The 57,671-nt window shown below is 71.4% G+C and carries 49 protein-coding genes, 2 tRNA genes, 2 pseudogenes and 1 CRISPR repeat array (2 of these 54 running past the window's edge); of the genes and pseudogenes, 20 read left to right on the top strand and 33 right to left on the bottom strand.

The window, feature by feature from the left end; translation table 11 throughout:
- On the top strand, positions 1-994 hold the 3' portion of the coding sequence (locus tag IO40_RS0105755; protein ID WP_031174969.1) for an RNA polymerase sigma factor. The gene continues 260 nt to the left of window position 1, outside the view; 994 of the gene's 1,254 nt are visible here — the last part of the coding sequence; the start codon falls outside the window, past its left edge; its stop codon occupies positions 992-994.
- A 110-nt stretch (positions 995-1,104) separates the two neighbouring features.
- Entirely contained in the window at positions 1,105-1,923 is an 819-nt protein-coding gene (locus IO40_RS0105750) for a S1 family peptidase (protein ID WP_016468840.1), read from the top strand.
- A gap of 33 nt (positions 1,924-1,956) precedes the next feature.
- Here the strand turns inward: IO40_RS0105750 and IO40_RS0105745 are convergent, their stop codons facing one another.
- The 3 genes from IO40_RS0105745 to IO40_RS0105735 form a co-directional block, all read right to left on the bottom strand.
- Positions 1,957-3,873: an ABC transporter ATP-binding protein gene (locus tag IO40_RS0105745; protein WP_031174968.1), complete on the bottom strand. Its 1,917-nt coding sequence runs from the start codon at positions 3,871-3,873 to the stop codon at positions 1,957-1,959.
- A complete protein-coding gene (locus IO40_RS0105740; protein ID WP_016468838.1) occupies positions 3,873-5,606 on the bottom strand; it encodes an ABC transporter ATP-binding protein in 1,734 nt (577 codons plus the stop codon). Before IO40_RS0105740 ends, IO40_RS0105745 begins: the two co-directional genes overlap by 1 nt.
- A 214-nt stretch (positions 5,607-5,820) precedes the next feature.
- Entirely contained in the window at positions 5,821-7,227 is a 1,407-nt protein-coding gene (locus IO40_RS0105735) for an FGGY family carbohydrate kinase (protein ID WP_031174967.1), read from the bottom strand.
- Between the two features lie 215 nt (positions 7,228-7,442).
- On the opposite strand from IO40_RS0105735, the gene IO40_RS0105730 reads away from it, so the two are divergent.
- On the top strand, positions 7,443-8,642 hold the full coding sequence (locus tag IO40_RS0105730) for a MalY/PatB family protein (protein WP_031174966.1): 1,200 nt from the start codon (positions 7,443-7,445) through the stop codon (positions 8,640-8,642).
- 52 nt (positions 8,643-8,694) lie between these two features.
- On the opposite strand, the gene IO40_RS33175 is transcribed toward IO40_RS0105730, so the two are convergent.
- From IO40_RS33175 to IO40_RS34705, 3 genes are all read right to left on the bottom strand, one after another.
- Positions 8,695-9,228 (bottom strand): hypothetical protein, encoded by a 534-nt coding sequence (locus IO40_RS33175; protein ID WP_030406553.1) that lies wholly within the window; start codon positions 9,226-9,228, stop codon positions 8,695-8,697.
- Positions 9,229-9,474: 246 nt separating this feature from the next.
- The gene (locus IO40_RS0105720) at positions 9,475-10,011 is read right to left on the bottom strand and encodes a hypothetical protein (RefSeq protein ID WP_016468834.1); all 537 of its coding nucleotides are present in this window, start codon (positions 10,009-10,011) and stop codon (positions 9,475-9,477) included.
- A gap of 698 nt (positions 10,012-10,709) precedes the next feature.
- A complete protein-coding gene (locus IO40_RS34705) occupies positions 10,710-11,156 on the bottom strand; it encodes a site-specific integrase (protein ID WP_031174965.1) in 447 nt (148 codons plus the stop codon).
- A gap of 1 nt (position 11,157) precedes the next feature.
- Between IO40_RS34705 and IO40_RS37520 the strand changes: the two genes are divergently transcribed.
- Positions 11,158-12,018, top strand: a complete 861-nt coding sequence (locus IO40_RS37520; protein WP_137016851.1) for a hypothetical protein — start codon at positions 11,158-11,160, stop codon at positions 12,016-12,018.
- A gap of 261 nt (positions 12,019-12,279) precedes the next feature.
- On the opposite strand, the gene cas2e is transcribed toward IO40_RS37520, so the two are convergent.
- The 10 genes and pseudogenes from cas2e to IO40_RS0105665 all read right to left on the bottom strand — a co-directional run bounded on the left by cas2e (position 12,280) and on the right by IO40_RS0105665 (position 22,613).
- Entirely contained in the window at positions 12,280-12,633 is a 354-nt protein-coding gene (gene cas2e / locus IO40_RS0105710) for a type I-E CRISPR-associated endoribonuclease Cas2e (RefSeq protein WP_031174964.1), read from the bottom strand.
- Positions 12,630-13,587: pseudogene (gene cas1e / locus IO40_RS33165) on the bottom strand (type I-E CRISPR-associated endonuclease Cas1e). Before cas1e ends, cas2e begins: the two are co-directional and overlap by 4 nt.
- Before the next feature lie 6 nt (positions 13,588-13,593).
- Positions 13,594-14,319, bottom strand: coding sequence for a type I-E CRISPR-associated protein Cas6/Cse3/CasE (gene cas6e / locus IO40_RS0105700; RefSeq protein ID WP_031174963.1), 726 nt, complete (start codon positions 14,317-14,319; stop codon positions 13,594-13,596).
- A 14-nt stretch (positions 14,320-14,333) separates the two neighbouring features.
- A complete protein-coding gene (gene cas5e / locus IO40_RS0105695) occupies positions 14,334-15,062 on the bottom strand; it encodes a type I-E CRISPR-associated protein Cas5/CasD (protein ID WP_033228939.1) in 729 nt (242 codons plus the stop codon).
- Entirely contained in the window at positions 14,957-16,282 is a 1,326-nt protein-coding gene (gene cas7e, locus IO40_RS0105690; RefSeq protein ID WP_078659719.1) for a type I-E CRISPR-associated protein Cas7/Cse4/CasC, read from the bottom strand. The genes cas5e and cas7e overlap by 106 nt, the downstream gene beginning before the upstream one ends.
- A complete protein-coding gene (gene casB, locus IO40_RS0105685) occupies positions 16,279-16,944 on the bottom strand; it encodes a type I-E CRISPR-associated protein Cse2/CasB (protein WP_016468827.1) in 666 nt (221 codons plus the stop codon). The genes cas7e and casB overlap by 4 nt, the downstream gene beginning before the upstream one ends.
- Complete coding sequence (gene casA / locus IO40_RS0105680; RefSeq protein WP_031174962.1) at positions 16,941-18,587, bottom strand: type I-E CRISPR-associated protein Cse1/CasA; 1,647 nt, start codon at positions 18,585-18,587, stop codon at positions 16,941-16,943. The genes casB and casA overlap by 4 nt, the downstream gene beginning before the upstream one ends.
- A 4-nt stretch (positions 18,588-18,591) precedes the next feature.
- Complete coding sequence (locus IO40_RS0105675; protein ID WP_078659720.1) at positions 18,592-21,378, bottom strand: CRISPR-associated helicase/endonuclease Cas3; 2,787 nt, start codon at positions 21,376-21,378, stop codon at positions 18,592-18,594.
- 337 nt (positions 21,379-21,715) lie between these two features.
- A CRISPR array of direct repeats spans positions 21,716-22,049; the repeat unit is 29 nt; unit sequence GTGCTCCCCGTACGTGCGGGGATGGTCCC.
- Between the two features lie 87 nt (positions 22,050-22,136).
- A tRNA-Ile gene (locus tag IO40_RS0105670) sits at positions 22,137-22,210 on the bottom strand.
- A gap of 330 nt (positions 22,211-22,540) precedes the next feature.
- Positions 22,541-22,613 (bottom strand) — tRNA-Asn (locus tag IO40_RS0105665).
- Between the two features lie 186 nt (positions 22,614-22,799).
- On the opposite strand from IO40_RS0105665, the gene IO40_RS0105660 reads away from it, so the two are divergent.
- Positions 22,800-23,087, top strand: coding sequence for a hypothetical protein (locus tag IO40_RS0105660; RefSeq protein WP_016468823.1), 288 nt, complete (start codon positions 22,800-22,802; stop codon positions 23,085-23,087).
- Between the two features lie 206 nt (positions 23,088-23,293).
- Here IO40_RS0105660 and ligD read toward each other — a convergent pair whose 3' ends face one another.
- Positions 23,294-24,280, bottom strand: a complete 987-nt coding sequence (gene ligD / locus IO40_RS0105655; RefSeq protein WP_033228915.1) for a non-homologous end-joining DNA ligase — start codon at positions 24,278-24,280, stop codon at positions 23,294-23,296.
- 30 nt (positions 24,281-24,310) lie between these two features.
- Here ligD and ku point away from each other — a divergent pair, with 30 nt between their 5' ends.
- Positions 24,311-25,345 carry a non-homologous end joining protein Ku gene (ku, locus tag IO40_RS0105650; protein ID WP_016468821.1) on the top strand — a complete coding sequence of 345 codons (1,035 nt, stop codon included), beginning with the start codon at positions 24,311-24,313 and terminating at the stop codon, positions 25,343-25,345.
- A gap of 134 nt (positions 25,346-25,479) precedes the next feature.
- On the opposite strand, the gene IO40_RS0105645 is transcribed toward ku, so the two are convergent.
- Positions 25,480-25,950, bottom strand: coding sequence for a MarR family winged helix-turn-helix transcriptional regulator (locus IO40_RS0105645; protein WP_016468820.1), 471 nt, complete (start codon positions 25,948-25,950; stop codon positions 25,480-25,482).
- Positions 25,951-26,042: 92 nt separating this feature from the next.
- Here IO40_RS0105645 and IO40_RS0105640 point away from each other — a divergent pair, with 92 nt between their 5' ends.
- Both IO40_RS0105640 and IO40_RS0105635 read left to right on the top strand, forming a co-directional pair.
- The gene (locus IO40_RS0105640; protein WP_016468819.1) at positions 26,043-27,086 is read left to right on the top strand and encodes an NADP-dependent oxidoreductase; all 1,044 of its coding nucleotides are present in this window, start codon (positions 26,043-26,045) and stop codon (positions 27,084-27,086) included.
- 135 nt (positions 27,087-27,221) lie between these two features.
- Complete coding sequence (locus tag IO40_RS0105635; RefSeq protein ID WP_016468818.1) at positions 27,222-27,653, top strand: organic hydroperoxide resistance protein; 432 nt, start codon at positions 27,222-27,224, stop codon at positions 27,651-27,653.
- A gap of 107 nt (positions 27,654-27,760) precedes the next feature.
- Here the strand turns inward: IO40_RS0105635 and IO40_RS0105630 are convergent, their stop codons facing one another.
- Positions 27,761-28,729, bottom strand: coding sequence for an SGNH/GDSL hydrolase family protein (locus tag IO40_RS0105630; RefSeq protein ID WP_031174959.1), 969 nt, complete (start codon positions 28,727-28,729; stop codon positions 27,761-27,763).
- A 305-nt stretch (positions 28,730-29,034) separates the two neighbouring features.
- Between IO40_RS0105630 and IO40_RS0105625 the strand changes: the two genes are divergently transcribed.
- Together IO40_RS0105625 and IO40_RS0105620 are read left to right on the top strand one after the other, a co-directional pair.
- The gene (locus IO40_RS0105625) at positions 29,035-29,529 is read left to right on the top strand and encodes a DUF3145 domain-containing protein (protein WP_016468816.1); all 495 of its coding nucleotides are present in this window, start codon (positions 29,035-29,037) and stop codon (positions 29,527-29,529) included.
- Between the two features lie 67 nt (positions 29,530-29,596).
- A pseudogene (locus IO40_RS0105620) lies at positions 29,597-30,517 on the top strand (NAD(P)-dependent oxidoreductase); the annotation flags it as partial.
- A gap of 65 nt (positions 30,518-30,582) precedes the next feature.
- Here IO40_RS0105620 and IO40_RS0105615 read toward each other — a convergent pair.
- The 5 genes from IO40_RS0105615 to IO40_RS0105595 form a co-directional block, all read right to left on the bottom strand.
- Complete coding sequence (locus IO40_RS0105615) at positions 30,583-31,848, bottom strand: beta-ketoacyl-[acyl-carrier-protein] synthase family protein (protein WP_016468814.1); 1,266 nt, start codon at positions 31,846-31,848, stop codon at positions 30,583-30,585.
- A 78-nt stretch (positions 31,849-31,926) separates the two neighbouring features.
- Positions 31,927-32,175, bottom strand: a complete 249-nt coding sequence (locus tag IO40_RS0105610; protein ID WP_016468813.1) for an acyl carrier protein — start codon at positions 32,173-32,175, stop codon at positions 31,927-31,929.
- Positions 32,176-32,247: 72 nt separating this feature from the next.
- Entirely contained in the window at positions 32,248-33,282 is a 1,035-nt protein-coding gene (locus IO40_RS0105605; RefSeq protein WP_016468812.1) for a ketoacyl-ACP synthase III, read from the bottom strand.
- Positions 33,283-33,304: 22 nt separating this feature from the next.
- On the bottom strand, positions 33,305-34,252 hold the full coding sequence (locus tag IO40_RS0105600; protein WP_016468811.1) for an ACP S-malonyltransferase: 948 nt from the start codon (positions 34,250-34,252) through the stop codon (positions 33,305-33,307).
- A gap of 100 nt (positions 34,253-34,352) precedes the next feature.
- Positions 34,353-35,537 carry a PucR family transcriptional regulator gene (locus IO40_RS0105595; protein ID WP_016468810.1) on the bottom strand — a complete coding sequence of 395 codons (1,185 nt, stop codon included), beginning with the start codon at positions 35,535-35,537 and terminating at the stop codon, positions 34,353-34,355.
- Between the two features lie 117 nt (positions 35,538-35,654).
- On the opposite strand from IO40_RS0105595, the gene IO40_RS0105590 reads away from it, so the two are divergent.
- Positions 35,655-36,332 carry a pirin family protein gene (locus IO40_RS0105590; protein ID WP_016468809.1) on the top strand — a complete coding sequence of 226 codons (678 nt, stop codon included), beginning with the start codon at positions 35,655-35,657 and terminating at the stop codon, positions 36,330-36,332.
- Between the two features lie 119 nt (positions 36,333-36,451).
- On the opposite strand, the gene IO40_RS0105585 is transcribed toward IO40_RS0105590, so the two are convergent.
- Entirely contained in the window at positions 36,452-37,267 is an 816-nt protein-coding gene (locus IO40_RS0105585; RefSeq protein ID WP_016468808.1) for a serine hydrolase domain-containing protein, read from the bottom strand.
- Positions 37,268-37,346: 79 nt separating this feature from the next.
- On the opposite strand from IO40_RS0105585, the gene IO40_RS0105580 reads away from it, so the two are divergent.
- Positions 37,347-37,850 (top strand): MerR family transcriptional regulator, encoded by a 504-nt coding sequence (locus tag IO40_RS0105580; RefSeq protein WP_016468807.1) that lies wholly within the window; start codon positions 37,347-37,349, stop codon positions 37,848-37,850.
- Here the strand turns inward: IO40_RS0105580 and IO40_RS0105575 are convergent.
- The 7 genes from IO40_RS0105575 to IO40_RS0105545 form a co-directional block, all read right to left on the bottom strand.
- Positions 37,829-38,977 carry an acyltransferase family protein gene (locus IO40_RS0105575; protein WP_309505368.1) on the bottom strand — a complete coding sequence of 383 codons (1,149 nt, stop codon included), beginning with the start codon at positions 38,975-38,977 and terminating at the stop codon, positions 37,829-37,831. The two genes, IO40_RS0105580 and IO40_RS0105575, sit on opposite strands and share 22 nt — an antisense overlap.
- A 403-nt stretch (positions 38,978-39,380) precedes the next feature.
- Positions 39,381-40,568: an alpha/beta hydrolase gene (locus IO40_RS0105570; RefSeq protein WP_016468805.1), complete on the bottom strand. Its 1,188-nt coding sequence runs from the start codon at positions 40,566-40,568 to the stop codon at positions 39,381-39,383.
- A gap of 504 nt (positions 40,569-41,072) precedes the next feature.
- A complete protein-coding gene (locus tag IO40_RS0105565; RefSeq protein WP_016468804.1) occupies positions 41,073-41,807 on the bottom strand; it encodes a response regulator in 735 nt (244 codons plus the stop codon).
- Positions 41,804-43,426, bottom strand: a complete 1,623-nt coding sequence (locus tag IO40_RS0105560) for a sensor histidine kinase (protein ID WP_033228916.1) — start codon at positions 43,424-43,426, stop codon at positions 41,804-41,806. Before IO40_RS0105560 ends, IO40_RS0105565 begins: the two co-directional genes overlap by 4 nt.
- Entirely contained in the window at positions 43,423-44,301 is an 879-nt protein-coding gene (locus IO40_RS0105555) for a DUF4429 domain-containing protein (protein WP_030406586.1), read from the bottom strand. The genes IO40_RS0105560 and IO40_RS0105555 overlap by 4 nt, the downstream gene beginning before the upstream one ends.
- Before the next feature lie 70 nt (positions 44,302-44,371).
- Entirely contained in the window at positions 44,372-45,775 is a 1,404-nt protein-coding gene (locus IO40_RS38625) for an alpha/beta hydrolase (RefSeq protein WP_016468801.1), read from the bottom strand.
- Positions 45,776-45,944: 169 nt separating this feature from the next.
- Positions 45,945-46,574: a TetR family transcriptional regulator gene (locus IO40_RS0105545; RefSeq protein WP_016468800.1), complete on the bottom strand. Its 630-nt coding sequence runs from the start codon at positions 46,572-46,574 to the stop codon at positions 45,945-45,947.
- Between the two features lie 145 nt (positions 46,575-46,719).
- Between IO40_RS0105545 and IO40_RS0105540 the strand changes: the two genes are divergently transcribed.
- Entirely contained in the window at positions 46,720-48,339 is a 1,620-nt protein-coding gene (locus IO40_RS0105540) for an MFS transporter (protein WP_016468799.1), read from the top strand.
- Positions 48,340-48,993: 654 nt separating this feature from the next.
- Entirely contained in the window at positions 48,994-49,431 is a 438-nt protein-coding gene (locus tag IO40_RS0105535; RefSeq protein ID WP_016468798.1) for a peptidase inhibitor family I36 protein, read from the top strand.
- A gap of 157 nt (positions 49,432-49,588) precedes the next feature.
- Here the strand turns inward: IO40_RS0105535 and aceE are convergent, their stop codons facing one another.
- Positions 49,589-52,336, bottom strand: a complete 2,748-nt coding sequence (aceE, locus tag IO40_RS0105530) for a pyruvate dehydrogenase (acetyl-transferring), homodimeric type (protein ID WP_016468797.1) — start codon at positions 52,334-52,336, stop codon at positions 49,589-49,591.
- Between the two features lie 507 nt (positions 52,337-52,843).
- Between aceE and IO40_RS0105525 the strand changes: the two genes are divergently transcribed.
- The 6 genes from IO40_RS0105525 to IO40_RS0105500 all read left to right on the top strand — a co-directional run.
- Positions 52,844-53,281: a DUF3052 domain-containing protein gene (locus IO40_RS0105525; RefSeq protein WP_016468796.1), complete on the top strand. Its 438-nt coding sequence runs from the start codon at positions 52,844-52,846 to the stop codon at positions 53,279-53,281.
- 906 nt (positions 53,282-54,187) lie between these two features.
- Positions 54,188-54,646: a peroxiredoxin gene (locus IO40_RS0105520; protein WP_016468795.1), complete on the top strand. Its 459-nt coding sequence runs from the start codon at positions 54,188-54,190 to the stop codon at positions 54,644-54,646.
- 197 nt (positions 54,647-54,843) lie between these two features.
- Complete coding sequence (locus IO40_RS0105515; RefSeq protein WP_016468794.1) at positions 54,844-55,419, top strand: TerD family protein; 576 nt, start codon at positions 54,844-54,846, stop codon at positions 55,417-55,419.
- A gap of 269 nt (positions 55,420-55,688) precedes the next feature.
- Positions 55,689-56,267 carry a TerD family protein gene (locus IO40_RS0105510; protein WP_016468793.1) on the top strand — a complete coding sequence of 193 codons (579 nt, stop codon included), beginning with the start codon at positions 55,689-55,691 and terminating at the stop codon, positions 56,265-56,267.
- Between the two features lie 104 nt (positions 56,268-56,371).
- Positions 56,372-57,526: a DUF475 domain-containing protein gene (locus IO40_RS0105505; protein WP_016468792.1), complete on the top strand. Its 1,155-nt coding sequence runs from the start codon at positions 56,372-56,374 to the stop codon at positions 57,524-57,526.
- 125 nt (positions 57,527-57,651) lie between these two features.
- A protein-coding gene (locus IO40_RS0105500) for a TerD family protein (protein WP_016468791.1) crosses the window boundary here: on the top strand, positions 57,652-57,671 show its 5' end (the start). Its footprint extends 739 nt past the window's final position; only the first 20 of its 759 coding nucleotides appear in the window; it begins with the start codon at positions 57,652-57,654; the stop codon falls past the right edge of the window.

Here is a 57,671-nt window from a genome sequence, read left to right as displayed (position 1 = left end):
CCTGGACGCCGTACCGCCCCAAGGCGGCGCTCCCGAGGCGGAGTCGGAGCCGCCCGCCGCGCGGTGGGAGCCCGCGGCGACCGGCCCCTCGGCGGACCTGTTCCGCCAGTATCTGCGCGAGATCGGCCGCATCCCGCTGCTGACCGCCGAGGAGGAGGTGGAGCTGGCCCGCCGGGTGGAGGCGGGGCTGTTCGCCGAGGAGAAGCTCAGCACCACCCCCGGTCTGGAGACCCGGCTGGCTCTCGACCTGGACCGGCTCGTGGTGATGGGCAGAGTGGCCAAGCGCCGGCTGATAGAGGCCAATCTGCGGCTCGTCGTCTCCGTCGCCAAACGCTATGTGGGCCGCGGGCTGACCATGCTGGACCTCGTCCAGGAGGGCAACCTGGGGCTGATCCGCGCCGTGGAGAAGTTCGACTACGCGCGCGGCTACAAGTTCTCGACCTACGCCACCTGGTGGATCCGTCAGGCCATGTCCCGCGCCCTGGCCGACCAGGCCCGCACCATCCGCGTCCCCGTCCACGTGGTCGAGCTGATCAACCGGGTGGTGCGGGTGCAGCGCAGGATGCTCCAGGAGCGCGGCTACGAGCCGAGCGCCGAAGAGGTGGCCGCCCAGCTCGAACTGTCCCCGGAGCGGGTGACGGAGGTGCTGCGGCTCGCCCAGGAACCGGTGTCCCTGCACGCGCCGGTCGGCGAGGAGGACGACGTCAACCTCGGTGACCTCATCGAGGACGGTGACGCGCCCTCACCGGTGGAGTCCGCGGCCTTCCTGCTGCTGCGGGAGCACCTGGAGGCGGTGCTCTCCACTCTCGGGGAGCGCGAACGGAAGGTCGTCCAGCTCCGGTACGGGCTGCTGGACGGGCGTCCCCGCACGCTGGAGGAGATCGGCCACCTCTTCGGCGTCACGCGGGAACGCATCCGCCAGATCGAGTCCAAGACCCTCACCAAGCTGCGGGAGCACGCTTTCGCCGACCAGTTGCGGGGCTACCTGGACTGAGGCGCTCTTGTCACCCGTTCGGGTCATCTCCATAATCGCGGGCAATCGCTTGGCATGCCCGCGACAGGTGGGTGTGCCGTGGAGCGGCAACCCCCACGAGAGGAAGCCCGTTGCGGACCACCACCAAGCACCGCAAGCACCTCACCAGAGCCGCCGCCGTCGGCGCCGTCGCGCTCGCCGCCTTCAGCCTCAGCCCGGCAGCCGCCACCGCGCGGCCGGCCGCCACCCTGGGAGGCGACGGCGAACCCAGTGCGACCGTCGTCGGCGGCACCCGGGCCCAGCAGGGCCAGTTCCCCTTCATGGTCCGGCTGTCCATGGGCTGCGGCGGCTCGCTGCTGACCAAGGACGTCGTGCTGACCGCCGCCCACTGCGTGGACGGCAGCGGACCCGACACCAGCATCACCGCCACCGCAGGCGTCGTCGACCTCAGGGACCCGGCCGCCGTCAAGGTCAGGTCCACCGAAGTCGTCCAGGCCCCCGGCTACGACGGCCAGGGCAAGGACTGGGCCCTGATCAAACTGGCCAAGCCCATCGACCAGCCCACCCTGGCCATCGCCAAGGACGACACGTACAACAAGGGCGACTTCACCATCGCCGGCTGGGGCGCCGACCGGGAAGGCGGCGCCCAGCAGCGCTACCTGCTCACCGCCCAGGTCCCCTACGTGGACGACGTCACCTGCAAGAGCGCCTACCCCGACCTCGTCGAGGGCGAGGAACTGTGCGCCGGCCGGATGGACACCGGCGGCGTCGACACCTGCCAGGGTGACAGCGGCGGCCCCATGTTCCGCAAGGACGACGCCGGCCAGTGGGTCCAGGTCGGCATCGTCAGCTGGGGCGACGGCTGCGCCAGGCCGGGCAAGCCCGGCGTCTACACCGAGGTCAGCACCTTCGCCTCCGACATTCAGGCCGCGGCCGATCAGCTCGGCTGAGCCACGCGCCGCCCCCGGCGGGGCGGAGGTGGCTCAGTCCACCTCCGCCACCGCCTGCGCGAACTGCGACTTGTACAGGCGGGCGTAGGCGCCGTCGGCGGCCAGCAGACTCCGGTGGTCGCCCTGCTCGACGATCGCGCCGTTCTCCATCACCAGGATGACGTCCGCGTCCCGGATCGTGGACAGCCGGTGGGCGATCACGAAGCTGGTGCGCTCCGAGGCCAGCCGCTCCATCGCCCGCTGGATCAGCACCTCCGTGCGGGTGTCCACCGAACTGGTCGCCTCGTCCAGCACCAGGATCACCGGATCCGACAGGAAGGCCCGGGCAATGGTGATCAGCTGCTTCTCGCCCGCGCTGACCGTGTCCCCCTCGTCGTCCAGCACCGTGTCGTAGCCGTCGGGCAGCGTACGGATGAAACGGTCCGCGTGCGCGGCCCGCGCCGCCTCCTCCACCTGTTCCCGGGTGGCGCCCTGCGCCCCGTAGGCGATGTTCTCGGCGATCGTGCCGCCGAACAGCCAGGTGTCCTGGAGCACCACGCCGATCCCGGACCGCAGCTCCTCGCGGGACAGCGTCGCGATGTCCGTGCCGTCCAGCAGGATGCGGCCCGAGCGCACCTCGTAGAACCGCAGCAGCAGATTGACCAGCGTCGTCTTGCCCGCCCCGGTGGGGCCCACGATCGCGACCGTCTGACCCGGCTCCACCGCCAGCGACAGATCCTCGATCAGCGGCCTGTCCTCGCTGTAGCGGAACGAGACGTTCTCCAGCTCCACCCGGCCGCGCGGCTTTCCGGGCAGCGCCGCCCCCGAGCCGGCCGGCTCGGGCGACTGCTCCTCGGCGTCGAGGAGTTCGAAGACTCGCTCGGCCGAGGCCACCCCCGACTGGATGAGGTTGGCCATCGAGGCGACCTGGGTCAGCGGCTGGCTGAACTGCCGCGAATACTGCACGAACGCCTGCACGTCACCGATCGACAGCGAGCCCGACGCCACCCGCAGCCCGCCGACCACCGCCACCAGCACATAGTTGAGGTTGCCGACGAACATCATCGCCGGCTGCATGATCCCGCTGATGAACTGCGCCTTGAACCCGGCCCTGAACAGCGCCTCGTTCTGCTCGGCGAACACCTGCGCCGACTCGCGCTGCCGCCCGAAGACCTTCACCAGCGCATGGCCGGTGTACATCTCCTCGACATGCCCGTTCAGCGTGCCCGTCGACTTCCACTGCGCCACGAACTGCGGCTGCGCCCGCTTGCCCACCCGCGTGGCCACCAGCGCCGACAGCGGCACCGTCACCAGGGCGACCAGCGCCAGCAGCGGCGAGATCCAGAACATCACACCGAGCACGCCCACGATCATCAGCAGCGAGTTGACGATCTGGCCCAGCGTCTGCTGGAGCGTCTGGCCGAGGTTGTCGATGTCGTTGGTGACCCGCGAGAGCACCTCGCCGCGCGACTGCTTGTCCAGGTACGACAGCGGCAGCCGGGCCAGCTTCTCCTCGACCCGCTCCCGCAGCCGGAAGACCGTCCGGGTGATGACCTTGGTGGAGATCCGCCCCGCCCACAGCATCAGCAGCCCCGCCGCAGCGTACACCACGGCGACCACCAGCAGCACCATGCCCACGGCACCGAAGTCGATGCCGTGACCGGGGGTGAAGTCCATGCCGGAGAGCATGTCCGCCGCGCCGTCCTCGCCCTTGCGGCGCAGCCCCTCCAGCGCCTGCTCCTTGGTCAGCCCGTCGGGCAGCTTCTGCCCGATGAAGCCGCCGAAGACCAGGTCGGTCGCATGCCCGAGGATCTTCGGGCCGATCACGTTGAGGCCGACGCTGACCACGAGCACCGCCAGCATCAGCACCAGCCGCGCCCGCTCCGGCCGGAACTGGCCCAGCAGCCGTTTGCCCGACCCCTTGAAGTCCATCGACCGCCGCGGCGGCGCGCCCATGCCCGGCCCACTCATCAGGCGGCCTCGCTTTCGGTCAGCTGGGAGAGCACGATCTCCCGGTAGGTCTCGTTGTCCGCCATCAGCTCCTCATGGCGCCCGGCGCCCACCACACGGCCCTCGTCCAGGACCAGGATCCGGTCGGCGTCCCGGATGGTCGCCACCCGCTGCGCCACGATCACGACCGTCGCCCCCGCGGTCTCCTTCGCCAGTGCGGCCCGCAGCGCCGCGTCGGTCGCGTAGTCCAGCGCGGAGAACGAGTCGTCGAACAGATAGATCTCCGGCCGGTGCACCAGCACCCGGGCGATGGCCAGCCGCTGCCGCTGCCCGCCGGAGACGTTGCTGCCGCCCTGGGTGACGGGCGCGTCCAGACCGCCGTCCATGCGCTCCACGAAGTCCCTGGCCTGCGCCACCTCCAGGGCGTGCCACAGCTCCTCGTCGGTGGCGTCCGGCCTGCCGTAGCGCAGGTTGGAGGCGATCGTGCCGGAGAACAGGTACGGCCGCTGCGGCACCAGCCCCACCACGCTCGCCAGCAGCGCCGGGTCGAGGGTGCGCACGTCCTCGCCGTCCACCAGGACCTGGCCCTCCGTGGCGTCGAACAGCCGGGGCACCAGCCCCAGCAGCGTCGACTTGCCGCTGCCGGTGGAGCCGATCACGGCGGTGGTCTCCCCGGGCCGGGCCACCAGATCGACGCCGCGCAGCACCGGCGCCTCCGCACCGGGGTAGCCGAACCCGGCACCCCGCAGCTCCAGGTGGCCGTGGCGGCGCAGCTCCCGCACGGGGGAGGCGGGCGGTACGACGCTGGAGGAGGTCCCCAGCACCTCCTGGATGCGCTCGGCACACACCTCGGCACGGGGCACCATCATGAACATGAAGGTGGCCATCATGACGGACATGACGATCTGCATCAGATAGGAGAGGAACGCGGTCAGCGCCCCGACCTCCATGTCGCCGCTGCTGATGCGGTGGGCGCCGAACCAGACCACGACGACGCTGGAGAGGTTGACCACCGTCATCACGACCGGGCCCATCAGCGCCATCAGCTGTCCGGTGCGCAGCTGGACACCGGTCAGATCCGTGTTGGCCCCCTGGAAGCGGCGCCGTTCGTAGTCGTCCTTCACGAACGCGCGGATGACCCGCACCCCGGATATCTGCTCCCGCAGGATGCGGTTCACCGTGTCCAGACGCTCCTGCATGCTGCGGAACAGCGGACGCATACGGCGCACGATCAGTCCGACGGTGATGCCGAGCACCGGTACCACGCCCAGCAGCACCGCGGACAGCGGGACGTCCTGGCCCAGCGCCATGAAGATGCCGCCGAAGCACATGATCGGCGCGGTGACCATCAGCGTGAAGGCCATCAGCGTCACCATCTGCACCTGGAGCACGTCGTTGGTGGTGCGGGTGATCAGGGACGGCGCCCCGAACTGGCCGACCTCGCGGGCCGAGAAGGACTGGACACGGTCGAAGACGGCCGCCCTGATGTCGCGGCCGACGGCGGCGGCGGTGCGCGCGCCGAGGAAGACGGCACCGATGTTGCAGACGACCTGCACCACCGAGACGGCCAGCATCAGACCGCCGTACCGCAGGATGTAGCCGGTGTCGCCCAGCACGACACCGTTGTCGATGATGTCGGCGTTCAGCGTGGGCAGATAGAGGGTGGCGCTCGTCTGTATGAGCTGGAACAGGACGAGCAGCGCGATCGGCCGCTTGTAGTGACGCAGCCGGGCGCTCAGGAGGCGGATCAGCACACGGAAGTCCTCGGGCTCAGGAGGGTGGGGGCAGACAAGTGGGAAATCGTACATTCCGGCGACGCGGGGCCGCCCGTCTTTTCCAGGCTTTCCGGTGCGGCCCGCCGTCACGTACGAGCCGCGGCGCACGCTCCCCGGGCGGTGGTGCGCGACCGTGGCACGACGGCGCCCTCCGGGGCGCACGACCCCGGTACGGCGGCGCCCGGGGCGCGTCCTAGACCGGCAGCGCCCCGGGGTACATCTCCTCGCGCACCGTCGCGTACTGCTGCCGCACGGCCTGGCCGACGGCGCGCTCCTCGCCGGCCTCGAACACCTGGCAGGCCGCGGCCGGCCACTGCGGCGGATACCCGGAGCCGGACAGCGCCCAGGCGGCCTGCCGGGCGGCGCCGATCGCCGCGTAGTCGGCCGGCTCGGGCACCACGACCTGCGCGTCCAGCAGCGCCGGCGCCGCCGCCCGGACGATCTGCAACTCCGCGGCCCTGCCCAGCAGGAAGACCCGGCGCACCGGCACCCCGCGGACGCGCAGCACCTCCAGCGCGTCGGCCAGCCCGCACAGCATGCCCTCGACGGCGGCCCGCGCCAGGAACTCCGGCTTCATGCTCTCGCGCCGCAGCCCGTGCAGGGACCCGGCGGTGTGCGGGAGCTGCGGCGTCTGCTCGCCCTCCAGATACGGCAGCAGCACCAGTCCGGAGGAGCCCGGCGTCGAGGTCAGCGCCAGCTCGGAGAGGCCCTCCAGATCGGTGCCCAGCATGTCCGCGGTGCCGCGCAGCACGCGGGTCGCGTTGAGGGTGCGCACCACGGGCAGGTGCATGCCCGTCGCGTCGGCGAAGGAGGTGATGGTGCCGGTGGGGTCGGTCAGGGCCGTGTGGTGGACGGCGCACACCGAGCCGGTCGCCCCCAGGGAGATGACGGCGTCCCCCGGGCCCACCCCCAGCCCGAACGCGGCGGCCATCGTCTGGCCCGTACCGGCGGAGATCAGCAGCCCCTCGGGCGTGTAGCCCGCAGGCTGCGCCGGGCCGGCCACCTGCGGCAGCCGCACCGGGTGGCCGAGCGCCAGCTCCACCAGATCGGTCCGGTAGGACTCGGTCGCCGCCGACCAGTAGCCGGTCCCCGAGGCGTCGCCCCGGTCCGTCACCCGCTGCTCGGGCCGGCCCAGCAGCTGCCACACCAGCCAGTCGTGCGGCTGCATCACCTCGGCCACCCGCCGGGCGGACTCGGGGTGTTCACGGGCCAGCCAGCGCAGCTTCGCCACCGGGTGCCCGCCCTGCGGGACGGTGCCGACGGCCTGCGCCCACGCTTCGCGCCCGCCCAGCGCGTCCACCAGATCGGCGGCTGCCGTCTGCATGCGCGGATCGTTGCCCAGCAGCGCGGGCCCCACCGTGGCGCCGGAAGCGTCCAGCGCGATCAGCCCCTGCTGCTGCGCGGAGACGCCGATGGCCTGCACGTCGGCGAGCTGCCCGCCGCTCGCGGCCTCGCCGAGGGAGAGCAGCCAGGACTGCGGGTCGTCGCGTTCCCCGGGGTGCGCCGCGTGTCCGTGCCGCACCACGGCGCCGGTCTCCGCGTCGCAGACGACGATGCTTGTGTACTCGGCTGAGCTGTCCAGTCCGGCGACTATCCCCATGGCCGGAATGATGCCTCATGGCCTCCCGTACCGGATTCGGCACCCCGCTCGCGTGACCGACGCCTCACCCGCTGCCGCCCCTCCCGTCCCGTCCGCACCGTCGCGCCCCGGCCGGGCGCCCTCTAGCGTGAGAGGCGGCCCGGCCCGCCGGGGCCCGGCCCGCACGGCACGACGACCGGAAGGGAGTCCCGTTGCCCGCCTCCGACCCGCACCGGATGCCCGCCGCCGACGCCGGCGGCACGCCGGATCCGCTGCGCCGCCTCACCCTCGCCGACCTGCGCCGCCGCACCAGCATGAAGTGGCGCACCTACGAGCCGGACGTGCTGCCCCTGTGGGTGGCCGAGATGGACGTGCCCCTCGCCGAGCCGGTCGCCGAGGCGCTCACCGAAGCGGTGCGACTGGGCGACACCGGCTACCCGGCCGGCACCGTGTACGCCGACGCGCTGCGCGACTTCGCCCGGCACCGCTGGGACTGGGACTTCCCCGCTTCGCGCACCGCGCTCGTCCCGGACGTGATGCTCGGCATCGTCGAGGTGCTGAAACTGGTCACCGGGCCCGGCGACGCCGTGGTCGTCAATTGCCCCGTCTACCCGCCCTTCTACCAGTTCGTCCGGCACCTGGGCCGACGCGTGATCGAGGCACCGCTGGACGCGGCCGGCCGACTGGACCCGGCCGCACTGGAGAGCGCCTTCGCCCGCGCGACCGAGGGCGGACGCCGCGCCGCCTACCTGCTGTGCAGCCCGCACAACCCCACCGGGACGGTGCACACCGAGGACGAACTGGCCGACGTGGCCGCCCGCGCCGCGGCCCGGGGCGTACGCGTGGTCGCCGACGAGATCCACGCACCCCTCGTCCTGCCGGGCGCCCGCCATGTGCCGTACCTGACGGTGCCCGGCAGCGAGACCGGCTTCGCCCTGCTGTCCGCGTCCAAGGCGTGGAACCTCGCCGGGCTGAAGGCGGCGCTGGCGGTCGCCGGCAGCGCCGCGGCCCGGGAACTGGCCGCCATGCCGGAAGAGGTCGGCCACGGCCCCAGCCATCTGGGGGTCATCGCGCACACGGCGGCCCTGCGGCACGCCACCGGCTGGCTCGACAGCCTGCTGGCCGGGCTGGACCGCAACCGTCGCCTGCTGGGCGAGCTGCTCACCCGGCTGCTGCCCGGCGTCCGCCACCGCCCGGGCGAGGGCACCTTCCTGGCCTGGCTGGACTGCCGCGCCCTGGGGCTGGGCGACGACCCGGCCGCCGCCTTCCTCGACCGCGGCCGGGTCGCCCTCAATTCCGGGCTGCCCTTCGGCACCGGGGGAGCGGGGCACGTACGGCTGAACCTGGCGACGTCCCCCGAGATCCTCCAGGAGGCCGTGCGCCGGATGGCGTCGGCCGTACCGGATACGGGCCGCCGCACGCGCGAGGACCCGTGACCGGTCCTCCTGGTCACGGGTCCTCGCGCAGTGGGGACGACGGTGTCCGGCGTCAGCAGCGCTTCGAGGAGTACGCGAAGTTCTGCTTGACGTCGCCCGGGGCGCGGATGACGCCGCGGGCCGCGGTGCAGTGGCGGACGGTGTTGGCCGGGTACGACCAGAACGACGCCTGCGAGGTGCGGTTCCACACGCGGAGCCCGACCAGCTTCTTGGTGTTGAAGTCGTAGACGGCGATGTTGGTCGAGTAGTACCGGTGCTTCTGGCGGAAGCTCTTCCACACGTAGAGGTAGCCGTAGTTGCGGTTGCAGCGCGGCGAGTAGAACTGCTTCACCGAGCCGATCCGCTGGCCCTTGCGGACGATGTAGCCGGTCTTGCCGATCTGGTAGGCGTCGTTGCACACGCGGGCCCGCTCGGCGGCCTCGCCGTACGGGTTGTCGTCCGAGTCCTGCACGTTCATGGGCGACGCGCCGCTGTCCGCTGCCGGACCGGCGGTGCTGTCACCGGCCTGGGCCGCGCCGGCGGGCAGCAGCGCCATCGCGCAGGCTGCCGCCACAAGGGCGCCCTTGACGGGCGAGAGGGTGCGCATGAGTCTGTCTCCTCCTTGAGGGAGAGTGGGACTTTTCCGGACATATCGCCCGGACCGGGCATCACGGTAAAGTCCCTGCGCGCCCACGGCGGGTATTGCCGGGCTACGGCGGGTCGTTCGAAACGGGCCCGGCGCCACCAACGTGACGCCGGGCCCGCTCCCTTGGCACCCGGGACGGCACCACCGGCCGGCACCCGGAACGGCACAGGCCGCCACCGCTGCCGCCCGGCGCCGCCGGCCTGCGGATCAGCAGCGCTTCTGCGAGAACGCCTGGTAGGCCTGCGGGCTGCCCGCCGGGCGCAGCGAGCCGATGCCGGACGTGCAGTGCGTCACCGTCGCGGCGCCCTCGGTCCAGAACTCCTGCTGCTTGGTGGCCTTCCACGCCTTCGGCGCGTAGACGGTGTCCTTCGAGTAGCTGTAGACCCCGGCCGTCACGTCGTAGGGCGCCGCCGTCTTGCGGAAGCTCTCCCACACCCACACGTAGCCGTAGTTGAGCTGGCACTTCTTCGAGTAGAACTGCTTGACGGAGGCGATCGTCTCCGAGCCCCGCTTGATCAGGCCGCGCTCGCCGATCGGCACCGCGTCGTCACAGACACCCGCGGCCTGCGCCAGCCTGCTCGCCGGGTTCCCCTCGGGGGAGGGAGCCGTGGAGCGGGTCAGCTTCTGGGACTGGGAGGGCGGGGTGGCGGGCCCGCTGCCCGCGTACGCCGCACCGGCGGGCAGCAGCACCAGCGCCGCGGTCGCGGCAGCCAGTGTCCCCTTGGAGAAACGAGTCGAACGCATGGTGATTTGTCCCCCTCTTTGCCGAATAACGGTCGAATCCGAGGCATTGGTGGCATGGGCTTGATGCGTCGGATACCCAGTAAGACACCTTGGCCCGCCAGGGGGTTGTACGTCTCCGCCCGTCGATACGCAGGGAATTGACGCCACGTCAGCCACACGGACCGCCCCTGTCCCGCCCGCCTCCGTAGCCCCGGATGGTTGCCTCAGGCTGCCGTCTCGGGCGGCGGCGGTGCCCGGCGCCGGGGGCGCGCGGAGGGGGTGCGCACCATACGAGGTGCGGCGCGCACGGCGCCTCGCGCTCCGCCGGGGACCGACGGATACCTCGGACGGGTGAGGACCTGCGTACAGCGGCGACGACCGCCGCGCCCGAAAACGGGCGCCCCGTCACCGGGACGCCCTTCGTGCGTCCCGGCCCGGAACGTTTCTGCTGGGCCCTGCTGCGGTGGGGCGGGTGGCGCCCGGACCCACGGCCGACGGTGAGGAGACCGTAGACGCCGCGCCCCGCTTCGTGACGCCTGATGACGCCCCATGACGGGGACTGCCGATTTGTGCAGGTCACAAGCCTGCCGGGACCCGGGTGGGGCCTGTCCCATGACGCCTTATGTCGCACTCCGACGGCCGATTAAGCGTCGTCCGAGTGAGCAGTGAGCGAGCAGAGGGGCCCGCCACCTGCGGTGACGAGGCCCCCGCCATGACGCTCACCCGCCGGACCGGCCGCGCTCACGCACCCCGTTCTCTTCACTCCGACGGGCGCGCGGAACGACGGCCGCGGCCCGCTCGGCGATCTCCCGGTCGACCTCCTCCAGGAGCGAGGTGTACGTGTCCGACGCGAGCTGGACCGTGCCGTGCCGCAGCGCTTCCTTGATCGCGCGCAGGTCTCCGCCGCCGGCGTGGATGAGCGTCGCCGCGCAGTGCCGCAGATCCCGCAGGTGGATGGGCGGCAGGCCGGCCCGCCGGGTAGACGCACCGGAGCTCTTCGCTGACCTTCTCCGGGTGCAGCCAGGGCCGTCGGCGTCGGTGAATTCCTTCCTGGTGTCCACCCGGTCGGCGGTGTCCTTCCCCTTGGCCCGTTCCTCGGCCGCGTGCCGGTTCCACTCCTCCCGCTCCGCCGCCTGCCGCTCCCGGTGCGCGCGGAGCACGGCCACGGTGCGGGAGTCCGGCGCGATCGTCGCCGCCGACCAGTCCGTTTTCGGGGCACGCTCGAACCTCCCAGGAGTCGACGACGAACTCTCCTGCGGTGGTGATGAGCCCGCGGTCCAGGTCGGTGTTCACCCGGTTGTGCCCCCGCGGCCTCCCCACGGCGGAGGCCGCGGAACGCGATCAGGCGATAGGGGCACAGAGTCGGGAGGACTCGGCCTCATCCAGGAAGCGGGACACGACGCCGCGACCGCCCGCTACGGTGCCAGGGCCGTGGCCCGCGCTCTGGTCACCCGCGACCGGCCCCCGACCCCCGTGCGGCTCGCCGAGCCGCACGGCACCGATCCCGATGAGACACGTGAAGGTCACCAAGCTGCCGGGCGGTCGGCTCGCGTACGCGACGAGACATGGGAGGACTACGTCCTCGGCACCGACCGCACCACATGTACCTGTGGCTGTGGATGCGATTTCGGCGTCCGGCTCCTCGCCGTTCGGAAGCATGCCTACGGGTACGACTACGCATGGTGCTTCCCGCGCGACCCCGAGGCGGTCGAATCCGCCGTCGCGGCGTGGAACCCCGAGATGCAGGACGAGTCGCTGGGCTGGCACAAACGCCCGATGAACCCGCCGACGGCGGCCGGCTGCGTCCTCGCTCCGTCCGGACTCGCGGTTGGCCGGCTCCTGGGTGCGGCGCCGAATGCCTTCCTCGACGCTGCGGGGACGCTCGTGACCGTCGCCGACGAAGTGCTTTCCAGGGGAGTCCGACAACTGTTCGAGCACGGAAGAGGGCAGGTACATGGGCTCTCCTGCACGATGAGGGTCGGAGCAACGCTGGGGCAACGACCCGCATCCACAGCACCATCCCACTGACGTCGTGTTTGATCGACTGCCGAGCGGCGACGGGTGAGGAGCCTGCGCGGCGGACTGATGCGTTGAAGTGGTCCCGGTGCCGAGCCTCGCCCGCGCGAGGAACCGTTCGGTGGCAGGCGCGGGGAGCACCCCCTTCGCGTACGCCTTTACGTGGCCGACCGCGGGGCCATCCCCGCATGCGCGGGGAGCACACTCGGTGACCTGCGGGTTTATCCGGCGGGGCCGCCGTGGGGTTCACTTTCGTTGAATCGTGCGTACCTCTCATTTCGGTCCCCCGCCGAACCGGCGTCGCTTCGCCGCTTTGCTCCAACCCGTCGTCGGTGGTGGCTTCGGGGAGAGGCGGGGCTTGGGGCGGTTGATGAGGATGAGGCCTTCGTGGTCGGTGGGGTGCCAGGCGTGGTCGTGGGTGCGGAAGGTGAAGCCCTGCTCGGTGTCGGCTGTGTGGGCGAGGAGGGCGCGGCCCTTGCCGGAGTATTGGGTGACTTCGTCCCAGAGGAGGTCGCGGATGCGGGCGGAGGGGCGGCCGATGAAGACGCCTGGGGAGATTTCGAGGAGCCAGCGGGTGAGGAAGCCTCGTAGCGCGGCGGGGCAGTTCGTGAGGACGATGACGGTCACCAGATGGGGTCCTCGCCGTGGTTGAGGCCGCCGGGTACTTCTCCGTCGTGTGCGGAGCTTGACGGAGTCGGTCGAGAGGCTTGTTGCCGTTTCGGCCCCCGCGGCGGCGGTGTCCGGCAGGAGGAGGCCGAAGATGTCGCGGACGCACCGGTCGAGGAGGCGGTCTTGGTGGATGCGGTTGCGCAGGGCGCGGCGTGTGCGGGATCCGACGTCGATGTCGTCTTCCGCGACAGTGTCGAAGGCGGCTGGGATGGCGACCTCTGTCTTGTAGAGGTCGGCGATGTCGGGGATGAAAGAGTGGGCGTGCCCGGAGTGGACGAAGCCGAGTGCCGGGATGCATCCGACAGCGGCTGATACGGCGTGGGCGACGCCGTACATGCACTGGGCGGCGGCGGTGATGGCCTGGTTGATGGGGTCGCCCGAGGCGAAGTCGCCGGGAGTGTAGTGGCGTCCGTGCCAGGGGACGCCGGTGCGCTTGGCCTCGTTCCGGTAGCACTCCTTGAGGCGGTCGCCTTCGCGGCCGAGGAGTTGCCGGCGGGTGAGTCCGGCGGGATCCTCGCGGGGGAACCGCAGTCGGTACATGGCGCGGGCGGTGTCCAGGCGGGTGCGGCGGTTCGCCCAGCGGTCGGCATGGGCTTCGGCGAGGGCGGCGGAGCGGGTGAGTCCGTGGCCCTGTGCGTAGTAGCGGACCCCGTGTTCGCCGACCCAGACCACGCTGGCCCCGCACTCGCCGAGGACACTCATGGCCTGGTGCGTGACGCGGGTGCCGGGGCCGAGGAGCAGGGTGCCGATGGTGGCTGAAGGGATGTGTGTGGTTCCTTCGGCATCCTCGGCCGTGATGGCGCCGGCGTCCCGGTGGACGGTGCAGCGCTCCAGATAGACGAAAGAGATCCGGTCCGAGATCTGGGGGAGTTCTCTGGGGGAGGAGCGGGTACGGGTTTTGATGGTGCCCATGTGCGTTCAGCTCCCCTGGGGTGTCGGGGCGAGGGTCATCAGCCCGCAGCCGTACGCCTTCGCCTTGCCGAGGCCACGGGTGAGGAGCGCACGGAGCGCGTCGGGGTCGGTGACCTCCAGGCGCCCGTCGTAGGTGACGGCCAAGAGCTGGACGCGGTCGTCGTTTCCGCGCTTGTGGAAGGACAGGTTGCGCTGCTCGCGTACGACGCACTGGTACTCGTCGCCGTGCTGCACATGGCGCCTCTCCGGCGGCTTTTCGAGGACGCGGAACCCACCCCTGTCCTGGCGGTCGAGCAGCCATTGGAGCTGGTATTCGGGCACCAGGTGGGCGGTGCGCTTGGTGCTCTTCTGGCCCTTTTTGGTGCGCGCGTAGTGCACAGGGTTCGCTGTCAGACGGAAATCCCAGGTGCTGCCCTTGTCGAGCCGGGCGAGGAACGTGCCGTAGTCGTACGTTTTCCAACCGGGGGCTCCGGGAGTTGCTACGGCGGGCCAGCCGGCCTGCTCGACCAGGTGCGTCAGGTCGGGGCGGGCGGGGCTGGAGAGGAAGAGGCGTACCTCCGACCGTGCGTTGCGGTCGAGGCGCCACAGCACCCGCGGCGAGGAGGCTTCGCCCTCGGTGGCGGGTGGCTCCGAAAAGGAGGACATCACGGCGGCGTGCATGGCCTGCGGAGAGGAGAGCAGTTTGCGGGCTCCGGCGCGGGCCGTGTTCAGCCGGAACTGGGTCAGGTACATGGGCGCCAGGCTCATCAGGCTTCTCCGAGGGCTTCCCCGAGATGGCTGACCGGATCGTGGTCGGTCTTCGCCTGCGGATGGGGGATGGTGGTCGACGTGGCGTGCACGGTGCGCAGGGCGTAGCGCCGATGCCGGGGGTCGTAGCTGAGCGGCTGGTCGCGCACGGTGTCGCCCTTGGCCGCCTGCTCCTTGCCGGCACTCTCGACAAGGATGGCCAGGTCCACGGACTCCTGCCTGGACCACGTGCGCTCCCGGTGCCATGAGGAGGCGAGCCAGGGGGTGGAGCGCAGGACATCCTCCAGGCGTGTGTCGGCGTGCACCTCGCGCGGGATCCGCTCGGCCGGCGGGCACGAACGGCGGCCGAGATACGGCAGGAACTCGGGGCGGCACAGGGCCGTGTGCAGTTCGGTGAGCTGCTCGTGCGGGCCTTCCACAGCGGCGAGGAACACCGCGTCGCAGAGGTAGAAGCGTTCGGACACCGGCGCGGGCTCGTCCGTGTCGGCATGGTGCGCGGTCTGGAAGTCACGCAGCCGGGTGCCGGGTTGGTCGATGCGCACGCCGAACCGGAGGCTCGCCAGACGAGCGAGCCCCTCCTCGTCATCCCGGTGTATGCCCTGGGCCGCTGCGAGGAGACCGATCACGCCGCTTTTGGTGGGGGCGTTCTCGGTGGTGCGGCGGGCGAAGCGGGCGGAGGAGCCCCAGGACTGGAGCGGTCCGGCGAGCAGCAGGGTGAGCACGCTGATGATCCGCGCCGCTCCGGCAGCTCGTCCAGCTTCTCGGCGACGGCCGCGCCGACGGCGGCCACAAGCTTCTTCAAGCTGGGGGCCTCGGTGCCGAGACCGGCCAGCTTCTCCACCGCCGGTGCGACGTGCAGCACCCAGGTCCGGGTGGAATCCTCGTCGCCGTAAGCTGCTTCGATCCGGGGGATGTACGCGGCGAGCCGCTCGGCGGCGCCGCGCATGTGGCCCCCCGCTGACTCGCGGTCGGCGGTGACCGGTTCCTCGAAGGCGGAGACGAAGCTGATCGGCCGGGTGGTGCGCAGCTTCACGATGACCGCGTCCGGGAGGGTGTGATTGCCGAAGGTGTTGATCTTTCCGCTGGGCAGGGAGGAGACGAAGCCGTCGAGGAAGGCTTCGACGGCGCGGCGGACCGGCGTGGCGGGGGAGTCGCTCTCGTCGAGGGACTGCCCGAGGTTCTTCTCCAGCAGATTGATGTCGACTGCTGCGTAGCGGTAGAGGGTGGCGGAGTTGAAGTCGACGGTGCCGATCATGCCGGCGCCGGTCTCCTCCTCCCGGTTTTCGTCGTCGACGGCTGTGTAGTAGTCGGACTCGTTCGCGACCTGGTGGACGCTGAGGGCGTGCGCGACCTGTGTGGCGGCGTCCACGTTGAGGTCGGCGGAGTCCGCGATCATTCGCCCGAACAGGGCGACGTCGATGGAGTGCCGGCTGTCTGCCGCCTTCTTGGCCCGCGCCTTGTTCTCCTTGACCTTGAGGAAGGCATCGATGTCCGTTGCGCCCTCGACCGCGAGTTCCGCCAGCGCGCCGACCTGGTGCGAACTGAGGAACAGCAGGTACTCGGACTCCGGCGCGGGTTCCGGACCACCGTTCTTCTTGGCCTCGTCCGCCTTGCGCTGCGGCGGCTTGATCTCCTTGATCCCCGCGGCCTTCAGTGCGGCCACCGCGAGCTTCCAGGCCGCCCGCTCGTCGATGGACGAATCGAGCCGGGTGATCCGGCCGGCGAGGAGCTCGGCCACGCGCTTGGTGCGCACTCCCAGCTCGCTCGGGTCCAGCACGTTCCCGAAGTAGGTGCGGGTAGCCCGCTTCCACGCCTGGCTGGAGACGCGGGCGCGCACGGCTCCGCCGTAGACGGCGGTTTTGGGCGCGCCGGTGTCGTCCCGGTTGAGGTTGCTCGGAGGGACGTTCTGCAAGGCGTGCACGTCGAGGATGAGGCGGCGGCTGTTCACTGGGCGTTGTCCTCCGGGGGGTTCTGCGAAGAGTCGGTGCTGTCGCCGTCACCCGGACGAGGCTGGGCGGCGTGGAACGAGAGGCCCCATGACCGGCGTACGGCCTGGCGGCCTCCGGGGCGCTGCCAGCGGTACAACTGCTCGGCCAGCAGCGCGTAGTCGAGCGGGATGCCGTCGCGGCGCAGCAGGCTGACCAGTTCGCGTAGGCGCACCGTGAGGGTGACGAAGTCGGTGGCTGCGCCGGTCCGTACGAAGCGTTTACGGATCGGTTCGTCAAGCTGCCCGGCGGGCATCAACCGCCGTACAGCGCGGCCTAGTTCACCGGCGCGACTGTTGGTGTGCATGCCGTCGCTGCGGGACTGCTGATGCAGGGCGTAGAGAGCCAGGGTCGCGAACACCGCGTTCTGGGCGTGCTCCATGGCCTCCTCGCCGCGCATGCAGTCGGCGTCGTGGAGCGGGGCGAGGTCGATCAGGCCCCACAGATCGGGAGTGCTCATGGGCGCGCGGCCCGCGCCCCGGCGCAGTCGCGCGAGGCTGCTGACGGCCGCAGAGCGGTCGCGACGGTAACCCTCCTGCAACCGGGACACTTCCGCCAGCACGAGTTCGCCGATCACCTCCAGGCCACGGCGCGAAGGGGTTGTCGAGGCTGCGGAAGCTGTCATGAGGGGTCCTCGGAGTCGTGAGCGAGGGGGAGGGCCTTGCGCAGTCGGATCCGGAAGAGGCGGTCGGCGAGAGCGGCGTCGTAGTGCCGTTCGCCGTGCTTGGTGGCGACGGTCCGGCCCGCCCAGGCGGCTTCGCCTGCGGCAGAGATCAGAACCCCGGCCGAGTCCTTGACGATCCGGCGCACCGTCCGCTGCCACTCGGTACGGATCCGCTCGGGTTCGTCGCCCGGACGGATCCGGCTCAGCCAGTCGCGGAAGGCCGTGTCCAGGGCGTCATAGCCCGCTTCACGGGCCGAGTCCTGGCGCGTGCCGGGGTCGCTGCCCGCTGCCAGCGCCAGGTCGCGGGCGAGGTCGCCGAGCGCACGGACACTCGCATCGGCGTCCCCGACGGCGTCGAGGGCGGTCCGGCCCAGAGCCGAGTCGTCCTCGTGGAGGAGCACGACGGCCATGGCGACGGAATCGTCCGTGACTTCGTCGATCACCGATTGCTGCGTTCCGTACTTGACGCCGTACGTACGCAGCCGGATCAGGGTCTCCTGCGGCAGGACTCCGTCGACCATGAGCTGGGCGAGCCAATGGACGACACCGGGGCGCAGCTCGTTCGCCGCATCTCTCGCGGAGGCGGTGCTCAGAGCGCGAGGAGCGAGGAGCGAGGCCAGACCGCGCCAGGCAGACCGCGCCGGGTCGTGCTCGCGGGGCATGTACACCAGCGGCTGACCGAGCTTCTTCTCCTGCGGTTTGCTGCGCCGCCAACCGGTCATCGGCTCGGCCTTGTGCCGGTTCTGGGGCGTGAGCGGGTCACCGTAGGTGAGGACGACGGCGTGTACGCAGTCCTCGTCGTGGTGCAGCAGCAGGCGGCGCGACTGCCACGTGTACAAGTCACAGGGGCCGTACGGACGCTCCGCCACGTCCTTCGCGGGGCCGGGCTCGGGGACCGGACGGCACCACGCGGGCTTGTCCTCGTCCGAGACGGTGACGACATCGGCTTCGGCTGCCACCAGGTTCAGCAGCAGCGTCCTGCGCAGTGTGCCGCCTTCGGCGAGCACGCCGCCGAGGCTGCCGCTCCAGGCGACGCCCTGCGGGTACACCTTTCCGTTCTTCGCTCTCGGGTCGCCTTCCACCCCCGTCTTGATGCCCGAGGTGTCGTACGTCTGGGCGTGCACTACCCAGCGCGCCGCCTCGGCGAAGGAGAGCCGCTCAGCCCCCAGGGCGCGCATCGTGAAGAAGCGCACGCCGTTCGGGACATCGGCGGTGATCCGGTCGAGGGAGAACACCTCGCCCTTCGCGGTGCGCAGTCCAGGCGTCTGGAAGAAAGGCGTCTTCGGATGGAGGAGATCGAACCGCTGACGGTGTTCGTCCAGATAGCCGTCGATCGGGCCGAACGGCTGCTCCGCCTCCCAGAGTTCAGCCCACTCGTCGACATCACGCGGCCCTTCGAGCGCGTCGTGCAGTATCGCCAACAGCAGCCGTGTCAGGGCGAAGTCCTGCGTGGCGATGTCCCCGGCAAGGCGGCGGATCCCGTCCGCCTGCTCGAACACCTCGCGCAGCGACAGCAAGTGCTCGCGCCCGTCCAGCATCTGCACGGGAACCCACGGCCGGCACGTCAGGTCGAACGACGCGGCGTCCGCGTCTACGTGGCTCACGCGCTCATCCTTCGGTTTCACGCAGTACCTCAAGCCCGTCGTCCTGGGAATAGCGGAGAACCAAGCCTGCCAGGCGGGTCTGACAATCCGCCTGAACAGGAAGAATGAGCTCACCGGCGAGCCAATGGCTCTCTTTGGCCTGCCACGCGTCCACGTAGAACTGCTCCAGCTCCTTGATCACTTGATCGATCACCCATGGCTTCGAGAGCCGGGCCGGGAGCCGAAGCGCGGATGCTGCCGCAGCACGCGCGGCGCGCTCGGTCGGCACCGCGTCACGCGGCAGGTCCAAGCCCCCACGCCCCTTGCCGAGCCAGGGCAGCGTCGTGAGCCGGCCGCCCTCGTGCTCCTGCACGACAAGGACTTCCAGGCTCTCCTCGCTGTCCCGCACCTGGGCCCGTCCGGCACGGGTGTCGTCCGCGTCCCCGACACCCGCCGCGAGCCACCCGATCAGGGGGCTCCCAGGGCTCTTGACCTCCCCGATCCGGAATACCGACGCGCCTCGTTTCTTCTTCGCACGCTCGGTCTCGTGCGCGCGCCGCGCCTCCGCCAGAGCGGGAGCCCAGCCGGCGGGGCCGACTTCCTCGTCGCCGTAGGCGGTCTGGACGAGAGGGCTGATGTCCTCGGGGATGCGTACCGGGCGGCTCTCGGGTGCGTCCAAATGCGGAGTCAGGACCGCGAGCGAGCGGAGCAGCGCATGCCGCCCGTAGACGGCCTGCGAGCCGGATACCGGTTCCGGGACCCCAGCGGCTCCCCACTCGACCCCGGTGACCAGGGTGCGCGGGGCGCGCAGACGGGCCGGGCGGCCCGTGCGCGCATGACGGTGCAGGCGTCCCATCCGCTGGAGTATCAGGTCGACAGGAGCGAGGTCCGTCACCAGCAGGTCGAAATCCACATCGAGCGACTGCTCCGCGACTTGGCTCGCCACCACGATGTGCCGCTTCGGCCGGGACGTGGACTTGGGACCGTACCGGTCGACAAGCGCCTTGTCCTTGGCCGCACGGTCCAGATCGACGAACCGCGCGTGCGCGACGGTGACCGTGTCGTCCCCGAACCGCTCCCGCAGGACCCGCGCCGTCTCCAGCACGCGCGGAACGGTATTGCGGATGACCAGCACACAACCGTCGTCGAGTTCTTCCAGCCGGTCCGCGAGGGCTGCCTCGTCGTCGGCCATGCGCTCCACACGGACGCGCGCACCGCCGCCCGAATCTCCGGGGGCGTCCTGCACCGGACCGTGACCCGGAGAAACGGCCGTCAGCAGCGGGTAGTCCTCCGCTTCCGCGACGGACGCGAATCCGACAGCCCTCTGTGCCCGTCCCGCATACGCCTCCGCCAGCGCACGGCGCCGCTCCGCCGGCAGCGTTGCCGACAGCACCACCACCGGCACCCGGTACGCGCCGAGCCAGGACAGCACCCGGTCGAGGTACTCATTCATGTACGCGTCGAAGGCGTGCGCCTCGTCGATCACCACGACCTTCCCGGCCACGGAAAGATGCCGCAGCGCCAGGTGCCGGCTCTTCAGCCCGGCGAAGAGGAGCTGATCGATGGTGCCGACCACGGACGACGAGAGCATGGCCTTCTTCCGGCCGCTCAACCACTGGTGCGCCACCAGCCCCGCCGGAGCCTCCCGTTTCTCGGAGCCAGGTCGGGGAATGCCCGCGTCGCCGTCCATATCCACTGCCGCGATCTGCTGACGCCCCCGGCTGCGCAGCTCCTGGTACTCCTCGTTCAACGCGGCCTTCGAGTGCACCAGGCCCACGGTCAGCCGCTGGCCCTGGGCATCGGGCAAGCGCTCCAACCAGTCCAGGACCCGGGGGAACATCGCATTGCCGGTCGCCATCGTCGGCAGCGCGAAGAAGCACCCGCCCGCTCCGCTCCGGGCCGCGAAGATCTCGGCCACCGCGAGCGCGGCCTCCGTCTTTCCCCGGCCCATCGGGGCCTCGATCATCATGAGGCCGGGGCCCGGCATGCGGCGGGCCAGATCGATGGCGGCCCGCTGCACGGGATGGGGACGTGCACCGTCGGGCAAGGCGAAACGGGAAGCGAACAACTCCTCAGGCGTGCCGGTCGGCTCCTGGGCCTGCCACGGACCGGGCAGGCCCAGCCCCTCCCACGCGGCCAGCACCCGTTCCTCGTCCGTACGCGCACTCGCGCCGTCCGTGCCGTCCACGCCGTACGGAAACAAGTCCCGGTTGCTCGCGATCCAATCGGCCATGATCACCAACGCGGACAACACGACCTGGACCGTCTGCGGCAGGCGCACCGACCGCCAGTCCGCCAGCCGCTCCCGTACGCCGAAGTCGTCCGCGCACGCCTCCAGCAACTCCGTCTGCACGGCGGCCCAGAGCGCTTCGCTCTCTCCCGGAGTGCGCAGCAGACGGGGATGAGCGCGGACATCCATCACCTGCGCGGCATCAGGCGGAACGCCGTGATGGCCCCCGACGACGACAGCGAACTGGGCAGCGCGGCGAGGGTTCCAGCCATGTGCCCGAACGAGCCAGTCCTGCAGGATCTCTTGACCGGCAAGCCCGTGCGGAGCCATGCGCCGGTCCTCCCCGAACTGACGCATGGTCGGCATCGCCAGACCCGCCCGGCGCATCTTCTCCGCCAGCGGCTCCACCTGACAGGCGAACGCCGGCGTCGCCTTCCCAACGTCGTGCACCCCGGCGAGCCATACGGCCAAGGCACGGGCGTCGGCGAACCCACCGAGAAGGGCCTGGGCAACGAGGCGCTTCACCTGCTCGGGCAACCACCGGTCCCAGAGCAGCCCGGCCGTGGCAGCGCTGTCGGACATGTGCCGCCAGAGGGGTAGGTAACCGTCATCCGCATAGGACGACTTGGCCCACGCCGCGCGCGCCCCCGGGGACAGCCGCTTACCGAGCCGCCCCCGTACTTTCTCCCCCACCGCCTACCTCCGCTGTTCCCGGCCCCGTCACACGCATGACGCCGGGCTCGAACGCCACCCCAACCGGCAGTATGCGCACGCGCGGAGCAGTCGTGGGGAGAGTTGACAATATGGACCGGAACTACTCAGCCCCGCGTCCCTTTCGAACTGTTGGTGAGGTATGCACCATTCAATGAAAGTGAATCCCACGGCCACCGGCAACGGATAAACCCGCAGGTCACCGAGTGTGCTCCCCGCACGTGCGGGGATGGTCCCCTCGCCGTCGATGACCTGACATGGACGTGGGCGTGCTCCCCGCACCTGCGGGGATGGCCCCACGCGCTGTGTGCCCGTGCTCCTGGCGGTGGTGTGCTCCCCGTACGTGCGGGGATGGTCCCTGCGCCCCTTCCGCCCGGTGTGCAACCACCGGGTGCTCCCCGTACGTGCGGGGATGGTCCCAGCGCGGTGCGGGGATCGTCGAAGGCGACGGGGTGCTCCCCGTACGTGCGGGGATGGTCCCGATCCGCGTCTCCGGCGACTCCGGCCACACCTGTGCTCCCCGCACCTGCGGGGATGGTCCCCTCCACGGGCCGGGCCAGCAGGGCAAGTCCAGACCTGCGGAAACGCTCCGGAGGAACGTTTCCGCAGGCCAGAACGATTCTGCTGGGTGGGGCGGGTGGGACTCGAACCCACGGCCGACGGATTATGAGTCCGCTGCTCTAACCGGCTGAGCTACCGCCCCGTAACGGCGCGCCGCGCACGAATGTGCGCGCCGTCTGCCGCAGCATAACCGTTCATAGGATCTGCCGCCCGCGGCGGGGGAGATCTACGCAGGTGAGGACCCCGGACAAGGGGTGAACGGTTCCCGCTCCCGCCGACTTCCGCGAAGATCGCCGGAAAAGGGCGGAAAAGCACCCGTCGGCTCCGCCCTCCCCGGCCGCCCCCTCGCCGCGCGGACAGCGCCGGCCGCATCACCGCGCACCGGCCCCGGCATACCACCGCGCACCGCCCCGGGCGTACGGCACCGCCCCAGGCATACGAAAAGGGCCCCGAAGGGGCCCTTTCCTTCTTGCTCCCGCGACTGGACTCGAACCAGTAACCTGCCGGTTAACAGCCGGCTGCTCTGCCGATTGAGCTACACGGGACCGCTCCGGTTGCGCCTCGGTGTCCGGGGCGCTCCCTTGCGACGGGGAATACATTAGCGCATGCCAGGGGGTGCTCCGAAATCGGTATTGCCGCCGCCCGTGTGCGGTACCCCTTGACGCGCCCCGTCGGCTCCGTGCCGCCGGGGCGTCGCAGGAAGGACCTGTCGTCGAGAGAAGGGGCAAGCTATGCGGTACCGGCTCACGTTCGTGTCCGGTCTGGCCATCGGCTATGTACTCGGTGCCCGTGCGGGGCGCGAGCGCTACGAGCAGCTCAGGAAGGGCATGCGGAGGATCGCGGAGAACCCGGCGGTGCGCAACGCGGGTGAGGCCGCGGCGCTCAGCGGACGGCAGGCCGCGGCCAAGGCGGCGGACGCCGTGCAGGACCGGCTTCCCTCCTCGCTCGGCGACCGTGTCCGCACGGCCCGCGACCACCGTGCCCGCTCCAGCAGCGACTGGGGCGCCGAGACCCACTGAGTCCGCGCCGAGCGCCGCCGGGGCGCGGCCCGCCCGTCCCGGCGGCCGGGCGGTGCCGGCGGTACGGCCGGCACCTCCGTGGCCGGGAGGCCTGCGGCTTCCGGCAGGGGACCGGCGCGGACAGTCTGAGTGACGGGCGGTGTGAGTGCCGTCACGGAGCAGGGCGGGGGCCCGGGCCGTACCGCCAGGCACCCGGCCTGCGGCCACTACTCCGGGATGCGGCCCCTGGTCGCGCTTCGCCCGGTCCCCTTCCCCTTGCTCTTCCCGTCGCCGCTCTTCCCGCGTTTGCCGGCCGCTCCCGTGCCGCCGCTGGTCCGCCGGCCCTTGCCGTCGTCCGCGAGGAGCGGCGCGAGCAGGTCGCCGTGCTCCTCCAGGCGTGCCGGCAGGTCCGCCGCGTGGAAGACCAGATCGCGCGGTTTCCTGGCCGCGGCCAGCTCGTCCCATGTGACGGGGGTGGAGACCGTGGGGTGTTCCTTGGCGCGCAGGGTGTAGGGCGCGGCCGTCGTCTTGGCCTGGTTGTTCTGCGACCAGTCGACGAAGACCTTGCCGCCGCGCAGCACCTTGGCCATCTTGCTGACGGCCTGGTCGGGCATGTCGGCCTCCGCCTCCTGCGCGAGCTTCTTCGCGTACGCGGACACCTTGTCGGACGGTGTGCGCTCGATGGGGGCCACCAGGTGCAGCCCCTTGGAGCCGGAGGTCTTCGGGAGCACCGTGATGCCGTCCTCGGCGGCGCGTTCGCGGAGCCAGTCGGCGATGGTGCGGCAGTCCAGGATGTCGGCGCCCTCTCCGGGGTCGAGGTCGAAGACCAGCCGGTCCGCCTTGGCCTGGTGGTCGGCCTGCCACTGCGGGGTGTGCAGTTCCAGCGCGGCCAGATTGGCGGCCCACACCAAGGTGGCCTCGTCCTGGATGAGGACCTGGTGCAGCGGCTCCTTGCTGACGACGCTGATCTTGCGCGTCGTCACCCAGCTGGGTGTGCCCGGCGGCACGTGCTTGGTGAAGAACTTCTCGCCCTCCACGCCGTCCGGGTAGCGCAGGAAGGAGAGGGGGCGTCTGTCGAGGTGGGGCAGGACGGCGTCGGCGACGGAGGCGTAGTAGTGGATGGCCTCCCCCTTGGTGAAGCCCGTCGCCGGATAGAGCACCTTGTCGAGGTTGCTGAGGGACAGACGGTGGCCCCCGATCTCCGTGTGCGGCATAACCTGAGAGTCCCATAGAAGGGACAAAGTATGCGTTCAATCTGGAAAGGGACCATTTCCTTCGGGCTGGTCTCGATCCCGATCAAGGTGGTGGCCGCCACCGAGAACCACAGCGTCTCCTTCCACCAGGTGCACACGGCCGACGGGGGCCGGATTCGCTACCGCAAGGTGTGCGAGCTGGACGAGGAGGAGGTCCCGCGCGAGGAGATCGGCCGCGGCTTCGAGACGGAGGAGGGCCGCACGATCCTCCTCACCGACGACGACATGGCGGCTCTGCCGCTGCCCACCGCCAAGACCGTGGAGATCCTCGGTTTCGTACCGGCCGAGGAGATCGACCCGATCCAGCTCGACCGTTCCTACTACCTGGCCGCCGACGGCAAACGGGCTGACAAGCCGTACGTGCTGCTGCGCGAGGCGCTGAAGAGGTCCGGCAAGGTGGCCGTCGCCAAGCTGGCCCTGCGGGCGCGGGAGAGCCTGGGCATGCTGCGCGTGTACGAGGACGCGCTGGCACTGCACACCATGCTGTGGCCGGACGAGATCCGCGCGGTCAGCGGGGTCGCCCCCGAGGGCGAGGTGGCCGTCCGGGACGCGGAGCTGGATCTGGCCGACACCCTGATGGACACCCTGGGCGAACTCGACTGGAGCGAGCTGCACGACGAGTACCGGGAGGCGCTGGAGGCACTCGTCCGGGCGAAGGCCGAGGGTGCGGAGCCCGCCCCCGAGGAGCTGCGCCGCAGGGGCGAGGAGGGCGGCGGCAAGCTGGTCGACCTGATGGCCGTGCTGGAGCGCAGCGTGCAGGAGGCCAGGAGCGGGCGCGCGGCGGGCGAGGAGGGGGAGGCCACCGTCCACGAGCTGGCGGAGCGCCGGGCGGGCGGGAAGGCCCCGGCGAAGCGGGCCGCGTCCAAGAAGGCGGCGAAGAAGCCGGAGGCGAAGAAGACGGCGGGCAAGTCCACCGGCGGCAAGGCGGCGTCCAAGGCCGCGGCACCCAAGAAGACGGCCGCCAAGAAGACGGCTGCCAAGAAGACCTCCGCGAAGAAGCCCTCCCGTCCCCGCAAGACGGCGTAGGGCCGCCACGGATGCGGCCGGGCCCGTGGGTGCCCATCGCGCGGGGCGGGCCGCGAGGGGTGCTCACCGCACGCGGGCGGGCCGCGAGGGGCCGTGCGGGCCCGTCATGTGCCGGGGGCCGCCGGGTCCGCGTCTCAGGGGCGGGGCGGGCGGGGCTCTTCCCCGCTCTCCTCGGGCTCGCCCAGCATGCGGCGCAGGAGGTCGCGCAGGAGTCTGCGTTCGGCGGGGGTGAGGCCCTGGAGGGGGGCGCCGGCGAATTTCAGTTCGCGGCGCAGTCTGGCGGCGACGGCCTCTCCCTCGTCGGTGGCGGCGGCGACCTTGACGCGGCGGTCGGCGGGGTCGGGTCTGCGCTCGACCAGTCCGCGCGCCTCCAGCCGGTCGACCATGCCGGTCATGTTCGACGGCTCACATTTCAGCTGCCGGGCGAGTTGCCGCATGGGGGTGGGTTCGCGGGCCAGCAGGGCGAGCACCCGGGCCTGGGCGCCGGTCAGCGCGTGTTCGGCGGCGGCCAGTTCGTACTCCTCGTGGTAGCGCGCCACCACCGTGCCGATCAGCTCGGCCACCTCGACGGTGAGCGCGTCCGGGGTACGCGGGTCTGCTGCCATACGGACCAGCCTAGCCCGGAAGTGCTTGACACAGTGAAATATTCAGAAGCATGGTTGTTTCAGCACATGAAACAATTTCTGGAGGACGCCACGTGACCGCATCCCCCCACTCCGGTGAGACCCAGATCCCGCGGACCAGCCGGGCCTGGCACCTGACGGCCCGCCCCAAGGGCTGGCCGGAGCCCGACAACTTCGCGCTGCGCGAGGAGAGCGTCGAGGAGCCCGCCGACGGCCAGATCCTGGTGCGGAACATCCACCTGTCCGTCGACCCGTACATGCGCGGCAGGATGAGCGAGGCGAAGTCCTACGTCGCGCCCTACAAGCTGAACGAGCCGATGTACGGCGGTGCCGTCGGTGTCGTCCTCGCCTCCCGCGCGGACGGCATCGCACCCGGTGACCACGTGCTCCACGACCACGGCTGGCGCGAGTACGCCACGCTGCCGGCCGGCCGGGTCACCAAGGTGGACGCACAGGCGGCGCCGCTGAGCACCTACCTGGGCGTGCTGGGCATGCCGGGGCTGACCGCCTACGCGGGTCTGGTGCGGGTGGCCGCCTTCAAGCCGGGCGACGCCGTCTTCGTCTCCGGCGCGGCCGGCGCGGTCGGCAGCGAGGTCGGCCAGATCGCCAAGCTCAAGGGCGCCTCCCGGGTCATCGGTTCGGCCGGCTCGGACGAGAAGGTGCAGCTGCTGCTGGACGAGTACGGCTTCGACGCGGCCTTCAACTACAAGAAGGGCCCGGTCCGCGAGCAGCTCAAGGAGGCGGCGCCCGACGGCATCGACGTCTACTTCGACAACGTCGGCGGGGACCACCTGGAAGCCGCCATCGGTGCCATGAACCTGCACGGCCGCATCGCCGTGTGCGGGATGATCTCGCAGTACAACGCCACCGAGCCCACCCCGGCGCCGCGCAATCTGTCGCAGATCATCGCCAAGCGCTTCCGCATGGAGGGCCTGCTGGTGGCCGACCACCAGGACCTCCAGCCGCAGTTCGTCGAGGAGGTCTCCGCCTGGGTGCGCTCCGGCGAGCTGAAGTACCGCGAGACGGTCGTGGAGGGCGTCGAGAACACCCTGGACGCCTTCTTGGGCATGCTGCGCGGTGAGAACGTCGGCAAGATGATCGTCACCCTGGGCGAGTGACCACGTGAGCCCCGCTTCCGCCCGGTCCGGGCGGGCGCACTGGTCCGCCGGACGGGTGAAGCGCATACGCTGGTGATCGCACCGGCGGAACGCGGGCGCGAGTTCCCCGGTCGTGCCATCAACAGGAGGACATACATGGCAATCCAGCCGATCGACGTCAAGTACACCGCCGTCGCCACCGCGGAGAACGGCCGGGACGGTCGCGTCGCCAGCGACGACGGCCAGCTGGACGTCGTCGTCAACCCGCCCAAGGCCATGGGCGGCAGCGGCGCGGGCACCAACCCGGAGCAGCTCTTCGCGGCGGGCTACAGCGCCTGCTTCCAGGGCGCCCTGGGTGTCGTGGCCCGCAAGGAAGGCGCCGACATCTCCGGCTCGACCGTCACCGCCGAGGTCGGCATCGGCAACACCCCCGAGGGCGGTTTCGGTCTGACCGTCGCCCTCAAGGCCCGGATCCCGAACGTGGACGAGGCCACGGCCAAGGACCTGCTGGAGAAGGCGCACCAGGTGTGCCCGTACTCCAACGCCACCCGCGGCAACATCGAGGTCACGCTCCACGTCGTCGCCTGACGCCCGGCCCGGCCCCGGCCCGGGCGGCTGGGGCCGCCGCAGCGTGGGCGGCGCCCCGGGCCCGCAGGGCGCAGGGCGGCCGACGGCCAGCGGGCGCCCCGCCGGTGCTATCCGGCGGGGCGCTTGCGCGTGATCTGCTCGTAGGCCAGTTCCGCCAGACTGCGCTGACCCGCCTGGCTGGGGTGGAACCAGTCCCAGTTGCTCAGTTCCTGCGGGGTGAAGCGGTAGTCGAAGACCGCGCCGTTGTCGTAGCGGCAGCGCAGGTCCTTGGCGCACTCCTGCTTCAGCACGGTGTTGTAGGCGATGACCCGTTGCTGTACCCGCTGCCGGCGCTCCTGGTCCGCCGGCGCCGTCGACTGCGGGTTCTTGAGCATCGACTGGCAGATGCCCAGCCCCCACACGCGCTGTCCTATCGGGTTGGTCCTGCCCTGCTCCCACAGCCGTTCGAGGTTGGGCACGCTGGAGACGTACACCTGAGTCTTGGGCGCCTCGGCCCGCAGGACGCGCAGTGCCTCGCGGAACGAGGCGCGGAAGTCGGCGACGGGGGTCATGGTCGCGACGGTGGGCCGGCAGGCGTCGTTGGCGCCGCTCATGACCGTCACCATGCCGGGCTTGTGCGCGGCGGCCCGGCGCATCTGCTGCGGCAGGTCGGCCATGACGGCGCCGCTGACCGCGTAGTTCCAGCTCCTGCCCCGCGGATCGCTCAGCAGACGGCGGGCCAGGCTGTTGACGCCGTCCGCCGTTCCGGTGGCCCAGGAGACCTTGGTGCAGTCGGCCAGCAGCGAGCAGGCGTCGAACCCGCGCGTGATGGAGTCGCCCACCGCGGCGAGCGAGGAGGGGCTGCGGTCCCAGATCCGGCGGGGAGCGGGCTTGGCGTGGGGGCGTGCGGAGGATTCGGCGCGCTGCGCGCCCGAGCCGTCGCCACCGCCCGATCCGCCGCCGCACGCGACGGCCAGCACCAGTCCGGCGACGAGGACGAGAGCGAAAGCGCAGATGGCAGCGGTGCGGGGGCGTACGGGGCGGGAAGAGCGGGGACGGGTGGGACGCGCGTTCCCCGGCTCGTTGCGCTGCGACATCCGACCCCCTGTTTCGCCGATGCCCTACCGACGGTACGTCACCCACCGTGCGCCGCCGCGCGGTAGCTTGTGCCGTGGCCGGTGCAGCCGGAGCGACCGCGGCCACAGCGGCGGGTAAATATTACCTCGCGTCACTTCCTGTCCCTTTCGGGGAGAATTGGGCGCGGTGGTGTTTACTATTCGTAACCTCGGGAGCTGGTGGGGAAGTGACCGGTGGTGCAAAATGTCAGGCGCTTTTCCGGCGCGTGACCGATAGGTGATCGAGGCCGCCCGGTGGCGACCCTCGGAGCGCACTGGAGGTCCCGGTGACGACACGTGGAGTTCTGTACGTCCACTCGGCGCCCCGCGCCCTGTGCCCGCACGTCGAATGGGCCGTCGCGGGCGTGCTGGGCGCCCGCGTCCATCTCGACTGGATCAGACAGCCCGCCTCGCCCGGCACCTGGCGTGCCGAGTTCTCCTGGCAGGGCGATCCCGGCACGGCCTCCAAGCTCGCCTCCGCACTGCGCGGCTGGCACCTGCTCCGCTTCGAGGTGACGGCCGAACCGTGCGCCACGGCCGAGGGCGAACGCTACAGCTCGACACCGGATCTGGGCATCTTCCACGCGGTCACCGGGATGCACGGCGACATCCTCATCCCCGAGGACCGGCTGCGGGCCGCCGTCGCCCGCGCCGGGCGGGGCGAGAGCGAGCTGGAGGCCGAGATCGCCAAGCTGCTGGGCAAGCCGTGGGACGACGAACTGGAGCCGTTCCGCTACGCCGGGGAGGGCGCACCCGTCCGCTGGCTCCACCAAGTGGTCTGAGCGGGGCGGCCGAGCCCCCCGACCCCAGCGCGCCGCCCGTCCCGCACAGCGCCCCGGCCCCTACCGTTCCCGCATGCCCGACGAAACCCCGCACGCCCTCCCGGTCGCGGTGCTCGGCACCGGCACCCTGGGCTCCGCGATGGCACGCGCCCTGTCCGCCGCCGGCCTGGCCGTACGCGCCTGGAACCGCACCGCACAGCGGGCCCGCCCGCTGGCCGGCCACGGCGTTGCCGTCGCCGCCACCCCCGACGAGGCGGTACGCGGCGCCGGGACCGTACTGACCGTCCTGTCCGACGGCCCCGCCACCTTGGACGTCATGCGCGCCGCCGCCCCCGGTCTCGCCGAGGGCACCTGCTGGCTCCAGGCCGGCACGGTCGGCCCCGAAGGGCTCGTCCCCCTCGTGGACTTCGCCGGGGAGCGCGGGCTGCGGCTGGTGGAGACGCCGGTGCTGGCCACCGGGATCCGCGCCGGAAGAGGGGAGTTGACGATGCTGGCCGCGGGGCCCGGCGCGGTCCGCGAACGGGTCGCCCCCGTCCTCGACGCCCTCGGCGCCACCCGCTGGCTGGGGGAGGAGCCGGGCGCCGCGGGCCGGCTGAAGCTGGTGGCGGACCACTGGATGCTCACCCTCCTCAACGGCACGGCCGAGACGCTGGCCCTCGCCGAGGGGCTGGGGGTGGACCCGGGCACGTTCCTCGGCGCCGTCGCCGGCGGGCCGCTGGACGCGACCTGTCTCCAGACGAAGGCCCGGCTGGTCCTGGAGGGCGCCTGGGAGGCGGCCGTCCCGCTGGCCGTGGCCCGCAAGGACGCCGATCTGATCTGCCGGGCCGCCCGGACGGCGGGAGTGCGGCTGGACGCCATGCCGGCCGTGGCCGAACGGCTGCGGCGGGCAGAGGCGCAGGGCCACGGCGGCGACGACGCGGCGGCCTCCTTCTACGCGGCGTTCGCCGCCTCCGACTACGGCAGGGGAGACGCCCGCGGCTCGGCCTGACCCGCACACGGGTGAGGGGCGGCCCCCCATGGGAGACCGCCCCTCACCGGTGGACGTGGCTGGGCTCAGACGGTGCGGAAGGCCAGCACCACGTTGTGGCCGCCGAAGCCGAAGGAGTTGTTCAGCGCGGCGATCCGGCCCTCGGCCGGCAGCGCGCGCGCGGCGTCCCGCACGATGTCGCCGTCGGCCTCCGGGTCCAGCGTCTTGATGTTGATGGTCGGCGGGGCCGTGCGGTGGTGCAGCGCCAGCAGCGTCGCCACCGTCTCGACACCACCCGCGCCGCCCAGCAGGTGACCGGTCATCGACTTGGTCGCCGAGATGCCCATGTGGTCCATCTCGTCGCCGAACACCTTGCGCAGCGCCTTCAGCTCGGCCAGGTCGCCCTGCGGCGTCGAGGTCGCGTGCGCGTTGATGTGCATGATCTCGGCCGGGTCCAGATCGGTCCGGGCGATGAGGTTCTGCAGCGCGTGCGCGATGCCGTTGCCCGAGGGCTCCGGCTGCACGATGTCGTGGCTGTCGGCCGAGATGCCCTGGCCGACCGCCTCGGCGTAGACGCGGGCGCCGCGGCGGCGGGCGTGCTCGGCGGATTCCAGGACGATCACCCCGGCGCCCTCGCCCAGCACGAACCCGTTGCGGTCCACGTCGAAGGGGCGGGAGGCACCCTGCGGGTCGTCGTTGCTCTTGGACATCGCCATCATGTTGGCGAACGCGGCGACCGGCAGCGGGTGTATGGCCGCCTCGGTGCCGCCCGCGACCACGATGTCGGCCCGGCCGGTGCGGATCATCTCGATCGCGTAGCCGACGGCCTCCGAGCCCGAGGCGCAAGCGCTGACCGGGGTGTGCACACCGGCCCGCGCGTTGACCTCCAGCCCGACGTTGGCGGAGGGGCCGTTGGGCATCAGCATCGGCACCGTGTGCGGCGAGACCCGGCGGACGCCCTTCTCCCGGAGCACGTCGTACTGGTCCAGCAGGGTGGTGACCCCGCCGATGCCGGACGCCACCACGGTGCCCAGCCGGTCCGGGTCCACCGTCGGGTCCTCACCCGCGCGGGCGGTGAAGCCCGCGTCGGCCCACGCCTCCCGGGCCGCGATCAGCGCGAACTGCGCCGAGCGGTCCAGCTTGCGGGCCTGGGGGCGGGGGATGCGCTCCCCGGGCTCGACGGCAGCCCTGGCCGCGATCCGCACCGGCAGGCCCTCGGCCCACTCCTCCTCGAGGGCCGCGACACCGGAGCGTCCCGCGACGAGGCCTTCCCAGGTCGATGCGCTGTCGCCACCCAGCGGTGTGGTTGCGCCGATACCGGTGACGACCACGGAGTCATTGGTCGCGTTCACTGGATTTCTCTCCACGGTAGGGGTGACTCGTTTGAGCCACCCGCACGCGGGGTGGCGACAAACGCGTCAACGGTTTTCTCAGCTCTGGTGCTTGAGGATGTAATCGGTCGCGTCACCGACCGTCTTGAGGTTCTTGACGTCGTCGTCCGGGATCTTCACGCCGAACTTCTCCTCGGCGGCGACGACCACCTCGACCATGGACAGCGAGTCGACGTCCAGGTCGTCCGTGAAGGACTTCTCCAGCTGCACGTCCTCGGCCGGGATACCGGCGATCTCGTTGACGATCTCGGCGAGGCCCGAGACGATCTGTTCCTGCGTGGCGGCCATTGCGGCGCTCCTTCGTATGTGCGGTGAGTCCGCAGCGCCCGACCCTGTCGTACGGGGCTGCTTGGATCTTGACTAGGGGAGAGTAACGACCGTCGCGGCGTAGACGAGACCCGCCCCGAAACCGATGAGCAGCGCGGTGTCGCCGCTCTTCGCCTTCCCCGTCGCCAGCAGCCGCTCCATCGCCAGCGGGATGGAGGCGGCCGAGGTGTTGCCCGTGGTCTCCACGTCGCGGGCGACCGTGACGTGCTCGGGCAGCTTGAGGGTCTTGACCATCGAGTCGATGATCCTCATGTTGGCCTGGTGCGGGATGAAAACGTCCAGCTCGTCGGCCGTTATCCCCGCCGCGTCCAGGGCCTGCTGGGCGACCTTCGCCATCTCGAAGACGGCCCAGCGGAAGACCGTCTGGCCCTCCTGGCGGATCGCCGGGAACTTCAGCGAACCGTCCTCGGCGACCTCCAGCTGCGAGACGTCGCCCACCCGGAAACCGTCCCAGGGCACCGTCTGCGAGATGACGTCCCGCTTGTCGCCCTCCGAACCCCAGATGGCGGGGCCGATGCCCGGCTCGTCGGAGGGGCCCACGATGACGGCACCGGCGCCGTCGCCGAACAGGAAGGCGGTGGAACGGTCCGTCAGGTCCGTCAGGTCCGACAGCCGCTCGGCGCCGACGACCAGCACGTACTGCGCGCTGCCCTCGACGATCAGCCCCTTGGCGAGGGTCAGACCGTAGCCGAAGCCCGCGCAGCCGGCGTTGATGTCGAAGGCGGCGGCCTTGCCGGCGCCCATGCGGTCGGCGATCTCGGTGGCGATGGCCGGGGTCTGCTTGAAGTGCGAGACGGTCGAGATGATGACCGCGCCCACCTGGTCGGCCGAGATCCCGGCGTCCGCGACGGCCTTGCCCGCCGCCTCCAGGGTCATCTCCGCGACCGTCTCCTCCGGACCGGCCCAGTGACGGGTCGCGATGCCCGAACGGGAGCGGATCCACTCGTCCGAGGAATCGATGTGCTTGAGGATCTCCTCGTTCGGAACCACGCGGGTCGGACGGTAGCCGCCGACGCCGAGAATGCGCGCGTACGGGGAACCCTGCGCGGGTTTGATCTTCGCGGTCATGCTTCTCGGGACTCCTTGGGCGTCAGGCGGAGGTGTGCGCGGCCAGCAGTTCCCGGGCCGCGGCCAGGTCGTCGGGCGACTTGAGCGCCAGCCGCTCCACGTCGGGCAGAGCGCGCTTGGCCAGGCCGGTGAGGGTGCCGCCGGGGCACAGCTCGATGAGCGCCGTGACGCCCAGTTCCCGGAAGGTGTCCATGCACAGGTCCCAGCGCACCGGCGCGGAGATCTGGTGGACCAGACGGCGCACGATCTGCGAGCCGTCCTCGACGACCTCGCCGTCGTAGTTGGACACGTAGCGGGTCAGCGGGGTGCCCGCCGTCACGTCCCGCACGGCCGCCTCCATGGCGGGCAGGGCGGAGGCCATGTGCTCGGTGTGGAAGGCGCCGGCCACCTTCAGCGGTACGACCCGCGCCTTCTCCGGCTTGTCCTGGGCCAGCGCGGCCAGCTGCTCGGCGGTGCCGGCGGCCACGATCTGCCCGGCGCCGTTCATGTTCGCCGGGGTGAGGCCCAGCTTGTCCAGGTGGGCGGTGACGTCCTGCGGGTCGCCGCCGAGCACGGCGGACATCCCCGTCTCGCTGACCGCGGCGGCCTCGGCCATCGCCGTACCGCGGGCCCGCACCACACGCAGCGCCTCCAGCGGGGTGAGCACCCCCGCCAGGGCGGCGGCGGCCAGCTCACCGACGCTGTGACCGGCGACGGCGCCGAGCGCGGCGGCCCTGCCCGGGGCCTCGTGGGTGGGCTCACCCTCCAGCAGTTCGTAGGCGGACAGCAGCGCGGTGGCGACCAGCAGCGGCTGGGCGACGGCGGTGTCCCGGATGGCCTCGGCGTCGGCCTCGGTGCCGTAGTGCACCAGGTCCAGACCGATGGCGTCGGACCACTGGGCGAGCCGGTCGGAGGCGCCGGGGAGTTCCAGCCAGGGGGTCAGAAGGCCAGGCTTCTGGGCGCCTTGGCCGGGAGCGACGAGTACGAGCACTCTTTCACTCTCTCCTGTGGACAGTGGTCTCGGCCGGTGGGGACCGAGACGAAGAACGGTGAGGGGAATTGTGGGCTCCCCACAATTGGCGCCCGTCAGCTTACGGCTGGCTCCCGGCGTCCGCGAGACGCCCCAGGATCAGCGCGATACGCAGCGTGAACGCGGACCGCACATCCGACGGCGACCAGCCGGTGACGTCCGTCACACGTCGGAGCCGGTAGCGGACGGTGTTGGGGTGGACGAACAGCATCCGCGCGGCGCCCTCCAGACTACTGGCCTGCTCCAGATAGACGCTCAGTGTCTCCAGCAGCGCGGAACCGGCTTCCTCCAGCGGTCTGTAGATCTCCTCCACCAGGAGCGTCCGCGCGACCGGGTCACCCGCCATCGCGCGCTCCGGCAGCAGGTCGTCGGCGAGCACCGGCCGCGGCGCGTCCGGCCAGGCAGCACACGCTTTGAGGCCCGCCATCGCGGCCTGCGCGGAGCGGGTCGCGGCCAGCAGATCGCCCACGACCGGACCGGCGACCACCGGGCCTGCTGCGAACGGGCCGATCAGCGACTTGGCCGCCTTGAGGGGATCGTCGGAGCCGCCCGCGATCACCACCAGACGGCTGCCGAGCACCCCCGTGAGCACCTGCAGCTTCGCGTGCCGGGAGGCCCGCCGGATCGCCTCCACGGTCAGCTCGCTGTCCCCGTCCGGGGCCGTGCCCAGCACCACCGCCACATGCTCGGGCGAGTTCCAGCCCAGCGCGGCGGCCCGCGAGACGGCGCCCTCGTCGGCCTCGCCGGAGAGCACCGCGTTGACCACCAGGGACTCCAGCCTGGCGTCCCAGGCGCCGCGCGCCTCCGCCGCCTGCGCGTACACCTGCGCGGTCGCGAAGGCGATCTCCCGCGCGTACACCAGCAGCGCCTCGCGCAGCACAGCCTCGTCGCCGGGCGCCGCCACCTCGTCGATGGCCGCCTCCACGACCTCGATCGTGGTGCGGACCATCTCCACCGTCTGCCGCAGCGTGATCGCGCGGGTCAGCTCACGCGGGGCCGTCCCGAAGACGTCCGTGCTGATCGCCTGCGGGGTCTCCGGGTGCCGGAACCACTCGGTGAAGGCCGCGATGCCCGCCTGCGCCACCAGGCCGATCCAGGAGCGGTTCTCCGGCGGCATCGCGCGGTACCAGGGCAGCTGCTCGTCCATCCGCGCGATGGCCGCGGCGGCGAGTTTCCCTGAGGACTGCTCCAGCCGGCGCAGGGTGGCCAGATGCGGGTGCTGGGGTTGGTCTGTGGCTTCGGACACGGCACAAGCCTGCCTTACCGGACGAGCGGCACGGGCGCGGGGGCGTGCCCCCGCCCCCCCCGGGGTCCGGACCGGCGCCCCTGCCGGCCCGGGCGCGGTGCCGTCTACGGTGGGCCCATGGCACAGGTGGTGTGGCGGGCCGAGGACCGGTACCGGGGCGGCGACGAGGAGGCCGGGATCGAGACCCGGCACGCGTTCTCCTTCTCCGGCTTCTACGACCCCGACAACGTCGCATTCGGGCTGCTGGTGGCCTGCAACGAGGAACGGCTGGCGCCCGGTGCCGGATTCGCCGAGCACCCGCACCGGGACGTCGAGATCGTCACCTGGGTGATCGAGGGTGAACTCGCCCACCGGGACTCGGCCGGCAACGAGACGGTGATCCGTCCCGGGGACATCCAGCGGCTGGGCGCGGGCAGCGGCGTGAGGCACACCGAACGCAACGCGGGCGAGGGCCCGCTGCGCTTCGTCCAGATGTGGCTGGTGCCCGGCGCGTTCGGCACCGCACCCGAGTACGAGGTGGTACGCGGCATCGCCGACAACACTCCCTTCGCGCTGCCCCGCACCGAAGCGGTGCTGCACATCCGGCGGCTGGCCGACGGCGAACGCACCGCGCTGCCCCGCGCCCCCTTCGTCCACGTCCATGTGACGCGCGGGAGGGCACTGCTCGGCGGCACGGTGCTGCGCCCCGGTGACGCCGCCCGGCTGACCGGCAGCGAGGACACCACGGTGCTGCGCGCCGAGGGCGGCGCCGAAGCACTGGTGTGGGAGATGCACGCCGAGCCCCGCTACGGCTGAGCGGGGCCGGTGGCGCGGTGCCGTCCGGTTCCGCGCGGGGCTGTGCCGGGGCCGTCCGATGGGGCCCGGCTCTCTCCGGTGCCGTCCGGGCGGGACGGGGCGGGGCTGTGCGGGGCGGGTCAGCCGCGCAGTTCGGCCAGGACGGCGTCGGTGAACGGCGTCCACGCCTCGATCGCCCACGGCCCGAAAGCGCGGTCGGTCAGCGCCACACAGGCGGCACCGGCCTCCGGATCCACCCACAGAAACGTTCCGGACTGCCCGAAATGCCCGAACGTGCGGGGGGAGGACGTCTCACCCGTCCAGTGCGGCGACTTGCCGCCCCGGATCTCGAAACCCAGCCCCCAGTCGTTCGGCTTCTGGTGGCCGTATCCGGGCAGCACCCCGCTCAGGCCCGGGAACACCACGGAAGTGGCCTCGCGCACCGTCGAGACGTCCAGCAGCACGGGGGACTGCAACTCGGCCGCGAACCGGGCCAGATCCGCACAGCTGGAGACCGCGTCCTTGGCCGCCGAACCCTCCAGCTCGGTGGCCGTCATGCCCAGCGGGGAGAGCACGGCTTCGCGCAGATACTGCGGGAAGGGAATGTCCGTCGCCTTGGTCACATGGTCCGCCAGCACCTCGAACCCCGCGTTCGAGTAGATCCGCCGCGTCCCCGGCCCGGCCATCACCCGGTCCTCGTCGAAGGCCAGCCCGGAGGTGTGCGCCAGCAGATGCCGCACCGTGGACCCCTCGGGCCCGGCCGGCTCGTCCAGCTCCACGGCGCCCTCCTCCAGCGCCACCAGCACCGCGTAGGCACTCAGCAGCTTGGTGACGGACGCCAGCTCGAAACGCTGCGAGGCGGGACCGTGCGTCGCGGCCACCGTGCCGTCCGCGCGTACGACGGCCGCCGCAGCGGTCGCCACCGGCCAGGTCTCGATCATCCGCAGGCTGTCCATGAGAACGAGCCTAACGGCAGCGATTTGTCGCCGTTCTCGCCCTTGCTTGGAGTGCACTCCAACTTCGTAGCGTTCACTTATGACCGTGACCGAAACGGAGACCCCCCACGCCGGAACCCCGCCCAGGCCGGTCCAGTGTGCCGAGCAGGCCGGCCATCCGCGGCCCGACGGCCAGGACAAATACACCATCAGCGAGGTAGCGGCCTTCACCGGCCTGAGCGCACACACCCTGCGCTGGTACGAACGGATCGGACTGATGCCGCACGTGGACCGGTCCCACACCGGGCAGCGCCGCTTCAGCAACCGCGACCTGGACTGGCTCGAACTGGTCGGCAAACTGCGGCTCACCGGCATGACCGTCGCCGACATGGTGCGCTACGCCGAGATGGTCCGCGAGGGCGAGACGACCATCCCCGCGCGCAAAGCCCTGCTGGAGGCCACCCGCCAGGACGTCCTCAGCCGCATCGCGGAACTGCGCGACACCCTGGCCGTCCTCGACTACAAGATCGACCACTACGCGCGCAAGACCGGCGACCTGCCCGCAGCCGCGGCCGTCGCCGCTCAGACGACGGCCACCGCGTAGAGGGCGAAGGCGGCGGCCAGCGCACCGGCCGCCGCCCGCACACCACGCCCGGCCCCGCCCCACGGCGTCTCGAACCGGCGGGTGACACTCCCCACCGCCACCAACAGCACAGCGAACACCGGCAGCCACGCCAGCCGGGCCACCACCCAGCCGAGGGAGTCGGGCGCCGTGGTCAGCCCGGCCACCCCGCCCCCCGCAGCCGTCGCGGGCACCGCCGCGGCCAGCATCGCCGTCTGGTGCCAGCACAGCACCGTCATCGCCGACAGGTTCACCACCACCACCGGCGCCCACAGCGCCGGGCGGCGCAGCAGCCGCGCGATACGGTTCCGCAGCAGCACGGCGGCACCGCACTGCGCCGCGGCCAGCGCCAGCACCAGCAGCGACGGCGGATGCGAATTCGTACGCGCCTCACCCGGCACCCCCACCATGGACGCCGGATAGCCGAAGACCAGCAGCAGCACGGCGAACAGCACCGCACCCCCGGTCAGCAGCACGTACCCGCCGGCACGGCGCAGCCTGCCGAGCCCCCAGCACACCCCCAGCTGATAGGAGAACAGCCAGCCCGGCAGCAGGTTCAACAGCCCCAGCCAGGACGGCATCTGCGAAGCGAGCGGCCCGTACCGCAGGAAATCCACCACGGCGACGCTGCCCAGCAGCGGCACGGCCGACCACAGCCCCCACCGCCGTGCCGCCCGCGCACACAGCGGCGTCAGCGCGGTGACGCCCGCGTAGATGCCGACGAACCACAGCGGCTGCACCACCAGCACGGCCGCCGTGCGCAGCGTCCCGCCGGGCACACCCAGCAGCGACAGGACACCCAGCAGCACCGCCCACACGGCCGTCACGCCCAGCACCGGGCGGCCCAGCCGTGCGAGCCGGCCGCCCAGCCACTGCCCCAGCGCATCGCCCCGTTCGGCCGACCGGCGCAGCGAGAGCACCGACGAACAGCCCCCCACCAGGAAGAAGATGCCCAGCATCTGCAACAGCCAGCTGAGCGGCGCGAAGAAGCCGAGGGTGGCGAGCGGGCTCGCGTTGTGCAGGCTTCCGTCACCGCCGAGGGTGAAACCGCCGAGCATCCAGTGCCCCAGCGGGACCGCCAGCAGCGCCAGCGCGCGCAGCCCGTCCACCGCCCGGTCGCGGTGCGCGGGGGTGCGTTCCTCGATCGCACGGACGGCCGCACGCAGCCTGCTGGGCAGCGACCGGCCGGGGCGGGGGGAGGTCCCGTGGCCGGTCCCACGGGCGGCCCCTCGGGCGGCCCCTCGGTCGGTCCCGTGACCGGTCCCTTGGCCGGTTCCTCGGCCGGTTCCTCGGTCGGTCCCTTGGCCGGTTCCTCGGTCGGTCCCTTGGCCGGCTCGATGGCCGGCTGGGGCCGTCGCCGATGTGCCCGGGCCGGACCGGGCGGTCCTCGGACCGGGGACGGACCCCGCGCACTCCGCACCGGGGACGGCGGGCGCCATCAGGTCGGCAGACCGCGGAGTGAGGGTCTTCGACGGGACGGCCCGGGAAGCGGGGGAATCGGAAACGGGGGAATCAACGGGCATCGGCGCACTCCTGGGAAACGGGCGCGCACCGGACCGAACCGTAGGCGCGCAGGGCGATGGACGCGAAGTTGTCGAGGGAGTCGGTGCCGGGCCGCAGATAGCCGCCGTGCCCCTGAGCACCGGTGGCCGTCACCACCCGGGCGCCGAACGCCGGAGCCGCCGGATCGGCACCGTGCCCCAGGCCGAGGAACCGCACGTGCGGGACGCGGCCGATCCAGTCCCCCCGGGCACGCGCCGCCCACACCGGGACAGCGGTGTGCAGCGCGGCCACCGAACCGGCCCGCATGCCCGGCGACCCGAAGACGACCAGCCCGGCGGCCTGTCGCCGCCCCAGCGAGGACGCCGCGAGTCCGCAGACGACGGAGCCGTAGCTGTGGCACAGCACCGTCGGCGGGGCCACCCGGGCGCCGGCCAGTCCCCGCAGGAACCGCACCAGACGGGGCGCGCCCGCCTCCGCGAGCCGCCCGGTCGCCGCGTCGGGGCCGAGCCCCACCGGGGTCGTGTAGCCGGTCCAGGCGACGACCGCGACCCGGGTTCGCGGGGCACGCTCCGCCATCCGGTCACGCAGCGCGCGGGCCATCCCGGCGGGCTTGCCGTACCGGCCGTCGCCGCCCCGGTCGAAGGAGCCGAGATCGACGTCGGAACCCGGCACCACCACCGCCGTGCGCGCGGCCTGCGCCAGATCCCCGTACACCTCGGCGACCTGACCCCGGCCGCGCGGATCGAACGCCAGGACCTGCCGCCCCGGGGCCAGCAGCCGCGCATACCGTCCGGCCTTCTCGCGCGCCGCCCGGTGGTCCCCGTCGGTCAGCGACACGTCCCGCGCCCGCGCCAGCTCCGCCCGCCGCTCACTCTTGAGCGCCAACCGGTTCGCCTGGTAACGGTCCCGTAGGGGGGCGCCGTCCAGATTCCCCACCGTCAGCGGATGGCGCCTCACCAGCGCCCGCCGCTCCTCCTGGCCGAGCCCCGCGAAGAACGCCGCAACCCGTTCGGGGCTCGCGGTTGCGGGGTCGGGCAGCGTGCGCCCCAGCGACTCGTCGGCACGCCACGCCGCCGCTCCCGGCGGCGGACCGGTGACGGGCGTCTGTTCCGTGCCGCTGGTCACACCCGTCGTCGCCGCGAAGACGGCCGCGACGAGCGGGGCGACGAGCAGAGCGCGCTTGGTGCGGCGCTTCATGGCGGGTCTCCTCCTCCCGCCGCCCGTCCGAAGTCTCCGGCGGGCGGCGGGAGGAGAGTGCTGGCCCGATGACCGCACGAGCGTCACACCGGGGAGCCAATGCGCGAGGTGCTACCGGGGTAGGGGGGCCGCTACCCCGGTAGGGGCACGGGGGCATCCGCGCCGGGGGAGCGGTTCTCAGGGGGCACGTCCCGCCCGTGGGTGCGGTCTCCGGGGCGAAGGCCGCACGGGCGCGCGGTTTTCACGGGCCAGGTCCCGTGGAGGCGCGCGGTTCTCACGGGCCAGGTCCCGTGGTGCGGCTCTCACGGGGCACGTCCCGTGGGGTTCCCAGGGGGCACGCCCCCCCGCGTGCTTTTCTCACGGTCGCGCGTCCCATGGAGGGCGCGGCCGTCGAAAGTGAGCCTCCACGCGTGCAGTCCCACGGGAGGTCCACCGGCCACCCCGTGCGCCACAAGCCGTCCCAGCGTTACGACGCCGCCTCCGGCCGGCCGTTGCTGTGGCCGTTCACTGGTCGCCCGGTGCGACCAGCCCCGACTCGTAGGCGAAGACGACCGCTTGGGCACGGTCGCGCAGTCCCAGTTTGGTGAAAATGCGGCTCACGTGCGTCTTGACGGTCTGCTCCGCCAGTACGAGGGAGGCGGCGATCTCCGTGTTGGACTGTCCGCGCGCCACCAGTTCGAGAACTTCTGTCTCCCGCTCGGTCAGCTCCTTCAGCCGCAGCTGGGGTGCCGAGCCGCGCCCCTTGCGCGAGGCCGTACGGGGCCGCTGCCGGGCGAACTCGGCGATGAGCCGCCGGGTCACGGACGGCGCCAGCAGAGCCTCGCCCTCGGCCACCACCCGCACGGCGGCGATCAGGTCGGCCGGCGGGGCGTCCTTGAGCAGGAAACCGCTCGCCCCCAGGCGCAGCGCCTCGTAGACGTAGTCGTCCACGTCGAACGTGGTGAGCATCAGCACCTTGGGCCGGTGCACGACGCCGCGCGGCGGGTCGAGGAGCTGCTGTGCGGCCTCCAGACCGTTCAGCCGGGGCATGCGTACGTCCATGAGGACCACGTCGGGGTGTGCCCGCCGGCACAGCTCGACCCCGGCCGCGCCGTCCGGTGCCTCACCCACGACGTCGATGTCGCTCTGCGCGGCCAGCAGCGCGGCGAAACCCGCGCGCACCATGGCCTGGTCGTCGACGATGACGACGCGGGTCACCTGGGAGGTCGCGGACGCGCCGGGCGCGCCAGTGCCGTTCATGCCTCGGGAGTGTCCTTCTCTTCGACGCTGGTGTGCTCAGGGGCGTGCGGAACGCGCTTCCGCCGGGTGGTGTCCGCAGGGAGCTCTTCGGTGGCGTCCGGAACGGGCTTCTTCCGGGTGCCGGAAGAGGGCTCCGTGCGGTCGCCGTTTCCGCCGTCCTCAGTGACGCCGTTTTCCTGTCCGGACGTTCCGGCGGGCGGATGCCACGGGAGCCGGGCGGCGACCCGGAAACCGCCGTCCGGCAGCGGCCCGACATCCAGCGAACCGCCGACCAGACGGACCCGCTCCCGCATGCCCACCAGACCGTGTCCGGTGCCGGACGTCTCCAAAGGTGCCTGCTCGGGTTCGGGGGAGGGACCGTTGACGATCAGCACGGACAGAAAAGACGCACCGTCCGGGCCGGTGCGGACCGGGCGCTCATCGCCCCGACCGTCGGCGGCCTTCTTCCCGGCTTCCCCTCCGGTGCCCTCTCCGGCTCCCCCTCCGGTCCGTGTGACAGAGATCCGGGTGGTGGCGCCGGGGGCGTGCCGTACGACGTTCGCGAGTGCTTCTTGCACGATCCGGTACGCCGACAGGGAGACCGTCTGCGCGGGTCCCGCCTCCTGTGCCCGGCCGCTTTCGTGCACGCTGCGCTCGTGCCCGGCGCTGCCCAGGTCCACATGGAGTTCGGCCGGCACCCCGGCCCGCACGGTCGCCTCCACGAGTTGGTCGAGGCGTTCCAGACCCGGCTGCGGGGCGCGTTCGCCCTGGGCGTTCTCGCTGCGCAGCACGCCCAGCAGGCGGCGCATCTCGGTGAGCGACTCACGGGCCGTGGCGGCGATGGTGCCGAACTCCTCCGCAGCTGCCGGTGGGATGTCCGGGATGCGGTAGGGGGCGCTGTCCGCCTGCACGGTGATGACCGACATGTGGTGCGCGACCACGTCGTGCAGTTCCCGGGCGATACGGGCCCGCTCCTCCAGCAGTGTGCGCTGGGCGCGTTCGGCCTCGCTGATGGTCTCCTGTTCGGCCAGCCGCCGCTGGGCCACGGCACGCTCCCGCAGCGCGGCGCCGAGCAGCAGCATCGCCCCGCTGAGCACGGTCAGCAGCACATTGGTGCCCTCGCTGTGCGCCGGGGAGACGAATCCCAGGGTGAGCGAGGAGACGACGGTGACGAGCCAGACGGCCAGCAGGGTGCGCCGGCTCTCCCGCAGGGCCAGGGCCAGGCACAGCACCAGATAGCCGACGATCATGCCGGGCGGCCACGGCCAGGCGCGTCCCATGGTGCCGTCGGCCGTCAGCAGGACGACGGCACCCAGCAGGTCCGCTCCGAAGATGATCCACCAGGCGGGCAGCGGTCTGGTCACCGCGAGCAGCAGGGGCGCGGTCTGTGCGACACCGAGGACCCCCGACCATCCGCCGCCCAGACCGTAGTCGTGGGAGAGCACCTGTGTGGTGGTCGGCAGGAGGATGACGGTGAAGACGAAGGCCACCCCGTAGGGCAGCAGCCGCACCCACCGGGCGGACGCGTGCCCCAGCAGGGGCTCCCGGGAGGCGGTGGGGGTGGCCAGCGTGGTGCCGAGGGCCCGCAGGCCGCCGGCCACGCTTGTGCCCAGGCGTGCGAGGGCGGGGTGCGGGGTCACAGCTCCGCCAGCAGCTCCGCCTTCTTGGCGGTGAACTCGTCGTCGGTCAGCAGCCCCGCGTCGTGCAGCTCGCCCAGGTGACGGATGCGCTCGGCGACGTCGGCCGGGTCGGAGCGCTGCTGCGGCACCGCGGCGGGGGCCGCGCAGACGCTCTCCAGTGCCAGCACGGGGTCTGCGGCGCGTACCGCCTCCAGGACCGAGGCGGCGAACGGCAGCGATTCGTAGACGGGGCCGTAGCCGAGTCCGAACACCACGGAGGCCGGGTCCTGGTCGGCCTCCGCGAGGACCTCGGCTCCGCGCGGCCGGAGCCGCAGATGGCCGCTGAGCCCTTCCGGGGAGCGCCACTCGACGCCCTCCAGCTCGCCCACGGGGAAGAACTGGTCGCCGGCTTTCCACTTGGCGGTGGAGGCACCTGTGGGGAACCAGCGGAAGGCGACGACCTGGCCGTCGAATGATGCCTTGCCGTCGTACGCCTTGAAGCTCTGCGGGGCGGGCGGGGCCGCCACCAGGTACTGTCCGGCGGGTTCGGCCGGGTCGTCGGGCAGCAGGGCGCGCAGCTCCGTGGCGTAGTAGTCGGCCAGGAGCTCGCGCTCGGCGGGCAGCACCAGACGGTAGGGGTCGCTGCTGTCCTTCAGCTGTCCGGCGGCGGCTTCCAGCAGGGGGTCGGCGCCCTCCCGCGGCACGGCGCGCAGCACGACAGTGCCGCGTTTGCTGCCGGGGGTCAGCTCGACGGCGCTCAGCGCCTCGTACGGAACGCGTCGCTCTCCGAGGGCCTGGAAGAGCTTCGGCGTGCGAATTCCCCGTTCGAAGCGGATGAGCACGGAGTCCGAATCGAACTCCCAGGTGGAGTGCATTCCAGCCAGTACGTCACCCATGTGGGCCATCGTATGCGGCGGTTGCCCGCCCGTCCCCCCTCCGCGGCTCTCTGCCGCCGTCTGCGGTGTTTCAGCGCGGCTCGGGGACGAAGGAGCACTCCGGGTCGGAGGAGTCGCAGGTCACGTCCTGGTACGAGCCGGTGCCGACCGCGGCGAAATTGGCCAGGCTGCGCGTGTGCGGCACGAAGTATCCGGTGTGGCCCTCCGCGCCCGCGGCGGACAGGTGGCGGGCGCCGAAACCGTCCGCGACCGGATCGGCACCGTGTCCGAGTCCGCCGACGTCCATGTGCGGTACGTCGGCGATCCAGTCGTCGCGGTCCCGCATCGCCCACACGTGCGCGCGGGTGCGGAGTCCGGCGGCGTTGTCGGCCCGCATCCCGGGGCTGCCGGCCACCGCGATGTCGGTGACGCTGGACGGCAGCCGGCCGGCCGCCAGCCCGCACACCACCGAACCGTAGCTGTGGCAGAACAGCGAGACCTTCGGCGCGGCGGTGCGGCCGGCTGCGCTCCGGGCGGCCGTGTTCCGGGCCGTGGTGCTGCGGTCTGTGGCGCTTCGGTCTGTGCTCCCGGTGGCGTGCGCCGCCCGCTGTGCGGAGCCGTCTGCCTCGTCGCCGCCCGGGGCGCTGTGCGCGGTGGCGCGGAGGGTGGCCGGCAGGGACCGTACGAGACGGTCGAGGCGCGCGGCACCCTCCTGGGCCAGCTCCCCGGAGGCCGCGTCCACACCGAGGCCGACGGGCGCGGTGTAGTCGGCCCAGGCGATCGTCGCGGTGCGTACCCGGGGAGCGGCGGCCTCCTGTTCCTTCTGGAGCGCGTCCGCCATGCCGACGGGCGCCGCGTACCGCCGGGCGGACTTCTCGAACGTCAGCAGTTCGGTGTCCACGCCGGGGACGACGACGGACACCCGCCGGGCGTGCTCCAGGTCGCCGAAGACCTCGGCGGCGTGGCCGCGGCCGGTCGGGTCGAACGAGAGAATCTGCCGGCCGGGCCGCAGCATCGAGGCGAAGCGGTGCATCCGGCGGGTGGCTTCGTGGCGGCCCTCGTCGGTCAGCCGCTCGTCGGTCGTACGGGCACGTTCGACGCGCAGCGCCGTGCGGAGCGCCGTGTGGTTGGCGCGGTAGCGCAGCGGGAGCGGCGCGCCCGCCAGGTTGCCGACGACCAGGGGATAGCGCCGGGCGAGCGTGCGCTGCTGTGCCGTGTCGAGCGAGGCGAAATAGCGCGCGATGCGGCCTGCCGGGGCGTCGGGGTCGGGCAGCGGGCGTCCGGCGAGGGAACCCTTCTCCCAGGCGAGCAGCGCGGAGGCACGGGGGCCCGCGTCCGCGTGGTGCTTGCGCACGGCGGTCCAGCCGGTCGTCGCCAGCAGGACGAAGACGACGGCCAGCGCGAGCAGAGCACGCCAGGCGGTGGTGCCCGGAACGCCCGACGAGGCGAAGCCGGATCCGGACAACGGATTGCCGAGTGCGGAGAAGTAAGTCACTGGGGCGCCACCCTAGGAGATGCGCCGCGCCGGACCGGCCCGTACAGGCCCTGGGTGAGTCATCTCACGTTTCATACCGGGCGTTCGGGTCAGTGCGGCGCGTCCGTTCGGGTCCGCCCGCCCGATCCGTCACTCTGTGCGACCGGTGTCGGAGAGTGGCCGGAAAGGATCAGTCCGTGCGGCCCCAGCCGCCGGAGACCGCGGGCTTCAACTGCGCCATGTAGTCGTAGGTGAGGGCGCGTGCCGCCTTCAGGGAGACGCCGCCGCGCATGCTCCACTGCCGGACGGCCGCCCGCATCACACCGACGAAGGCGGCGACCAGGACGCGCGGGCGGGGATCCTGGTCGGGGTCCACACCCGTGCGCCGGGCGACCTCCCGGACGAGCTTCTCCTCCATCAGCAGCGAGTGCCGCAGATGGGCCGCCAGCAGGGAGGGGGTCGTCTCGATGACCTGGCACATCTTCAGGTGCAGGTCGAGCGGGGTGAGCGCCTCGACGGCTTCCCCGACCGCTTCCCAGGTGTCGTCGAGGACGCCGCGCAGATACTCCAGCGGAGGTTCGCCGGGCGGGCCCGCACAGACCGCCTCGTAGAAGATCGTGCTGACCATGTCCTGGACGAAGAGCGCGACCTCCTCCTTGTTGGCGAAGTAGCGGAAGAAGGTGCGCTGGGAGACGTCGACCATCTCGACGATCTGGTCGACTGTGGTGGCGTCGTACCCCTGCGTGACGAACAGCTCGTGAGCCGCCACGATCAGGGCGTCTCTGGTGCGCTGCTTCTTCCTCTCACGCAGGCCCGTCAATTCTGCTTCCTCTCCTGTGCCCGGACGCGTCCGGGACGGTCGGCGCAACCCGCACGGCATGCTCACAATACGTGAGCATCGGCTGACATTTACCGGCTAATAATTCCGTTTGTCAATTGTCAGAAGCTGTCATTACTCTCGCGCCATGAGCACCCAGACCAGCACCGTCGCGCACGACGCGCCGGAACCAGCAAGCCCCGAGGGCGGCGGGGGAGGGGGAACCCGCGCTGGGCTGCGCGGGCACCCGTGGCTGACCCTCATCACCGTCGCTTTCGGTGTCACGATGGTCGCCCTGGACGGCACCATCGTCGCCATCGCGAACCCCGCCATCCAGAAGGACCTCGGCGCCTCACTCTCCGACGTCCAGTGGATAACCAACGGCTATCTGCTCGCGCTCGCGGTCTCCCTGATCACCGCGGGCAAACTCGGTGACCGGTTCGGGCACCGGCAGACCTTCCTCGCCGGCGTCGTCGGCTTCGCCATCGCCTCCGCCGCCATCGGCCTGTCCGGCAGCGTCGCCCTCGTGGTCACCTTCCGTGTACTCCAGGGCATATGCGGCGCCCTGCTGATGCCCGCGGCCCTCGGACTCCTGCGCGCCTCCTTCCCTGCCGAGCGGCTCAACGCCGCCATCGGCATCTGGGGCGCGGTCATCGGCGCGTCCACGGCGGCCGGACCCATCGTCGGCGGTCTGCTCGTCGAGCACGTCAGCTGGGAGTCCGTCTTCTTCATCAACATCCCCGTCGGCGCCCTCGCGCTGGTGATGGGGCTGATCCTGCTGCTCGACCGGCGCGCCGAGAACGCCCCCCGCTCGTTCGACCTGCTGGGCATCGTGCTGCTGTCCGGGGCGATGTTCTGCCTGGTCTGGGCCATCATCAAGGCCCCCGAATGGCACTGGGGCGACGCCAAGACGCTCGGCTTCCTCGCCGTCTCGATCCTGGCCTTCGCCGCGTTCGGCTTCTGGGAGACCAAGGTCAAGGAACCGCTGCTGCCGATGAGCATGTTCCGCTCGGTGCCGCTGACGGCGGGCACCATCCTGATGGTGCTCATGGCCTTCGGCTTCATGGGCGGCCTCTTCTTCGTGACCTTCTACCTCCAGAACGTCAACGGCCTCTCCCCGGTCGACAGCGGCCTGCGGCTGCTGCCGCTCACGGCCATGATGATCGTCGCCTCCCCGCTGGCCGGCTCCGTCATCACCCGGATCGGCCCGCGCATCCCGCTGGTCGCCGCCATGGTGCTGACCGCCGTCGCCATGTTCGGCCTCTCCACGCTCGACGCGGACAGCGGCCAGGGCGTCACCTCCCTGTGGTTCGCCGTCCTCGGACTGGGCCTCGCGCCCGTCATGGTCGGCGCCACCGAGGTCATCGTGGGCAACGCGCCGCTCCAGCACGCCGGTGTCGCGGGTGGTCTCCAGCAGGCCGCCATGCAGGTCGGCGGCAGCCTCGGCACCGCGGTCCTGGGCGCCGTGATGGCCTCCCGCGTCGGCAGCGAACTGCCCCACAAGTGGGCCGAGGCCAAGCTGCCCCCGCTGCCCGGCCCGAAGGAGGCGGCCCTCAAGAAGGCCGCCGAGGTCGGCATGGCCCCGCCCGCGCCCAAGGGCGCCCCGGAGCAGATGGCCGTGGCCATCAAGCACGTGGTGCACGACTCCTTCATCTCCGGCATGGGCCTGGCCTTCGTCTGTGCCGGCATCGTCTCCGTCCTCGCCGCCGGTGTCGCGCTCTTCACCAGCCGCGGCAAGAACGACGCGGGTCCCGCGATCCACGTCTGACGGTCTCGCCCCGGCGCCCGCCAGGGTGCCTCCCGGCAGGGCGCGTCCCGCCGGGGTGGCGTCTGCCGGGGCGGCTCCTTCCAGGGCGGGTGCCGCTGGAGTACGAACCTCCCCGCAGCGGCGCTGCCACGGGAGGGTGCTCCCCCGGGCGGACCGTGGCGCGGCGGTACGGTGCTCGCAGGCTCCGGCCCTCTCCCCTTTCCCCTGTCCCCGCTCGTCGGCTGCGGCGCGGTACGCCTTGTATGTGTCGCACATGCATGCGGTGCGCGGCGCGTGGCAGGCGGTGCGCCGCGCACATGGCGGCTGGGGAGGGGCGGCCGGCCGGAGCGGGCTCCCCGGCCGGCCGGAGCGGACCCCTGTGGGAGCGGCCGGCGGCTTGAGGGGCCCGGCGCGATTCGTGCGGTCGGCGGCAGGCCACGCCTGCTGAACGGTGGACGGCCTGGAGCCGACGGGCGTCCCGCGAAGCCGCCGAATGGTACCTGGAAGCGGCCCGGTGACGCCCGGACGGTGGATAACTGAGGAGTTGTGGACAACTCCGCCACCTGTCCCGGTGAACCGGGCCGTTCGCTCTTGGCGGCCCCTCGCGGCCACCGACATGCTGATCACACGCCGGGCGACGAGGTGCCCGGTGATGAGCGGGGGGAGTGATCAGCCATGAAAGGCATGCTCGGACGAGGTCCGAAGACGGCGGCAGGGCTCCTGGCGATGGTCGCCCTGGCCCTGGCCGCGCAGGCGGCCGGAGCGCAGGCCGAGTCACACGCGAGCCCGGAGACGGCACGGGGACCGGCAGCCGCGGCGGGGGCGGCCCCGAGGCTCGGCGCATGCGGCACGGGCGAGCTGTGCCTGTGGGAGAAGCCGCAATTCAAGGGGCAGGCGCGGACGTACGAACTGCGGAGCATCGACATCGAGAGCTGCACACCGCTGACGGGCGGGGCCGCGGCTGTCTCGGCGGCCAACCGCACCGGCCGCCCGGTGACCCTCTACCAGAGCGCGGAGTGCGCGGAGACGGCCGAGTTCGCCACCCATCCTTCCGGCTCCTGGTCGCCTGAACTGCCCTACAAGGCACGTGCGTTCAAGGTCTGGGAGAGCTGAAGTGCCGGTGACCACGGGGACGCGCGGCGCACCCGCGCGAGCAGCCGCGACAGTGGCCCCCGACAGCCGAACGGCCGGGTGCGGTTCCCGCGAGAACCGCACCCGGCCGCAAGGCCCGGGGCAGGGGCGTGCACACCTCCGGCCCCACCGGAGGGACTCAGGCGTCGCCGCCCGCGGCGCCCGGATCGGCCGCCGCGACCTCCAGCAGGCGGTAACGGTCGATGGCCTGCTTGAGGGCGGAGCGGTCCACCTTTCCCTCACGGGCCAGTTCGGTCAGCACCCCCAGCACGATCGACTGCGCGTCGATGTGGAAGAAGCGCCGCGCGGCGCCGCGGGTGTCGGCGAAGCCGAAACCGTCCGCACCCAGCGACTGGTAGGTGCCCGGCACCCAGCGCGCGATCTGGTCCGGCACGGACCGCATCCAGTCCGAGACCGCCACCTTGGGCCCCTCGGCGCCGGCCAGTTTGCGGGTGACGTAGGGGACGCGCTGCTCCTCGTCGGGGTGGAGCAGATTGTGCTGCTCCACGGCGACGGCCTCGCGCCGCAGTTCGTTCCAGGAGGTGGCCGACCACACATCGGCCCTGACGTCCCACTCCTCGGCGAGGAGGCGCTGTGCGTCGAGCGCCCACGGCAGAGCCACGCCGGAGGCGAGGATGTGGGCGCTGTGGGTGCCCCGGTCGCCCGCCCGGTAGCGGTAGAGGCCCTTGAGGATGCCCTCGGCGTCCACGTTCGGCGGCTCTGCCGGCTGCTGGATCGGTTCGTTGTAGACGGTCAGGTAGTAGAAGACGTCCTCTCCGTGCGGGTGCCCGGGCACGGACCCGTACATCCGGCGGAGTCCGTCCTGGACGATGTGGGCGATCTCGAACCCGAAGGCCGGGTCGTAGGCGACCACCGCCGGGTTCGTGGACGCCAGCAACTGCGAGTGGCCGTCGGCGTGCTGGAGCCCCTCGCCGGTGAGCGTCGTACGCCCGGCGGTGGCCCCCAGCACGAAGCCCCGCGCGAGCTGGTCGGCCATCTGCCAGAACTGGTCGCCCGTCCGCTGGAAGCCGAACATCGAGTAGAAGACGTAGATCGGGATGAGCGGCTCGCCGTGCGTGGCGTAGGCGGAGCCGGCGGCGATCGCGGCGGCCGTGCAGCCGGACTCGGAGATGCCGTCGTGCAGCATCTGCCCGGTGGGCGATTCCTTGTAGGCCAGCAGCAGTTCGCGGTCCACCGACTCGTACAGCTGCCCCAGCGGGTTGTAGATCTTCGCCGAGGGAAAGAAGGAGTCCATCCCGAAGGTGCGGTACTCGTCCGGCGCGATCGGCACGAAGCGTTTGCCGATCTCCTTGTCCCGCATGAGGTCCTTCAGCAGTCGCACGAACGCCATGGTGGTGGCGATCTGCTGCTGTCCGGAGCCCTTCTTGAGCGTGGCGTACGCCTTGTCGTCCGGCAGCTGCAACGGCTTGGCGCGGACCACCCGGGTGGGCACGTAGCCGCCGCACTCCCGGCGGCGGTCGTGCATGTACTGGATTTCCTCCGAGTCGCGGCCCGGGTGGTAGTAGGGCGGCACCCCGGACTCCAGCTCCTTGTCCGGGATGGGCAGGTGCAGCCGGTCGCGGAAGCGCTTGAGGTCGTCGACCGTCAGCTTCTTCATCTGGTGCGTGGCGTTGCGGCCCTCGAAGTTGGGGCCCAGCGTCCAGCCCTTGATGGTCTGCGCCAGGATGACGGTCGGCTGCCCCTTGTGCTCGGCCGCCGCCTTGTAGGCGGCATAGACCTTGCGGTGGTCGTGACCGCCCCGGCCCAGGTGCAGCAGCTGGTCGTCGGTCATGTTCTCGACCATCTTGCGCAGCCGCTGGTCGCCGCCGAAGAAGTGCTCACGGATGTAGGCGCCGCTCTCGGTGGCGTAGGTCTGGAACTGCCCGTCGGGCGTGGTGTTCAGCTTGTTGACCAGGACGCCGTCCCGGTCCTGCGCCAGCAGCGGGTCCCAGGAGCGGTCCCACACCAGCTTGATCACGTTCCAGCCGGCGCCGCGGAACGCGGACTCCAGCTCCTGGATGATCTTGCCGTTGCCGCGGACGGGACCGTCCAGCCGCTGAAGGTTGCAGTTGATGACGAAGGTGAGGTTGTCCAGCCCCTCCCGGGCCGCCAGCGAGAGCTGGCCGAGGGACTCGGGCTCGTCCATCTCGCCGTCGCCGAGGAAGGCCCACACCCGAGACCTGGAGGTGTCGGCGATACCGCGGGCCTCCATGTAGCGGTTCATCCGCGCCTGGTGGATCGCACCGACCGGGCCCAGCCCCATGGAGACGGTCGGGAACTCCCAGAAGTCCGGCATCGAGCGCGGGTGCGGATAGCTGGACAGCCCGTTCGGTGCCTTGCTCTTCTCCTGGCGGAAGCCGTCGAGCTGGGCCTCGGTGAGACGGTCCAGCAGATAGGCGCGGGCGTAGATGCCGGGGGAGGCGTGCCCCTGGAAGAAGATCTGATCGCCGCCGTCGCCCTCGTCCTTGCCCCGGAAGAAGTGGTTGAAGCCCACGTCGTAGAGGGAGGCCGAGGAGGCGAAGGTGGCGATGTGACCGCCCACCCCGATGCCGGGGCGCTGCGCGCGGGAGACCATCACGGCCGCGTTCCAGCGGGTCGCGTTCAGGATCTTCCGTTCGATTTCCTCGTTGCCGGGGAAGAACGGCTCGTCCTTGGTCGCGATGGTGTTGACGTAGTCCGTACTGCGCATCTCCGGCACGGCCACGCGCTTCTCGCGGGCGCGTTCGATGAGCCGGAGCATGAGATAGCGGGCGCGTTCCCGGCCGCGCTCGTCGACAGCGGCGTCGAGCGAGTCGAGCCATTCCCGGGTCTCCTCGGGATCGAAGTCCGGGACCTGGCTGGGAAGGCCGCCAATGATGATCGGGGTGCGATCGGATCCGGAAGCCACGCTGTTCCTTCGCTGTATCGGTCGTGTGGTGCTCTGCGAGCCGGGCGGCAGCGTGCGCCGCGGGGTGGTGCCGTAGGGAGGGTCGCGCCGTCTCCATCGTGTACCGCCGCCGCTGTGCCGTCATCTGTACCGAGAGGTAACCCACCCCGCTCTAGGCGGACCGGAGGGCGGGCGGTCGCGGGCACGGAGAGGTGGTCGAGCGGTCACTTTACGCTCATCCGGGATGCATGGCCGGTTTCCGTTCCGATCACCTCAAACGTCCGTTCGGCCCCCGGTGTACCCCTACGGCTCCCCCGGCTCAGCCGGGGCAAACCTGGCGGATCGCGACCGCCGTAATGTGGCCTGAATCACTCTCGATCAGGCATTGTGGGAGGAGACGTCAACGTTTGGGCGGGATCGGCGGTCGGGTACTTGCGTGATCCGGCCCGCCCGTGTGGACTACGGCCCATGCCTCGCGTACGCGCGAGGTGCAACCCCATATTCGGAAGACATGACTGGAGGCAATCCGTGAGCGCGACCGCGGACCACGCGGAGGAGCGGACCAACCCCGCCGCAAGGCTGGGTTTCCAGCCCGGACAGGTGGTCCAGGAGATCGGCTACGACGACGACGTCGACCAGGAGCTCCGCGAGTCCATCGAGGAGATCACCGGCACGGAGCTGGTCGATGAGGATTACGGCGACGTGGCCGACGCCGTGGTGCTGTGGTTCCGCGACGAGGACGGTGATCTGACGGACGCGCTGGTGGACGCGACCACGATGATCGACGAGGGGGCCCCGGTCTGGCTGCTGACCCCGAAGACGGGCCGCGACGGCTACGTCGAGCCCAGCGAGATCGGTGAGGCGTCCAAGACGGCCGGGCTCTCCCAGACCAAGAGCTTCAACGCGGCCAAGGACTGGACCGGCAGCCGCCTGGTCACCCCGAAGGGCGCTCCGAGCAAGCGCTGAGAACCGTCGGCGGCCCCGCGCGATGCCGTGGTGCCGCCGACGGAAGCCGCGGGCGCCCCGTGGGGCCCCGCGCCACGGGCGGAACCGCCCGGTCCGCCGCCCAGGCTCGTAGTGGGGCGGCGGCAAGGACGGACGGCCGCCCCGCCTCCGGAACGGAGCCCGAGCCCGCCTCCGGAACGCAGCCCCCCGAGACGCCCACGCGGCCGAGCCGCCCCGGATGAGGGCCCCGGCCCAATCGTGGCCGCCCCAGCCCGCGGGAAGCGCCGCCAAGGCCCGCTTTCCGAGCCGCTGAAGCGCTCCCAGACGCTGAGGCCCCCCAGCCGCTGAAAGCCCCCAGCTACTGACTTCCGGCCTTCCAGCCGCTGACGTCCGGCTTCCGACGGGGAGGAAGCACCGATTCGGCCCCGGCGCCGCCCTCGTACCGTGCTCCCCTCCCGTCACCCTCCGGGCCGCTCCCCGCGCCCGGCCGCTGCTTGCGGGCCCGGTACGCGGAAAAGGTCCGCGTCCCCGTAACGCCGGACCCGGTCGGTCTTGCGGACCCGGCGTCGGCCGCGTCCCCGGGCGGGCCGGTCACAGGTCGCCCGGCGCCGCCCGACGCCTGCCACGGCCGTGCCTGCCCCGCCGGACGCGTTCGCCGCGCGACGCCTGCTCCTTCGATGGTGGTGTGCGCCACCCGATGTGCGGGGATGCCCCGACGTGTGTGGCGCCCCGGCGCATGGGGCGCCCGCCCCGTCCGTACCCCGCCGGTACTCCGCGACCGTGCGGGCGCAGCTTTTCCACGGCGGGTGCCTGGGGGCGGGTCCCAGGAGGAGGACGGCCGGACCGGTGTGACCGGCCCGAAGCCCGTACGGGCCCGGCGCATAGGGTGGGAGCCGTCTTTGTCCCGCCCACCGAAGGGAATGCGCCATGGCGATCGAGGCCGGCACCAAGGCACCCGACATCGAGCTCAAGGACCAGCACGGCCAGACCGTGCGGCTCTCGGACTTCCAGGGCAAGAAGAACGTCGTCCTGCTCTTCTACCCGTTCGCCTTCACCGGTGTGTGCACCGGCGAGCTGTGCGCTCTGCGTGACGAGCTGCCGAAGTTCGTCAACGACGACGTGCAGCTGCTGGCGGTCTCCAACGACAGCCCCTTCGCGCTGCGTGTGTTCGCCGAGCAGGAGGGGCTGGAGTACCCGCTGCTGTCCGACTTCTGGCCGCATGGTGAGGCGTCCCGCGCCTACGGCGTCTTCGACGAGGAGAAGGGCTGCGCGGTGCGCGGCACCTTCATCATCGACAAGGAGGGCGTGGTGCGCTGGACGGTGGTCAACGGGCTGCCGGACGCCCGTGACCTCAACGAGTACGTCAAGGCTCTCGAGAACCTCTGACCACAGGGTGCACTGCCGTCCCGTCGTGCCGGTCCGGTGCTTCCGGGCGCCCCCGGTGACGCTGGGAACCACCCCGGTTCCGCTCCGTAGAAGGGCTGTGCCCCGGGGAACCGCTCACTAGGATCGAATCGTTGATCCGACGGCATCCGAAACGGGGGCACGCAGTGCTCCTCACGAACTACTGACCAGGAGGACTCGTGGGAGTCAGCCTCAGCAAGGGCGGCAACGTCTCGCTGACCAAGGAGGCGCCGAACCTGACCGCGGTCATCGTCGGTCTGGGCTGGGACGCGCGTACCACCACCGGCGCCGACTTCGACCTCGACGCGAGCGCCCTGCTGACGAACGCGGAGGGGAAGGTCGCCAACGACCAGAACTTCGTGTTCTTCAACAACCTCAAGAGCCCCGACGGCTCCGTGGAGCACACCGGTGACAACCTCACCGGTGAGGGCGAGGGCGACGACGAGGTCATCAAGGTGAACCTCGCCGGCGTGCCCGCGGACGTGGAGAAGATCGTCTTCCCGGTCTCCATCTACGAGGCGGAGAGCCGCCAGCAGAGCTTCGGCCAGGTGCGCAACGCCTACATCCGCGTCGTCAACCAGGCGGACAACAACGAGCTGGCGCGCTACGACCTCAGCGAGGACGCGTCGACGGAGACGGCCATGGTCTTCGGCGAGCTGTACCGGCACGGCGCGGAGTGGAAGTTCCGTGCCATCGGTCAGGGGTACGCCTCGGGTCTGCGCGGCATCGCGCAGGACTTCGGCGTCAACGTCTGAAGGCTCCCGGTGGCCCGGAAGGGCTCCGGACGCCCCACGCGCCCCGCGGCCCCTGGTGGGCCGGCGGGGCGCGTCTGCCAGAGACCGGCAGCCACGGGTGCCGCAGGCTTCCGTAACCGGGAGGTGTGCGGCGCCCCGTAGTACGGACACACTGGAGGCACCGGCATGCCGGTGGCGTCCGCACCGGATTCCGGGGCACGACGTACACCGGGAACCGCAGCAGGACCCGAAGCCGCAGCAAGCAGGCAAGCAGGGAGAGGACATCGAGCATGAGCGTGACGCTCGCCAAGGGGGGAAACGTCTCCCTCTCGAAGGCCGCACCGAATCTGACCCAGGTGCAGATCGGTCTCGGCTGGAAGGCCCGTTCGACGACGGGCGCCGACTTCGACCTCGACGCGAGCGCGCTGCTGTGCTCCGGTGGCCGGGTCCTGGGGGACGAGTATTTCGTCTTCTACAACAACCTCAAGAGCCCCGAAGGCTCCGTGGAACACACCGGTGACGAACTCGTCGGCGGCACGGGCAGCGGGGACGACGAGACGGTGCTGGTGGATCTGTCGCTGGTGCCGGCGCAGGTGGACAAGGTGGTCTTCCCCGTCTCCATCTACGACGCGGAGAACCGTCACCAGACCTTCGGCCAGGTGACGGACGCCTACATCCGGGTCGTCAACCGTGAGGACGGTGTCGAACTGGCCCGTTACGACCTGACCGAGGACGCCTCCTCCGAGACGGCGATGATCTTCGGTGAGCTCTACCGCTACAACGGTGAGTGGAAATTCCGTGCAGTCGGCCAGGGATACGCCTCGGGCCTGCGCGGCATCGCTCTAGACTTCGGCGTCAATGTCGCCTGAGCGCCACTGGCGTCACTGCCGACTCACCTGTCGCGGTACGGCGTCGGCTCGGACCTCAGCATGTTTGTGAACACACGTAGCCCGGATACCGGATTGGGAAGCCAGTGCTCCTGAAAACCTTTGGCTGGTCCTTCGGCGTCACCGCCGTCGGGTTGGCCGCAGCGGCGTTCTTCTGGGGGTGGGAGGCGTTCGCCCTCGTGGCGATCCTGTCCATCCTGGAGATCTCGTTGTCGTTCGACAACGCGGTCGTCAACGCCGGCGTACTGAAGAAGATGAACGCCTTCTGGCAGAAGATCTTCCTTACCATCGGCATTCTGATCGCGGTATTCGGCATGCGGCTGGTCTTCCCGGTCATCATCGTCGCCATCAGTGCCAAGGTCGGGCCGGTCGAGGCCGTACGGGTCGCGCTGGACAACCCGGAACGTTACGAGCAACTGGTCACGGACGCCCATCCGGCCATTGCCGCGTTCGGCGGGATGTTCCTGCTGATGATCTTCCTCGATTTCATCTTCGAGCAGCGCGAGCACAAATGGATCGGCTGGCTGGAGAGGCCGCTGGCGCGGCTCGGCAAGGTCGACGGCCTGTCCATCTGCATCGCGCTGATCGTGCTGCTGGTCAGCGCCATGACCATGGCCACCGCCGCGCACCAGCACGGTGGGGCCCATGCCGACAAGTCCGCCACCGTCCTCCTGTCCGGTATCGCGGGACTCATCACCTATCTGATCGTCGGCGGCCTCTCGGGGCACTTCGAGGACAAGCTGGAGGAGGAAGAGGAGCGCGAGCAGGAAGAGGAGGAAGCCGCCAAGCGGGCCGGGAAACAGCCTTCGGCCGTCGGACTGGCGGGCAAGGCCGCCTTCTTCATGTTCCTCTACCTGGAGGTCCTGGACGCCTCGTTCTCCTTCGACGGTGTCATCGGTGCCTTCGCGGTCACCAACCACATCTTCTGGATGGCGCTCGGTCTGGGCATCGGCGCGATGTACGTCCGGTCGCTCACCGTCTATCTGGTGCGGCAGGGCACCCTGGACGACTACGTCTACCTGGAGCACGGCGCCCACTACGCCATCGGCGCGCTGTCGATCATCCTGCTGGTCACCATCAAGTACCAGATCAACGAGGTCGTCACCGGTCTCGTCGGCGTGGTGCTGATCGCGCTGGCCTTCTGGTCCTCGGTGCGGCGCAACCGTGCTCTCGCGGCTGCCGGGGGGGACGGGGGCGACGGGGACGAGTCCGCCCGATCCGAGGCCACCTCGCGGGTGTGACCGCCATCTGAACGAGGAACGCTCCCAGCGGGGCGGCTTCGCGGCGGCGCGGCTCACGGGCTCGCGCCGGCCCCGGAGCCGCCCCGCGGTGACGAGTGGGCGTGGAAGACGAGTGGGGGTGCGGGATGGTCTCCCTGTGGGAGAA

Origin of the sequence: Streptomyces albus subsp. albus, from assembly GCF_000725885.1 — a bacterium.
Lineage (GTDB): Bacteria > Actinomycetota > Actinomycetes > Streptomycetales > Streptomycetaceae > Streptomyces > Streptomyces albus.
This window is presented reverse-complemented; position numbering and strand designations above follow the sequence as displayed.

Excerpts from the sequence above, each read along its gene's own strand:
- IO40_RS0105745 (WP_031174968.1), bottom strand. The coding sequence starts at position 3,873 with ATGAGTGGGCCGGGCATGGGCGCGCCGCCGCGGCGGTCGATGGACTTC.
- IO40_RS0105735 (WP_031174967.1), bottom strand. The coding sequence starts at position 7,227 with ATGGGGATAGTCGCCGGACTGGACAGCTCAGCCGAGTACACAAGCATC.
- IO40_RS0105730 (WP_031174966.1), top strand. The coding sequence starts at position 7,443 with ATGCCCGCCGCCGACGCCGGCGGCACGCCGGATCCGCTGCGCCGCCTC.
- IO40_RS33175 (WP_030406553.1), bottom strand. The coding sequence starts at position 9,228 with ATGCGCACCCTCTCGCCCGTCAAGGGCGCCCTTGTGGCGGCAGCCTGC.
- IO40_RS0105720 (WP_016468834.1), bottom strand. The coding sequence starts at position 10,011 with ATGCGTTCGACTCGTTTCTCCAAGGGGACACTGGCTGCCGCGACCGCG.
- cas6e (WP_031174963.1), bottom strand. The coding sequence starts at position 14,319 with ATGTACCTGACCCAGTTCCGGCTGAACACGGCCCGCGCCGGAGCCCGC.
- casB (WP_016468827.1), bottom strand. The coding sequence starts at position 16,944 with ATGACAGCTTCCGCAGCCTCGACAACCCCTTCGCGCCGTGGCCTGGAG.
- IO40_RS0105675 (WP_078659720.1), bottom strand. The coding sequence starts at position 21,378 with ATGTCCGACAGCGCTGCCACGGCCGGGCTGCTCTGGGACCGGTGGTTG.
- IO40_RS0105660 (WP_016468823.1), top strand. The coding sequence starts at position 22,800 with ATGCGGTACCGGCTCACGTTCGTGTCCGGTCTGGCCATCGGCTATGTA.
- ligD (WP_033228915.1), bottom strand. The coding sequence starts at position 24,280 with ATGCCGCACACGGAGATCGGGGGCCACCGTCTGTCCCTCAGCAACCTC.
- ku (WP_016468821.1), top strand. The coding sequence starts at position 24,311 with ATGCGTTCAATCTGGAAAGGGACCATTTCCTTCGGGCTGGTCTCGATC.
- IO40_RS0105645 (WP_016468820.1), bottom strand. The coding sequence starts at position 25,950 with ATGGCAGCAGACCCGCGTACCCCGGACGCGCTCACCGTCGAGGTGGCC.
- IO40_RS0105635 (WP_016468818.1), top strand. The coding sequence starts at position 27,222 with ATGGCAATCCAGCCGATCGACGTCAAGTACACCGCCGTCGCCACCGCG.
- IO40_RS0105630 (WP_031174959.1), bottom strand. The coding sequence starts at position 28,729 with ATGTCGCAGCGCAACGAGCCGGGGAACGCGCGTCCCACCCGTCCCCGC.
- IO40_RS0105610 (WP_016468813.1), bottom strand. The coding sequence starts at position 32,175 with ATGGCCGCCACGCAGGAACAGATCGTCTCGGGCCTCGCCGAGATCGTC.
- IO40_RS0105605 (WP_016468812.1), bottom strand. The coding sequence starts at position 33,282 with ATGACCGCGAAGATCAAACCCGCGCAGGGTTCCCCGTACGCGCGCATT.
- IO40_RS0105590 (WP_016468809.1), top strand. The coding sequence starts at position 35,655 with ATGGCACAGGTGGTGTGGCGGGCCGAGGACCGGTACCGGGGCGGCGAC.
- IO40_RS0105585 (WP_016468808.1), bottom strand. The coding sequence starts at position 37,267 with ATGGACAGCCTGCGGATGATCGAGACCTGGCCGGTGGCGACCGCTGCG.
- IO40_RS0105580 (WP_016468807.1), top strand. The coding sequence starts at position 37,347 with ATGACCGTGACCGAAACGGAGACCCCCCACGCCGGAACCCCGCCCAGG.
- IO40_RS0105570 (WP_016468805.1), bottom strand. The coding sequence starts at position 40,568 with ATGAAGCGCCGCACCAAGCGCGCTCTGCTCGTCGCCCCGCTCGTCGCG.
- IO40_RS0105565 (WP_016468804.1), bottom strand. The coding sequence starts at position 41,807 with ATGAACGGCACTGGCGCGCCCGGCGCGTCCGCGACCTCCCAGGTGACC.
- IO40_RS0105555 (WP_030406586.1), bottom strand. The coding sequence starts at position 44,301 with ATGGGTGACGTACTGGCTGGAATGCACTCCACCTGGGAGTTCGATTCG.
- IO40_RS0105540 (WP_016468799.1), top strand. The coding sequence starts at position 46,720 with ATGAGCACCCAGACCAGCACCGTCGCGCACGACGCGCCGGAACCAGCA.
- IO40_RS0105535 (WP_016468798.1), top strand. The coding sequence starts at position 48,994 with ATGAAAGGCATGCTCGGACGAGGTCCGAAGACGGCGGCAGGGCTCCTG.
- IO40_RS0105520 (WP_016468795.1), top strand. The coding sequence starts at position 54,188 with ATGGCGATCGAGGCCGGCACCAAGGCACCCGACATCGAGCTCAAGGAC.
- IO40_RS0105510 (WP_016468793.1), top strand. The coding sequence starts at position 55,689 with ATGAGCGTGACGCTCGCCAAGGGGGGAAACGTCTCCCTCTCGAAGGCC.